We start from the raw sequence: 40445 nt of genomic DNA on the forward strand, positions 1-40445 counted from the left end.
CGGGCCGGCCGCCGAGGGCGGGCGGGGGTCGGGCCGGATCGGCGCGGCCATGACACGTACCTACCGGGCCGCCGACCGCATCGCGGTCGCCGCGCCGTCGCTGCGGGACCGGGTGGTCGCCGCCGGCGCGGACCCGTCCCGGGTCCGCGTGGTGTTGAACTGGACCGACGAGCGGATCTTCCACCCCACCCGGGCCGGTCGGGCCGCCCGTCAGCTGGTGCGCCGCGACGACCGGTGCGTGGTGATGCACGCCGGGACCATCGGCCCCCGGCAGGGCCTTCAGACGGCGGTACGGGCGGCCGCGGCGCTGGACGGCACCGTGGACCTCGTCCTGGTGGGCTCGGGCGCGGACGAGCGGCGGGTGCGGGGGCTCGCCGCCGAGCTGCGGGCCGGGAACGTGCGCTTCGTGGAGCGCCGGTCGCCGTTGGACATGCCGGAGCTGTACGCCGCCGCCGACTACCAGCTCGTCATGCTGCGGGACCTGCCGGAACTGCGCAGCACCCTGCCGGCCAAGCTCCCGGCGGCGCTCTCCTGCGCCGCGCCGGTGGTGGCCTCCGCCGGCGGCGACACCGCCGAGCTGGTCGAACGGGCCCGGGCGGGGCTCTCCTGCCCGCCGGAGGACTGGGCCGCCCTGGCCGACCGGTTCTGGCTGGCCGCCACCATCCCGCCGCCGGCACGGGAGGACATGGGCCGGCGCGGTCGGGAGGCGTACCTGCGGGAGATGTCGTTGCCGGCCGGCGTGGACCGGATCGAGCGGCTGCTGTACGACGCGGCCGCAGACCGCGCCGGCACCCGGTGACCTGCGAACGCTATTCGCTTTCCGGCTAAAAAACCCCAAACGGGCACGAACTCCTCCGGCGCATGTTAGGAACATGCAGGGGAATTGGCGTCTTCTGTCCGGTTCCCGGAATGGAGTGTCGCGTGACGGAAAGCGAGAGGCCGCGCCGACGGCGTGGTCGGTCCCGCCGGCGCAGGAGGCTGCGCCGGGCCCTGCTCGTCACCCTGGTGGCCGGCTCGCTGGTGCTGCTGACCGGCGGCTGGGTGGGGTTCCGCGGCTGGCAGGCCCGGGCCCACCTGCTCAACGCCGCCGGCCTGGCCCGTGAACTCAGCGCGCAGGTGGTCGGGGGCGACAGCGCCCGGGCGCAACGCACCCTGGCGGCGCTCCAGGAGCAGGCCGCCGCCGCCCGGGCCGCCACCGACGACCCCGGCTGGTGGCTCGGCCGGCACACCCCGTACGCCGGGGACAACCTGGGCGCCGTCCGGCAGATCTCGGTGGCGATCGACGAGCTGGCCCGGCAGGCCTTCCCGCCGCTGCTGCGCACCGACCTGACCGGTCTGGTGCCCCAGGGTGGACGGTTGGACGCGGCCCGGCTGCGGACGGTCTCCGCCGAGCTGTCGGCGGTCAACCACGCGGTGCAGGGGACCCGGACGAAACTCGCCGCGGTGCCCGTCGACGGCCTGGTCAGTCAGGTCCGGCAGGCCCTGGTCGACCTGCGCGGCGAGATCGACCGGCTGGGCGGGATGACCGCCGCGGCGGATCAGGCCACCCGGCTGCTCCCGCCCCTGCTGGGGCTCGACGGCGCGCGCAGCTACCTGCTGGTGTCGCAGAATCCGGCCGAGCTGCGCGCCACCGGCGGCATGTTCGGCGCCTTCGCCGTGATCCACGCCGACGGCGGCCGGGTCCGGATGGGCAAGCAGGGCAGCAGTGCCCAACTGGGCCGGTTCACGCCCGGCCTGAAGATCCCCGCGGAGGTCCGCTCCATCTGGGGCGACCTGCCGGGCATCTACCCGGCGGACGTCAACCTCACCCCGCACTTCCCGACCGCCGCCGCCATCTACCGGGCCATGTACCGCAAGCGCACCGGCGACACCGTCGACGGCGTGCTCGCCGTCGACCCGGTGGTGCTGTCGTACCTGCTGAAGGCCACCGGCCCGGTGCTGGTGCCCGGCGGCGTCCCGCTGGCCAGCGAGACGGTCGTGAAGACCCTGCTCAGCGACACCTACCAGCGGCTCGACACCCGGCAGCAGGACGCGTTCTTCGCCGCCGCAGCCGCCGCCGTCTTCGACACCTTCTTCAAGAAGAATGTCGACCCGAAGGCGTTGTTGTCCGTATTCGACCGTGCTGTGGCGGAACGCCGGATATTGTTCTGGAGTGCCCAACCGGAGGAACAGCGGACGTTCGGCGACAGCCGGATGGCCGGCGCGCTTCCGGCGAAGGACACCGTGCCGACAGTCGGCGTGTTCCTCAACGACGGCAGCGGCGCGAAGCTCGGCTACTACCTGCGGCCCACGGCCAGCCTGACGGTCGGCACCTGCCGGCCGGACGGCCGACGCGAGCTGCGAGTGCAGGTGACCCTGCACTCGTCCGTGCCGAGATCCGGCTTGAGCGAGTCGGTGCTCGGCCTCGGCCTGGCGGGGGACCCGTACACCGTCCGGACGTTGGTGTCGGTGCACAGCCCGTCCGCCGGCGCGGTGGTCGGTGCCCGCCTCGACGGCGTCGAGACGGCGGTGGGCAGCGGCACCGAACGGAACCGGCAGGTGGCGACCGCCAACGTCGAGGTGGCTCCCGGCGCCGCCCGCACGTTGGAGGTCACCGTCCTGACCGGCAAGACCGCCGCCGGGAAAGCCGAGCTGTGGCTCACCCCAACCGCCACCCCATGGACCACCCAAGTTGTTACCGCATCAAGCTGTGACCAGTAGGAGGGAACCAATCATGCGGCTATCCCGCATCATCATGGCGCTCACGGTCGGTCTGGCCGTGGTGGCCGTGCCGACCGCGGCGGCTGCGCAGCCGCAGCCGCAGCCGTCGCCCACGACCACCGGAACGCCCCAGCCACCGCTGTACCCGCCGGGGCCGGCGACCCTCACGGTGAGCCCGGCGACCGTCCTCGTCGGCGAGACCGTCCAGCTGGTCGGCACCGGCTTCGCCCCGAACGAGTTCGTCGACATCAGCGTGAGCATCACCCCGCTCGCCGTCGCCGCTCCCGCCGACCGAGCCCGGCGCAGCAACGGCGAGACGGTGGCCATGGCGCCGGTTTCCTTCCAGCGGGCTCCGTACACCACCATCGAGGCGCGGGCCGACGGCAACGGCAGTTTCACCGTGTCCTTCACGCCCCGCCGCCCGGGCAAGTACACCTTCACCGCGGTCGGTCGTTCGTCGGGCAAGGTCGCGACCGCGGTGCTCACCGTGCTGAAGAAGCATCAGCCGCCGCTGCCCGTCACGGGCAGCAGCCTCAGCACCCCGCTGAAGGTCGGCGGTGGCCTCGTCGGCGCCGGCGCGGTGCTGCTGCTCATGACCCTCGTCTGGCGCAAGCGGCAGCGCTTCGGCCTGGGGGACGCCCGCTGACACCTGCCCCGGGCAGTGCCCGGACAGCCATGGTCGGCGCCCGCCGGACGACACGTCCGGCGGGCGCCGACGCGTCGTCCGCCGCCGGTCAGCGGTGGCGGGCGATGTCGACCAGGGCGGCGACCAGCGCGAGGGCGATGATCCCGGTGGCCAGCAGCAGGGAGTGCCGGAAGGCCAGGGAGAAGTCGCCGTCGTTGCCGGCCAGCGAGGAGAAGAAGACCGACCCCACGGCGGCGATGCCGGCGGCGGAGCCGATGCGCTGCCCGGTCTGCAGCATCCCCGCGCCGCTGCCCGCCTGCGGCACCGGCACCTGGGAGAGGGTGAGCGTCTGGTTGGGTGCGATGACCAGTCCGCTGCCGAGCCCGGCGACCAGCAGCGGCACGGCGGTCAGCCATGGCACCGGGGCGTCGACGGGCGCCAGGTCGAGCACGAGCACCACCGCCGCGAGTCCCACCACGACGGTGACCAGCCCGACGGCGACCAGGGCACGGCCGAAGCGGTTGACGATCCGGCCGCCGACGGCGGAGGCGGCGGCCGAGCCGAGCGCGAACGGCGTGATCGCCAGGCCGGCGACCAGCGCGCTGTGGCCGAGCCCGGTCTGCAGGTAGAGGGTGAAGATGAAGAAGATGGCGGTGAACCCGCCGAAGTAGACCAGCGCGATCAGCGCCCCCAGGGTGTACGACCGGAAGCAGAACAGCCGCAGGTCGAACAGGGGTTCCCCGCGGCGGGCGTACCACCTCTCCCAGGCGCCGAAGCCGGCCAGCGCGAACAGCCCCGCCGGGACCAGCAGCCACTTCGCGCGGCTCTGCCAGTGCTCCTGCACCAACGGCAGCAGCACCAGCAGCACGCCCAGCCCGAGCAGCAGCACCCCGACCGGGTCGAGTCGTCGACTGTCGCGTCGGCCCCGCGAATCGGCGGGGAGCAGTCGCCAGCCGAGGACCACCGCGACGATCCCGACCGGCACGTTGACGAAGAAGACCCACCGCCAGCCGTGCTCCTCGCCGCCGACCGCGATCAGCAGGCCGCCGAGCAACGGGCCGACCGCCGTGGAGATCCCGATGGTGGCGCCGAGCAGGCCGAACGGCCGACCCCGTTCGGGGCCGCGGAAGAGTTCCTGGATCAGGCCGGTGACCTGCGGGTTGACCAGTCCGGCGGCGGCGCCCTGGAGCAGTCGGGCGGCGACCAGCCACTCGGGGGAGCGGGCCAGCCCGGCCAGCGCGCTGGTCACGGTGAACAGGGCGATCCCGAGGACGAACGCGTTGCGCCGGCCCCGGGCATCGCCGAAGCGCCCGGCGGGCACCAGCACCAGCCCGAAGGTCAGCGCGTACCCGGAGAGCACCCACTGAAGGTCGCTGGGGGAAGCGCCCAGGGCGCGGTCCATCGACGGGACGGCGACGTTGACGATGCTCACGTCGAGCAGCGTCATGAAGGCGGCGACCAGGCCGACCCCGAGGGCCTGCCAGCGCCGCCGGTCGTCCGACGACGCCGCGACGTCGGCCGGTCGCGGCGCTCCGGCCGCGCTCATCGTCGCTCCCGCGGGCCGGCGATCAGGCATTGCTGATCGCTACCCCGGCCCCCGGGAGGTGAACCGTACTCGGGCGTCCCGCCGATCACGCCATCTGGCGGGCACAGAACCTCGGGCCGAAGTCGAGGCCGGCCATCGGCGAGTCCTCCCGGTGCAGCAGGTTCTTCTCGGTGAGCTGGTGCAGGGGCGCGTGCAGCTGATCCTCGGTCATTCCGGTCTCCTCGGCGATCAGGTCCGGGTACGGCACCTGCCCGCGCGCCTCCAGCGTCGCTACCGCGTCGTACACCCGGGCCTCGACGTCCGACAGTTGCACCTGCTGCATGGCTTCCTCCTTCGGTCCCCGCCCGTGCGCAGGCGGTCTGCGCTGCGCCGGTTACCCGGCCCGGCGGCGAAGATGCCCACCCGATCGGGCGGTCCCGCCGGCCGCGCCGGCGCGGTCACCGCCGGTGGTTGCCCTAGGCTGCAACAGTGATCGTCTGGGATCTCGCCGTGGTGGGCGCCGGGCCCGCGGGCCTCTCCGCCGCGTCCGTCGCCGCCCGCGCGGGCCTGCGCACGCTGGTGGTGGAGCGGGCCGAGCATCCCCGCTACAAGACATGCGGGGGCGGTCTGATCGGCACGTCCCTGGCGGCGGTGCGGGAGCGGATCGAGGTGCCCGCCCACGACCGGGTCGACACGGTGACGTTCACCCGCGACGGGCGACGCGGCTTCACCCGCCGACACGCCGACGCGCCCCTGGTGACGATGGTGCGCCGGGACGAGTTCGACGACCGGCTGCGCGCGGCCGCGGTCGCCGCCGGCGCCGAAGTCCGCCAGCGCGTCGCGGTTCGCGCCGTCGACCAGAACCCCGACGCCGTACGCCTGCGGCTGGCCGACGGGGAGACGGTGCACGCGCGGGCCGTGGTCGGGGCGGACGGCTCGTCCGGGGTGACCGCCCGGCACGTCGGCGTCCGCCACCGCCAGGTCGACCTGGGGTTGGAGCTGGAGCTTCCGGTCCCGCCGCGGGAGCAGTCCCGGTGGCGGGGCCGTCTGCTGCTGGACTGGGGACCGCTGCCCGGGTCATACGCCTGGGTCTTTCCCAAGGGCGACCTGCTCACCGTCGGCGTCATCGCGGCGCGGGGCGAGGGGGAGCGGACCCGGGAGTACCTGCGCGCCTTCGTCGACCGGCTGGGGCTGGCGGGAGTGGAGCCGACGCACGACTCGGGTCACCTGACGCGGTGCCGGGAGGACGACTCGCCGCTGCGCCGCGGCCGGGTGCTGGTGGCCGGCGACGCTGCCGGGCTGCTGGAGCCGTGGAGCCGCGAGGGGATCAGCTACGCGCTGCGCTCCGGCGAGCTGGCCGGCGCCGCGGTCGCCGCCGGTGACCTGGCGGGCTACGAGCGCGCGGTGCGGCGGGACCTCGTGCCGTCGATGCGCGCGGGGCACCGGCTGCTCGACGTCTTCTGCCGCCGTCCGGACGTCTTCCACGCGTTGCTGGCCACGCCGCCGGGGTGGCGGATGTTCGCCCGGTTCTGTCAGGGTCGGGCGAGCTTCGACGAGACGCTGACCAGGGCACCGGTGCGGGCGGCGTTGGCGCTGCTCGACCGGCTCCCCGCGTCCCGACGGCCGCTGTCCCGGCTTCCGTCCTGACCGACGGCCGCCGGCCCGGAAAGCAACAGCATCCCACCTGTTCACCCAGGATCCTAGGATGCTTCAGAGGCAGTGACCGGCCACTTGCCGGACACGACGTGGCCGCCAACCAGTGGCGGGGGCTGGCCCGGGCGGCGCAGAATGACGGCGTCGAAGGGGAGACGCAGATGGCCGACGTCCACTCCGAATCGCCGTTCACCGACGACGAGTACGCCTTCCTGCGGCACGTCCGCTTCGGGGAGCTGCCGCCGGAGGTCCGACCGGAGGAACGGGTCGAGCTGACCGAGACCGAGCCCCGTCGGGACCGACCCGAACCGGCCGACGACCCGAGCCGGTGGGACCTGCGGCACGGCGGGGTTTGAACACGCGCACGGGCCGTGGGCGAATGTCGCCCACGGCCCGCGCGTGATCGAAGGTCAGAAGACCGGCACGCCCTCGCGTACCAGCTTCCAGTTCGGCTGGAAGAAGTCGGCCGGGTCGATCGTGCCCCTGGCCTGCGCCCAATCGATCAGCAGCTGACGGATCTCCTGCTGCTCGTTGTAGACAGGGGTCTTCACGATGCCGGGGAAGTTCCCGCCACCGCTGCGCCGGTAGTTGTTCACCGCCACCACGAACTGCGCGTTCTCCGCCACCGGGGTGTCGGTGCCGGGCAGCACCAGCCGGGTGATGCGCTGACCCACCGGCTTGGAGATGTCGATGTCGTACTCCAGCCCGGAGAAGACGTCGTAGTTGTAGTCCGGCACGGCCGGGTCGTTGATCGTCTGCGGGTCGACCGGGGCACCCGGGGCGAGGGTCCGGAAGTACTTGGCCGAGTACTCCAGGTAGGCGCGCACCTCGGCGCCGCTGAGCACGACCGCCTCGAGGGTGTTGTCGAAGACGTAGAGCCCGGCCACGTCGCGGATCTTCACGTCCCCGGCCGGGAAGACGGCGGTCCGGCTGAACGGCGCCGCGAGCGACAGCACCGGCAGGCCCGCGTACGGGGTGCCGGCGAGCGCCGTGCCGACCACCTCGGCCTGGACGTGGTTGATGAAGTCCAGGATCGGGGTGTCCTTGTACCGGGACTCCGCGGCGGAGAGTTCCACGGTGGAGCGGGCGACGACCTGGTTGACGTACGCCACCGTCTTCTGGTGCTGCGCGCGCACGGCGGCGAGGACCGCCGGGTCCTCGACCACGGTGTTGGTGTTCAGCATGCTGGCCCGCTTGCTGGTGATCTTCCAGCGGTCGTCAGCCCGGACGAGGGTGAAGTCCATCCGGCTCAGCCGCTGGCCCCACTTCGACGGCTCGGTCAGCAGCACCTGCTCGCCGGTCTGCTCGTTGGTCACGAACTTCTCCACGACCTCGGCGTGGGCGTGGCCGAAGAGGATCGCGTCGATGCCGGGGACCCGCTGGGCGATCAGCGCGGTCGGGTTCTCGATCGGCAGCTCCGGGCCGTAGCTGGAGGTACCGGAGTCGCCGCCGTGCGCGGAGATCAGCACGATGTCGGCGCCCCGCTCCCGCATGATCGGCACGTACTTCGCGGCGGTGGCGATCATGTCGTCGAACCGCAGCCGGCCCTCGACGTTCGCACGGTCCCAGATGGCGCTGCCCGGGTTGGTCAGGCCGAGGATGCCCACCCGCAGGGTCGGCGTGGCGAAGCCGAGGGAGACCTTCTTGATGACGAACGGCAGGAAGGCCGGCTTGCCGGTGGCCACGTTGACGGCGTTCGCGGCCAGCGCCGGAAAGCCGAGCTGCTCGATCCACTTGGCGAGCAGCGGCAGGCCGTAGTTGAACTCGTGGTTGCCCAGCGTCACGGCGTCGTACCCGAGCACGTTCATGGCGTTGGCCATCGGGTGCGTCTCACCGGTGACGGTGATCGGCTCCTGCTTGGCGTAGAAGGTCGCCAGCGGCGTGCCCTGGATGGTGTCGCCGGCGTCGAGCACCAGGGTCGCCCTGCCCCGCCGCTCCGCGCGGATCTGGTTGACCAGCGTGGCCAGCTTCGCCACACCGACGTCGTTGTGCCGGCTGTCGTCGTACTCGGCGTCGGTGTAGTAGTCCCAGTTGTAGACGTTCCCGTGGGTGTCCGAGGTGCCGAGGATCGTGAGGTCCCAGGTCCGCGTCCCGGCCGCGCCGGCGGGGGTGGCGGCGATCAGCGGGGCGGTCGCCGCCGCGGCGGCGACGGCGAGCACCTGGCGGCGCGACGGGCCGGAGGGAGAGGTCATGCCATGCCTTTCCATGGGGGTGGAGGCGCCTCGTGGACGCCGGACGCACCATAACCAGCTGCTGTCACTCCTGCCACAGGAGCCTGAGGTATTTCACACCACCAGCGCCACAACCCCCCGGCGTGTAACACCACGGCCGCCGTTTCCGGCTGGCGCGGCGGGGACGCCGCCGGCGCGGCGTGCCGGGTGACCGGTCAGCGGGGCCAGTCGGCCAGCCGCTGCCGGACCCGGGCGACGGCCGCGGCGTCCAGGCCGTACCGGGCGAAGCGGCGGTCCGGCAGCCGGTCCAGGTAGCGGCCCGCGGCGCGAACGTCCTCCGGGTCGAGCGCGGGATCCAGCTCCCGGGCCAGCTCCAGCAGCCCCGCCACGTCGTGGTGCTCCAGGGCGGCGGCCACGTCGATGAAGTCCCGGACCTCCCGCCGGTTGACCAGGGCGGCCGTCTTGTTGGCCATCAGGTCCCGGACGTCCATCACCGGGCCCAGGTCCATCACCACCGGGCTGTGGCGCCGGTCGAGCCGGGCCAGGCTGAGCCGGATCTGCCGCCGGCCCCGACGCACCACGAAGTCCTTCAGATCCCGGTCGAACCCGTCGAACAACTCCGCCAGCTCGCTCTCCGGATCCGCGTCGCTCACCTCGAACCCGGCCCGCTCCAGCGCCGCCCGCACACCGTCGGCCGCCGTCGCGGCAGCCCCCTCGACGTCGGCGAAGAGGTCCACGTCCTCGGTCGGGCGGGCCACCAGCCCGTGCGCCGCCCAGGCCACCCCGCCGCCCAGCACGAACCGGTGCGGCCCGGCGGCGGAGAGCGCCACCTGCGCCACCTCGCGGTAGAAGTCGTGCGGGTGGGGCGTGCTCACGCCGTACGCAGACCCCGGTGCCGGCTCTCCCACGCCTGCCGTACGCCACGGGGCAGGTTGAGCAGCCGCCACACCCGGCGCAGCGTGCGCCCGTTGATCAACGCCCGGAGATCCTCCGCGCGGGTGGTCTCCCGCAGCACGTTCTCGTACATCCAGAGCAGCTCGTCGGGGTCGCCGAGGTCGAACGTCCGGTCGGCGTTCCACATCAGCCGCACCGGCAGCTCCACCACCCCACGGGTGGGGCCGGTCAGCTCCGCCAGGGTGCGCGCCACCACGGCGGGGCGACCCGGTCGGGCCAGGAAGGCCACGCCGGTCGCGGTGGGGGAGACGCCCTGCATGCTGTCAGGGTAACCCCAGCCGGGGCCCGGGCAGAGCACCTGCCGTCCGCCTTCTCGGATCCCCGGGGCTCCGCCTCGGCGACGCCAGGCACGATGCGGCCGCCTCGATCGGGGTGTGGCGGCGTGTGGCCTTGTGTGGCCCCCGGGCCGGCCGGTCGGGCGCAGCCGTGGTCGAGTCGATGGCCGTGACGTCGGGTCTGCCGCGCCGGATGGGCGATACGTGCCTCACCATCCGATGAATCAGCCCTGCGGGCGGTGGCCCGGGTCGCCCTTCCACAATCAGTTGATGAACAACCGTGACGAAGGGCCCTTCCACGACCGTTTTCCATCAACTGATCACGGGGCGGGTCGGGTCGATCGGTGCGTTGGGTGGTTGATGGTCGGGTGTCCGGTTGTGGGTGTGACCGGGGGCATCATGGGCGCGGAATCGTGGCCGGCCGGGGGTCGTTACACCATGGGTACGGCCGAGCAAGGCGCGCCGCCTTCAGGTGGTGTGGCCGGGGCCCCGGATCCACGGAATGACGGTGGCCGGCCGGTCGTTACATCCCCCGGACGATCGAGCAAGGGCTCGCCGGTCAGCCGGTATGGGCCGAGGGCCGAACCCCGGAATGACGGTGGCCGCCCGGTCGTTACACATGGTCCGGCCCCGCGAAGGGCACCCCCCCCGCCCCGCGAGCGTGCCGGTTCTGAGATTTGACTTTCCCCTTGTTTTTGAGCGCCGGACGGTGCTTGCGCCCTGTGCCGATCCCCCTTGGTGCGGTGGTGCCAACCCCCGAAGGAGCAACTTCTGATGAACACGATCATGCGTAAGAGCGTTCTGGGTATTGCTGGTCTGGCCTTCGCCGGTGGCGTGTTCGCCGGCCCGGCCACCGCTCACGCCGCTCCGGCGGTCGAGTCGAAGCCGCTCGCGGTCGCCGTGCAGGCCGACAAGGCCGACAGCTCGAAGCTGATTCCGCACGGTGTGCAGGGCAAGCAGTCGCGCATCGACCTGGACGACGAGCAGACCGGCAACGTCAAGGCGATCATCGCCGCGACGAAGAAGGCGGACATGGACGAGCGGGCCGCCGTGGTCGCGATCGCCACCGCCCTGCAGGAGTCGAAGCTGGAGAACCTGGGCCACCTGGGTGACCGTAACGACCACGACTCGCAGGGCCTGTTCCAGCAGCGCCCCTCCAGCGGGTGGGGCACGGTGGAGCAGATCACCGACCCCGAGTACTCCACGATGGCGTTCCTCAAGGGCCTCAAGCAGGTCGACGGCTGGAAGAACATGCCGCTGACCGAAGCCGCCCAGACCGTGCAGGTGTCGGCCTACCCCGACCACTACGCGCAGTGGGAGCAGCAGGCCGCCGACCTCGTCGCCAAGCACTGGAACAACTGACCCGCCGCAACACCACACCGGCCGGCACCCCACCCGGGGTGCCGGCCAGTGGCGTATCCAGGCACCAACCGCGGGCGGGGTCAGCCCGCGACCGCGGGGTGGATCCGGAGGACCACGGCGGTGGCGTTGTCGTCGCCGCCGGCGTCGAGGCTCTCGTTGACCACGTCCCGGGCCGCCTGCGCCGGCCAGGGGTCCGCCAGGAGTTCCCGGAGCAGGTGGTAGTCGACCTGGTCGCTGACCCCGTCGGTGCAGAGCAGCCAGGTGTCCCCGGGTCGCAGCGACACGGCGAGCAGATCCGCCTCCGGCTCGTCGGGATGGCCGGCGTAGCGGGTGAGCTGGTAGCGGGCCCGGCCGGCGGCGGGGGAGTCCGGCGGGTACCAGCCGTGCAGCACGCCCAGCCAGGCCGCGGTGTGGTCGACGGTGACCAGCTCCAGCAGGTCGCCGCGCAGCCGGTAGGCCCGCGAGTCGCCGAGCTGGACCAGCCAGCCCTGGCCCCCGTCCGGCTCGGCGAGCAGGGCGGTCAGCGTGCACCCGGTCAGCTCGGCCAGGTCCGCGCCGGCGGCGCGTACGGCTGACTGGACCTGGGCGACGGCGGCGCGCAAATGCCGGGGGCCGACCTGCGGCCAGGCGGCGCGGACCTGCGCGACCAGGGTGCCCATCGCCGTCGCGCCGGCCCGGCGGCTGCCCTCACCGGCGCCCATCCCGTCGGCGACGGCCGCGAACGGCAGGCTCGCATCCACGTGCAGCACGTCGAAGTTCGCCGGATAGCGGTTGCCGACGACGCTGGCACCCGCGACCTCCAGCTGTACGTCGCCCAGCCGGAGGCGGTGGACCTCGCCGGTCGCCGCGTGGCCGGTCGCCGGAGGTGGGCCGTCGGGTGACGAGGCCGTCGGACGAAAGCGGGACATCGCCGGACGGTAGCACCGGCGAGCCTGCTGTCAACAAGGGTTGACAGGGCGGGATTGTCAACGTAAGTTGACGGCATGAGTCAGGCGACGGAACTCGCGGCGGAAGCCGGCAGCACCGACCCCCGCGTCGGGCTCCGTGCCGTCCGCGCGCTGCGCCGGCTGCTGGAGCGGCTGGAGGTGGTCCAGGTGGACAACGCCCGTCGGCAGGGCTGGTCCTGGCAGGAGATCGCCGACGCGCTCGAGGTCAGCCGGCAGGCGGTCCACAAGAAGCACGCCGGGCGACCGGCGGTCCGGGAATCCTGGGAGGCGTGATGTTCGAACGGTTCACCGACCGCGCGCGTACGGTCGTCAAGCGCGCCCGTGACGAGGCCGGCCGGCAGACGGTGGGCACCGAGCACCTGTTGCTCGCCCTGCTCGCCGACGGCGACGGTCTCGCCGCGCGGGTGCTCGACGAGGCCGGTGTCCGCGCCGACGACCTGCGCGCCCGCGTCCAACGGCACACCGAGCGCGGGTCCACCGGCCTGGCGGACGCCGACGCCGCCGCACTGCGGGAGATCGGCATCGACCTGGCCGCGATCGTGGCCCGGATCGAGGAGTCCTTCGGCCCGGACGCGTTGCGGGCGGCGGTGCCCGCGCCGCGGCGTCGCTGGGCCCGCTGGCGGCGGTACGCGGGCGGGCCCTTCTCGCCCCGGGCGAAGAAGGTGCTGGAGCTGTCACTGCGCGAGGCGCTGCGGCTGCGCCACAATCACATCGGCACCGAGCACATCCTGCTCGGGATCCTCCGCGAGGGGCAGGGGCTCGGCGCGCTGGTGCTCACCGAGGCCGGCGTGGACCTCGACGACCTGCGGCGTCGGGTGGAGACCGCGCTGCGCACCGCGGCCTGACGCCGCCGGCAGCACCGCGCGGGCGGCCCGTTCGGCGGACAGGGGGCGGGCCAACCGGTGGCCGCCCCGCTCAAACCTCCCTGTGGCACTGCCGACGCGTCCCCCTGGCGGCTCGCTGAACGCCCGTACGTGCTGCACACTGGCGCCGTGGATGCTGGAGAGGACAAGCGGCCCGCGACGGCCGACGGCGGGCTGCGCTCCGCCGTGGTGGTCAACCCGGTGAAGGTCGGCGATCTCGACGAGCTGCGCCGGACGGTCGACGACGCGCTCGCCGCCGCCGGCTGGCCCGAGCCGCTCTGGTTCGAGACCACGGTCGAGGACCCGGGCCGCGGCCAGGCCGAGGAGGCCGTCAGGGCCGGCGTCGACGTGGTCTTCGCCTGCGGCGGCGACGGCACGGTCATGTCCTGCGTCAGCGCCCTGGTCGGCACCGAGGTGGCGCTCGCCGTGCTGCCCCAGGGCACCGGCAACCTGCTCGCCGCCAACCTGGGCCTCTCCAACGACCTCGCCACCGGACTGGGAGTGGCGATCGAGCGCGGCCGGCGCCTGCTCGACGTCGGCGCGGTCGAGGAGCACTACTTCGCCGTGATGGCCGGGATGGGCTTCGACGCGCAGATGCTCGCCGACACCTCCGAAACCACCAAGAAGCGGATCGGCTGGCCGGCGTACATCGTGGGGGCCGCCAAGCACCTGCGCGACCGGCCGATGAGGGTCTCCATCCGCATCGACGACCAGCAGCCGCTGCGCCGCCGGGCCCGCTCGGTGCTGATCGCCAACGTCGGCCGCCTCCAGGGCGGGCTACGCCTGCTCACCGACGCCGAGCCCGACGACGGCTACCTGGACGTGGCGGTGCTGACCCCCCGTACCCTCGGGCACTGGCTCGCGCTCGGTTGGGCGGTGCTGCGCCGCCAGGACCGCGTCCCCCGGATGGAGGTGTTCCGGGGCCGGCGCGTCGAGATCACCAGCAACCGGGCCCAGCCCCGGGAACTCGACGGCGACCTCATCGAACCCGGTCGCACCCTGAAGGCCGAGATCCGGCGGCGGGCGCTCTGGCTCTGCGTGCCGCGGCCCGAGCAGGCCCCCGACCTGGCCGAGGACGCGAAGGCGGCGGGGGAGCGGGGCGAGCAGCTCATCGAGGAAGCACGCCGTGAGTAGCACCCGGATGGTGCCGGAGACGCGGCTGATGGCCGACGAGGAACTCTCCGCCGACGACGCCTGGCACACCCTGCGCCGGCAGGGCGGTTGGCACCTGCTGCGGGACGCCTTCATCCGGTTCCGCTACGGCGACGGGTTCAGCCACTCCCGCGCCTTCGCGCTGCAACTCTGCCTCGCCGTGGTGCCGTTCATGATCGCGCTGACCGGTCTGATCAGCGAACTCGGCGTCGAGGAGGGCGGCCAGGTCGTCGCCGACACGGTGCTCGCGCTCACCCCCGGGGCGAGCGAGTCGGTGGTGGCCGAACTGCTCGGCGAGGGCGAACGCACCGAACGCGCCGGCGAACTGGCCCTCAGCCTCGGTCTGCTCACCGGCCTGATCGCGCTCACCAGCACCATGGCCCAGATCGAGCGCGGCGCCAACCGGATCTACGGCGTGGAGCGGGACCGCCCGGCACTGTGGAAGTACGTCCGCGCCGCCGCCCTCGCCCTCACCGCCGGCCTGCCCGCGCTCACCGGCTTCCTGATCCTGGTCGGCGGCGGGTCGATGGGTGACTCGGTGCAGCGGCACTACGAGTGGGGCGAGTCCGTCCACGGCGTCTGGGACGTGGTGCGGTGGCCGCTCAGCCTCGGGCTGACCGTGCTCGCCGTGGCGGTGCTGTTCCGGCACGCGCCTCGCCGCAACCAGCCCAGCCTGACCTGGCTCATCTTCGGCGCCGGCATCGCCACCGCGCTGTGGTGGCTGGCCAGCCTGCTGCTCGCCGCGTACGTGCAGGTCAGCGACGCCTTCGGCCAGACGTACGGGGCGCTGACCGGGATGATGGCGCTGCTGCTCTGGGCCAACCTCACCGGCATGGCGCTCTTCGGCGGCCTGGCCTTCGCCGCCCAGTTGGAGGCGCTGCGGATCGGGGTGCAGGAGCCGGCCCAGCCCGACCTCTGGCAGCCCGAGGCCGAGCGGGAGGAGATCCACGACACCGGCGAGATGACCTCCCTGTAGCTCCGACAGCGGACCCGCTCCGGTGTACGCGGAGCGCCGATCGGGTAAAAGCGGCACGCCAGAGGAGAGGGAGGCTGCCGTGAGCGCGGTCAAAGAGGTGTTGCGACGGCCCCTGGGCCATTTCACCGAGCGGACACTCGCCGGCCTGGCGCTCGTGCTCGGCACCGGGGTCGGCTTCGGGCTGCTGCTCGTACTCGTCCGGGTGAAGTGGACTCCGCTCTACGACGTCGACCACGGCGTCGCCGCCTGGCTCAACGACCTCGTCGCGCCGCACGGGCCCCTGGTGACCGTCCTCAACGCGATCACCGACCTCGGCGGTCGGGCGGTCATCATCTGGCTGGTCTCGGTGGCCGTGATCGGCCTGCTGATCCGCCGGCAGGGCCGGCTGGCGGTGTTCCTGATCGTCACCGGCGTCGGCGCGCTGGTCCTCGACCCGGCGCTCAAGACGCTGGTCGACCGGCTGCGCCCCGAGGTGGAGGTGCCGATCGGCAGCTACGCCGGGGACAGCTTCCCCAGCGGGCACGCGCTCGGCTCGATGGTCGCGTACGGGGCGCTGCTGCTGGTCTTCCTGCCCGCCCTGTCCCGCCGCTGGCGCAAGCCGGCGATCGCCCTGGTCGCCATGGTCGTGTTCCTGATCGGCCTGACCCGGATCGCGCTCGGCGTGCACTTCCTCTCCGACGTGCTCGGGGCCTGGCTGCTGGGCGCGGCCTGGCTCGGCGTCACCGCGTACGCCTTCCGGCTGTGGCGGTTGGAGCGCGGACGCCGGGTGCCGTCGCTGAGCGAGGGGCTGGAACCGGAGGCCGCGCACGACGTGGCGCCCGCCCCCGATGAGGCGCACCTGCTGCCGCACCCGCGGGCGGCGGTGTTCGAGCTACTCGTCGGCTGGGTGCTGGTCCTCGGCGCGCTCTACGGCTTCGGCATGTTCGTCAGCTACTACGCCGGCGGGACCTTCTTCGCCACCCTCGACACTGAGGTGCCGAGGTGGTTCGCCGAGCACCGCACCCCGGGCCGGGACGATCTCAGCCACTGGTGGAGCAAGGCCGGCGACACCCACGCCATCCTGCTCATCTCGCTGGTCTTCTGCCCGCTCGTGCTCGCCGTGTGGCGGCGCTGGCGGCCGGTGCTCTTCGTGGCGCTGACCATGTTCGGTGAGCTGAGCCTCTTCCTCGCCTCCGCCGCGGCGGTGGACCGGCCGCGACCGCCGGTGGGGAACCTGGACGGCCCGATGCCGACCTCCTCCTTCCCGTCCGGCCACATCGCCGCCACGCTCTGCGTCTGGGTCGCGATCACCCTGATCATCTTCCCGCGTACCGACCGCTGGTGGCGGTGGGTCTTCGTGGCGCTGGCGGTGGTCATGCCGGCCGGCGTGGCGATCTCCCGGATGTACCGGGGCATGCACCACCCGACCGACTTCATGGGCGCGATCATCCTCACCACCCTGTGGATCGGGCTGCTCTACTGGGTGGTCCGTCCCAACGAGGACCTGCGCGAGGGCAACCGGCCCAGCATCGAGTCCGAGGACGTGCACACCCTCGACGACGAGCTGGCCAAGGCCGCGCGGGTGGACTGACGCCGATGCTGCGGGTGATGACCTGGAACATCAGGACCGGCGGGCGGGACCGGGGTGGCCGCGACCGGTCGGACCTGCTGATCCGGGTCGTCACCGACCGGCGGCCGGACGTCCTGGCCCTGCAGGAGCTGCGGGGCTTCGACGCCGGCGACGTGCTCGCCCGGTTCGCGGACCGGGTGGGGATGCGCCCCCACCTGGCCCGGTCCTGTCTCGGCCAGCCGGTGGCCGTGCTGCTTCGGCCGCCGCTGCGCGCCTTGGCAGCCACCCGGGTACGCCGCCCGTTCCACCACGCCGCCCAGCGGGTCACGGTGGCCACCGACGCGGGCCCGCTGACGGTACTGAGCGTCCACCTCGACCCGTACCTGGGCACCCGGCGGCGGGTCGAGGCGGGTTGGGCGGCCGCCGCGCTGCGACGCGCGCCGGGAGACCTGGCGCTGATGGCGGGGGACCTGAACACCCTCGACCCGGTCACCGACCACACCGACCGGGTCGCCCGGCTTCCACCGGCGTACCGCCGCCGGCACCTGCGCCGCGACGGGCGGACGGTGGAGACCCGCGCGGTGGCCCGGCTGCTCGCCACCGGCCTGGTCGACCTGTACGCGGCGGCCGGGGACCCCGACGCCGGGCTGACCGCGCCCACCCGGCACGGCGGCGGGGCGGAGTTCTCCGGCATGCGCCTGGACTACCTGCTCGGCACCCCCGCCCTCGCCGGCCGGGTCCGCGACTGCCGGGTCGTCCGGGGCGGCGAGACGGAGTACGCCTCCGACCACTACCCGGTCGTCGTCGACCTGGACCTCGACCCGGCGTGAGGCCGCCGGCGGCTCGCCGTGGCGGACACCCCGTCGAGCCCGCGCCGGTCCGTCCCACCGTGCGACGCCGTGACATCGAGGTGTCGAAGCGGGGTGTATGGCCCGGCTTCCCCGTCGTGGCCCCTTGCCCACGCTGTCTACGGTGAGCCGGTGATCGACTCCCCGGCACCGGCCCGGTCCACCGGCCCCGGCGCCAGCCGGGCCGGTCAGGAGGTCGGCGCGGCGGTGCCGCTGGTCGTCGGCGTAGCCCGGGTGATCGCCCTGATCGTGGTGGTGCCGGTCCGGCTGGCGTGGGAGCTGGTCGCCGTCGCCGCCCGGGGACTGTACCGGTGGATGCTCGCGCCGCTGGGCCGGTTCCTGGACCGCTGGCTGCTGCGACCCCTCGGCTGGCTGCTGCACCACCTCCTCTGGCTGCCCCTGGCATGGCTCGGTCGCGGGCTGGCGTGGGTGGCGCGGACTCTGGTCTGGCTGCCGCTGGTGTGGCTGGGTCGAGGGTTAGCCTGGGTGGCTCGGACCCTGGTCTGGGTCCCGTTGGTGTGGCTGGCTCGAGGGCTGGCCTGGGCGGGGCGGACGCTTGTCTGGGTCCCGCTGATGTGGCTTGGGCGGGGGTTGGCCTGGGTGGCGCGAACGCTGGTCTGGGCGCCGCTGGTGTGGCTGGCGTACCACCTGCTCTGGTTGCCGGCGGTGTGGCTCGCCCGGTTGCTCACCCCGCTGGGGCGTCTCCTCACGGCCGGGCTGGTCGCGGTGGGCCGGTGGCTGTGGCGCGGGCTGGTCGCGGTGGGCCGGGCGCTGCGCGACGTGCTCGGGTGGGCGTGGCGGATGGCCGGCCGGCTGCTGTGGTGGTGCTACGCACTCACCCTGCGGCCGTTCGTGCTGGCGGCGGGCTGGCTGTGGCGGCACCTCGTCCGGCCGGCGGGACGGGCGATCGCGGCGGCGTGGCGGGCGGCGGTGTCGCCGGCGGCACGCTGGCTTCGCGACACCGTCATCGACCCCGTCCGACACACGACCCGCGAGGTACTGGCCGCCGTCACCCTGCGCCGTTGACCCCCGCTCCGCTGGCCCCTGCGCCGCTGACCCTGGTGCCGCTGGCCCCCGCGCCGCTGACCCTGGTGCCGTTGGCCTCTGCACCGCTGGCCCCGCGGCGTTGACCCCGCGCCGGCTCACCAGTCGCCGCTGACCGTGGCCCGAGACGACCGAGATCTTGGACGAAACGGCGCCTCCAGGGGCCCCACCGTTCCAAGATCTCCGGGCCGGCTGCCGGGCCAGCCGGCCGCCGGGGCCAGCCGGGGGCCGGCCGGGCCGGCGCCGGCCGACGGCGGGGCGGTGGGGGCGGGGTGGGGGGTCAGAGGACGAGGTTGAGCAGGAGCGTCAGCACGACCGAGGCCACGATCGAGAAGAGGATCATCAGCAGGCAGCCGAGGCCACCGCCGGCGGGACGGATCTCCGTGTTGCCGAAGCGCATGCGATCACCTGTTCGTGAGGGTCGGGGCGAGGAGGGTGCGGACCGCGTCGGCGACCTGCGCCGGCGCGGTGGTGGCGACGTTGTGCGCGGCGCCGGGCACGCTCACCGTACGGGCGCGCGGCACCAGCCGGCCGACCTGCGCCCGCCAGGACGGGGGCACGACCGGGTCCCGGGTGCCGGTGACCACCAACGTGGGCGCGGCGATCCGGACCAGGTCCGCCTCGACCGGGTTGCGCACCGAGTGCGACAGCGTGGCGAAGACCCGCCAGGGGCGGGCGTCGACGACGTCGCGGAGCAGGATCGGCGCCTGCAACGGCGCCTCCAGCAGGGTGTCGACCAGCCAACGCCCGATCTGCCCCCGCCGGGACCGGGCGGTCGGGTCGCTGGTCGTCCCGGCCAGCACCACGGCGCGGACCGCGTCGGGGTGCCGGGCGGCGAGCGCGGCGACGACCTCCGCGCCGAACGAGTGCCCGAGCAGGCAGACCGACGGCATCCGGTACGCGGCCAGCCAGGCGGCCAGGTGGTCGGCGTGCCGGGGCACGTCGTACGCCTCGCCGGGGCGCTCGGTGAGCCCGAAGCCGGGCAGGTCGGGGACGTACACCGGATGGGTGGCGGCCAGCGCGACGGCCAGCGGGGTCAGGTAGCGGTGGGAGACCGCCAGCCCGTGCACGAGCACGACGGGTGGGGTGCCGGTCCCCGGGTCGGCCGAGCGGCGGGTGTGCGTACGCAGGCCGTCGACGAGGTGGAACTCGCTGGTCAGCCCGGCGGCCGGTCGGGGAGCGGCCAACGCCAGGCGCAGCTCCGCCGGGCCGAACCGACCGGCCGGTGAGACTCTCACAGCTCGCGCAGCCTCGGCAGCAGCTGCTCCTGCGCCCAGTCCAGGAAAATCGGCTGGTTCTCGCCGCCCACCTGCACGATCGACACGTGGCTGAAGCCGGCGTCGACGAACTTCTTGAACGCGGCCACGTGCCGGTCGACGTCGGGGCCGCAGGAGATTCCCTCGGCGACGTCCTCCTCGCGCACGAACTGGCTGGCGGCGGCGAACGAGTCCGGGCCGGGCAGCTCAGCGTTGACCTTCCAGCCCAGCCCGAACCAGCGGAACTGGTCGTGCACGGTCTTGCGGCACTCCGCCTCGTCCGGGCCGTAGCAGATGGCCACCTGCCCGTAGCGGGGCTGGCCGGCGCCGCCCGCGTCGTCGTACATCTCGATGATGTGCGGGTCGGGCTCGGTGGCGACGATGCCGTTGCCGTACTCGGCGGCGAGGGTGGCGGACTGCCGGCCGGAGGCGGCGATCGCCATCGGCACCGGGCGCTCCGGCCGGTCCCACACGTACGCGTCGGGCACGTCGTAGTGGTTGCCGGAGAATGTCAGCGTCTCCCCGTTGAGCAGCGGCCGGATGATCTGGAGCGCCTCCTCGAACATCTCGTGCCGCTGCTGCACGTGCGGCCAGCCGCCGATCACGTGCTCGTTGAGGTTCTCTCCCGCGCCCAGCCCCAGGGTGAACCGGCCGTCCGAGAGCACCCCGACCGTGCTGGCCTTCTGCGCCACCACGGCCGGGTGGTAGCGCCGGATCGGGCAGGTCACGAAGGACATCAGCTCGGCCCGCGAGGTGGCGTGCGCGACCGCGCCGAGCACCGACCAGGCGTACGGGGAGTGGCCCTGGGATTCCAGCCACGGGTAGTAGTGGTCGGAGATGACGAGCTGGTCGAAGCCGGCCGCCTCCGCCCGTACCGCGTGGTCGACCAGCTGCTTCGGGCCGGCCTGCTCGCACATCAGGGTGTAGCCGACGCTGACCATGGTGTCTCCCTCCGATCCGGGCGGATCATCCTCGGATACCCCGGTCGGCGTGGGTCAACCATCGCGTCCGGTTCCCGTCGCAGGTGGGGTCTCCTCGATGGGGGTGGAGGACGCCCCGGCGCCTTGACGCGGACGACCGGGCTGCCTACCGTCGGCTCTTAACCGGTTAAGACCGGGGCCTCGCGCGCATCCCGTGGTGGGGATGGCCGCCCCCGTGACGGCTCGGCTCCCCACGGGCCGTCACGGGCCGGCGGTCGCGACGCCGGCAACTGAACCGGTTGCCTTCCCTCGATCCATCGGCCTAGGCTGATCCCTGCGCCGCCGGGAGCCGGACGGCGGCTGTCGGGCTGCAGCCGCCTTCCCTGTCACACCCCACCCCCACCTGGGCAGCGGGGGTCCTCCCTGAGGAAGGCCATGAAGACACGACTCACCGCCACCGGTGCCGCCCTGCTCGCGCTGCTCGTCGCCGTGCTCGCGTTCGGCCAGCCCGCGCGGGCCGCCACCGGCTTCTCGGTCGCGAACGGCAAGCTCTACGACGCCAACGGCAACCAGTTCATCATGCGCGGCGTGAACCACGCCCACACCTGGTACCCGCAGCAGACCAGTTCCTTCGCCAACGTCAAGGCGCTCGGCGCGAACACCGTACGGGTGGTGCTCGCCAGCGGCGACCGGTGGACCCGCAACAGCAACGCCGACGTCGCCAACGTCATCTCGCTCTGCAAGGCCAACCGGCTGATCTGCGTGCTGGAGGTGCACGACACCACCGGCTACGGCGAGCAGAGCGGCGCGATCAGCCTGGACCGGGCGGTCGACTACTGGCTCAGCATCGCCGACGTCCTCGCCGGCCAGGAGAAGTACGTCATCGTCAACATCGGCAACGAGCCGTACGGCAACCAGAACTACGTCTCCTGGGCCACCGACACGTCCAACGCGATCAAGCGGCTGCGGGCCGCCGGGCTGGACCACACGATCATGGTGGACGCCCCGAACTGGGGTCAGGACTGGTCGTTCACCATGCGCGACAACGCCGCCTCGGTCTTCGCCGCCGACCCCGACCGCAACACCGTCTTCTCGATCCACATGTACGGCGTCTTCGACACCGCCGCCGAGATCACCGACTACCTCGGCCGGTTCCGCAGCGCCGGGCTGCCGATCGTGGTGGGGGAGTTCGGCTTCAACCACTCCGACGGCAACCCCGACGAGGACACCATCCTCTCCTACAGCCAGGCGAACGGGATCGGCTGGCTCGGCTGGTCGTGGAGCGGCAACGGCGGCGGCGTCGAGTACCTCGACATGGCCACGAACTTCAACCCGGCCGCGCTGACCACGTGGGGCCAGCGGATCTTCAACGGTGCGAACGGCATCCGGCAGACCGCGAAGGAGGCGACGGTCTTCGGCGGCACCCCGCCGACCACCCCGCCCCCGACCACCCCGCCGCCGACCACCCCGCCCCCGAGCGCCGGGTGCACGGCGACGTACGCGGTGGTCAACCAGTGGCAGGGCGGCTTCCAGGGCGAGGTGAAGGTGACCTCCGGGGCGACGGCGATCACCGGCTGGACGACGAAGTGGACGTTCGCCGGGGGCCAGACGGTCAGCCAGTCCTGGAACGCCACGCTGACCAGCAGCGGGTCGGCCGTCACCGCCCGCAACGTGGACTACAACGGCCGGCTCGGCGCCGGCGCGAGCACCAGCTTCGGCTTCATCGCCAGTTGGAACGGCACCAACGCCACGCCCACGGTGAGCTGCACCGCGAGCTGACACCCGCACGAGGAGGTGGCCGGGTCCACCCGGACCCGGCCACCCTGTGCGCCCCACCCCCACCGGCCGAGCAGATCGGCCGGACGCGGGGCCCTCATGATCAGTTGATGGAAAACGGTGCAGGATCGGCCCGAGGGAACGGTTTCCCATCAACCGATCAGGGGCCGGGGGTCGGTCGAGCGGCGAGGCGGGCGGCGCGCATGGTGAGGTAGTGCTGCTCCGGCCGGCTCGTGGTCAGCCCGGCCGCCGCCCGGTAGTGGGTCACCGCGCGCTCGTGGTCGCCCGTCATCTCGTACAGGTGGGCGCGGGCGGCGTGCAGCCGGTGGTGGCCGGCCAGCCGGGGATCGGCGTCCAACGCGGCGAGCGCGTCCAGCCCGGCGGCCGGCCCGTGCACCATGGCGGTGGCCACCGCCCGGTTGAGCGAGACCACCGGGTTGGCGGAGTGCCGCTCCAGCACCTCGTAGAGGGCGAGGATCTGCGGCCAGTCGGTCTCCTCGGCGGTGGCCGCCTCGTCGTGCAGCGCGGCGATGGCCGCCTGGAGCTGGTACGGGCCGACCGGTCCCCGGGGCAGCGCCCGGGTGACCAGTGCGACCCCCTCCGCGATCGCCCCGGCGTCCCAGCGGCCGCGGTCCTGGTCGGCCAGGGAGATCAGTTCGCCGGACGGGCCGGTCCGCGCCGCGGCGCGGGCGTCGGTCAGCAGCATCAGCGCGAGCAGGCCGGCGACCTCGCTCTCCTCCGGCAGCAGCGCGTGCAGCGCCCGGGTCAGCCGGACCGCCTCCTCCGAGAGGTCCACCCGGCGCAGGTCCGCCCCGACGCTGGCGGTGTGCCCCTCGGTGAAGATCAGGTAGAGCACGTGCAGCACCGCGCCCAGCCGCCGCTCCCGGTCGGCCGCGTCGGGCATCCGGAACGGGATCCCGGAGGTCCTGATCCGCTGCTTCGCTCGGCTGATCCGCTGGGCCATGGTGGCCTCGGGCACCAGGAAGGCTTGGGCGATCTCGGCGGTGCTCAGGCCGCCGACCGCCCGCAGGGTCAGCGCGATCGCGGAGGCCGGCGAGAGCGCCGGATGGCAGCAGAGGAAGAGCAGGACGAGGGTGTCGTCCCGGTCGGCGGTCAGCTGGTCGTCCACCCCGGCGGCGGTCCACCGGTCCTCCGGCTCGCGGCGGGCGGCGAGGTCCTCCCGCCGCCGCCGGGCCGCCTCGCCCCGGACCAGTTCGATCATCCGGCGGTACGCGACCTGGATCAGCCAGCCGCGCGGGTTGTCCGGCAGGCCCTCGCCGGGCCACTGCGTCGCCGCGGCCAGCAGCGCCTCCTGCACGGCGTCCTCGGCGGTGGAGAAGTCACCGAAGCGGCGGGTCAGCACGCCGAGGACCTGCGGCGCCAGCTCGCGCAGCAGGTCCTCGACGCGTCGGTCGGCGGTGTTCAGCCGTTCACATCTCCTGCGTTGGGGCCGACATGACCGGGTGCACCTCGATCGGCATGTTCAGCGGGCGACCGCCCGGCCCGGGCGCGGTGGAGATGTGTGCGGCGAGCTCCACGGCCCGCTCCGGGGTCTCGCAGTCGACGATCCAGAAGCCGGCGAGGAATTCCTTGGTCTCGGCGAACGGGCCCTCGGTGACCACCGGCGTCCCGCCCTCGCCCGCGCGGACGATCTTCGCCTGCGCCGGCCCGGCCAGGCCCTCGCCGCCCACCAGCTCACCGTCGGCGGCCAGCTTGCCGTTGACCTCCGACATGAACCCGACGTGCGCCCGGATCTCCTCGGGCGACCAGGTGTCGATCGAGGGGAAGTCGGTCCCGGCGGCACTGAACTGCATCAGCAACATGTACTTCACGTCTGGCTCCTCACGCCTGCGCACCATCATCGGTGCTCTCACCCACAGGTAGAAGCCGGCACCCCGGTCCTCGACATCCGCGACGAGAAAATCCCGGAAACTTTGGCCGACCGCGACGACCGGCCGCATCACCGCTCTGGCACGAACCAGGAGCGCGCCCGCCGCCCGGCCCCGCTCGACGGGCCGGCCACCGCACGTGAACAGGCACTGGCACGTGGACAGGCACTGCCCGTCAACGCGCGGACAGGACTGCGTCGGCACGCGGACAGGCGCCGCCTGCCGGGACGCGGACAGGCAACACGCGTCGGCAGGCGCCGGTCAGTCGACGGCGGTGACCTCCAGCAGGACGGTCTGCTCGGGGTGCAGCGCCGGCACCTGGAGCCCGACCGTCGCCAGGACCGTGCCGCCGAGCGTCACGCCGCCGCGGGACAGCCAGCCCGGCTCGGTCATCTGGAGCGTCGCCGGCCCCGGCACACCCGCCGCCGGCCGCACCGCGTACCGCCGCCGCGGGTCCAGGCCGGGGAGCCGGACCGGCCCGGGGACCTGGGCCACCGACGTGGCCAGCCGCGCCACCGCGTACACCGCCCGCGAGCCGTCGTGGGCGACCACGCCGTGCGCCCAGACGGCCGGGTCGGGGTGGTCGACCCGGACCACCCGCCCGGTGTGCAGCAGCGGGCGGAGCCGCTTGTGCAGCGCCACCCAGGCGGCCAGCTCGCGGCGCTGCTCCGCGCCGATCGTGCCGATGTCCCATTCGATGCCGTGGTGGCCGAAGAGCGCGGTCGCCGCCCGGAAACCCAGGTCGTGCACCCGGTGCGTGGTGTGCGAGCGCTCCGGCCCGATGTGGGTGCCGACCAGCTCGGGCGGGAGCAGCAGCCCCGTCCAGCGTTGGATCGCCAGCCGTTCGAGGGCGTCGTTGCAGTCGCTGGCCCACACCCGGTCAGTACGCCGCAGGATCTCCAGGTCCACCCGAGCGCCGCCGGAGGAGCAGCTCTCGATCTCCACTGCGGGGTGGCGGGCCCGCAGCTCGTCCAGGAGCCGGTAGACCGCCAGGGTCTGCTCGTGCACCCCGGGCCGGCCGTGGTGGCCCGCCTCGGTCAGGTCCCGGTTGTGGTCCCACTTCAGGTAGCCGATGCCGGGGTGCCCGGTGAGCAGCGCGTCCAACCGCTCGAGCAGGTACGCGTACGCCTGCGGGTGGGCCACGTCGAGCACCTGCTGGTGGCGCCACTCGGGCGGCAGCCGGCCGGGCGCCGCCAGCACCCACTCCGGGTGGGTGCGGAAGAGGTCCGAGTCCGGGTTGACCATCTCCGGCTCGACCCAGAGTCCGAACTGGAGCCCACGGCCGGTGACGTGGTCGATCAGCGGTCCCAGCCCGTCCGGCCAGACCCCGTCGTCGACGAACCAGTCGCCGAGCCCGGCGGTGTCGTTGCGCCGCCCCCGGAACCAGCCGTCGTCGAGCACGAACCGTTCGACCCCCACCTCAACGGCGTGGTCGGCCAGCTCGCGCAGCCGCGTCAGATCGTGGTCGAAGTAGACCGCCTCCCAGACGTTGAGGGTGACCGGGCGGGGCGACGCCGGGTGCCCCGGCCGGGCCCGCAGGTGCGTGTGCAGGACGTCGCTGAGCCCGTCCAGCCCGGCGTCGGACCGGACCGCGTACAGCAGGGGGGTGGCGTACTCGCCGCCGGGGGCGAGCACCACCTCGCCGGGGGCGAGCAGCTCCCCGCCGCCCAGGGTGGACTCGCCGGTGGGCCGCCGTTCGGCGAAGGTCACGTGGTCGCCGCTCCACGCGGTGTGCACCGTCCACACCTCGCCGTGGCCGAAGCCGAAGCCGGCGGTGCCGGCGACCAGCAGCAGCGTCGCGTCGTGCCCGGTCCGGCCGTGCCGGCCCTCGCGGACCCAGGTGCCCATCGGCCAGGGGTGCCGCTGCGGGGACCGTTCCCGGCACCACCGGCCGGTCAGGTCGAGCAGTTCGGTGGCGACCGCCGGGACCGGCAGCACCGGGGTCAGCTCCCGCAGCTCGTACGGGGTGGCGCCGTCGTTGCGCAGCCGGTGCCGCAGCAGCAGCAGACCGGTCGGATCCAGCTCGATCTCGACGGTCAGCGACAGCGCGGCCTGCGGGTCGCGGGCGCGTACGCTCACCCGCGCCGCGCCGCTGTCGCCGCGGCCCGCCGAGGGCCCGCCCGGGTCACCGCCCGGTGGTACCCCGTCGGCGTCCTGCACGTCGACGGAATCCAGGCGGAACGCCGTCGACCAGGCCGCGCCGGCGCGGTGGCCGGCGAGCCCCGGCCGGCCGCTCCAGCCGGCGGAACCCTCCGGCAGCAGCGACAGCACGGTCGGGGCGTCGAAGCTGCTCGGCACCACCGGCGGGACGGTGGCGTCGACCAGCGCGGCGAGCTCGTCGGCGGTGGTCGGGCCGAGATCAGCGCCCCAGTGCACGACCCGGGGCAGTCCCTCACCGCGCGCGTCCAGCACCAGGCTGGTCCGCGCGCGGCGCAGGTGGACGATCGTCATCCCTTGCTCGCTCCCAGGGTCAGACCCCGGACGAACTGCTTCTGCAGCAGGAAGAAGACCACCAGGGTGGGGATCGCGACCAGCACCGAGCCGGCCGAGACCAGGTTGTTGTCGGTGAAGAACTCGCCGCGCAGGTTGTTCAGCGAGCTGGTCACCGGGAACTTGTCGCCGGTGCGCATCAGCACGGTGGCCCAGAAGAACTCGTTGTAGATCCAGGTCACCTCCAGCGTGGCCAGCGCGGCCAGGGCCGGCCGGCACAGCGGCATGGTCACCTGCCAGTACTGCCGCCAGACGCTCGCGCCGTCGACCATCGCGGCCTCGTAGAGGTCGCGCGGCAGCGCCTTCATGTAGTTGCTCAGCACGAAGACGCAGAAGCCGCACTGGAAGGCCACGTTGACCAGGATCAGCCCCCAGTAGCTGTCGTAGAGCAGCTCGGAGTCGCTCATGAACGCCGGCAGTGGCACCTGGGTGAAGAGCCGGAACAGCGGGATCAGCAGGGCCTGCTGGGGCAGCAAGTTCGCCGCGGTGAACAGGCCGAGCAGGACGATGTTGGTCTTCCAGCTGAACCGGGCGATGACGAACGCCACGCACGAGGCGAGGAAGAGCGTCACCAGGACGGCCGGCACGGTGATGTAGGCGGAGTTGAGGAAGTGCTTGCCGAACTCGGCGGTCTGCCAGGCGGTGACGTAGTTGTCGAAGGTCCAGCCGCCGAGCGAGACGTAGCCGTTGGTCGCGGTGTACTCGTAGGACCGCAGCGAGGTCAGCACCGCCCAGAAGATCGGAAAGAGCCACCCGATCGCCACCGCCGCCAGGAAGACGTGCAGGACCACCCGGGCCGGCCGCAGCGGCCGGCGGGACGGGGCCGGGGCGGTGTCCGCCGGCTCGCGGGTCAGGGTCGTGGTGCTCATGCGACCACCTCGCTTCGCTCGGCGGCCGCCTGAGGCTCCACGGCACCGCCCCTGATGATTCGCACGCCGCGCCCGCTCATCGCCGGCCCTCCCGCATCACGGTCGCCAGGTAGATTGTGATGAAGACCAGCGAGACGACCAGCATGATGGTCGCCAGCGCCGACCCGAAGCCGATCCGGCTCGCCTCGCCCACCACGTTCTGGGTGACCAGCGCGGAGAGCAGCTCCAGCCCGTTGCGACCCTTGTTGATGACCCAGACCAGGTCGAACGCGCGCAGCGACTCGATCACCGTCACCACCAGCACGATGATGTTGATCGGCCGCATGACCGGGAAGACCACCCGGAAGAAGGTGCTGGTCTCCGAGGCGCCGTCCACCGCCGCCGCCTCCCGCAGCGACGGGTCCACGCCCTTCAGTCCGGCCAGGTAGAGCAGCATGATGTAGCCGACGTGCCGCCAGCCGGCGGCCACCAGCACGGCCCAGATGTTCACGTTCGGGTCGCCGTACCAGTCGACGTCGGTGCCGAGGACCGCGTTGAGCAGACCCTGGTCGCGGGAGTAGAGCAGCTGCCAGACGAAGCCGATCAGCGCCAGGGAGAGCACCACCGGCAGGTAGAGCGCGGTCTGGTAGAACCGGGTGCCGCGCAGCTCCTTGTCGAGCAGGACGGCCAGGAACATCCCGAACGGGGTGGCCACCGCGAACAGCGCCGCCAGCCAGAGCAGGTTGTTCTGCACGGCCGGCACGAACGGCGGGTAGATGTCGATGACGTCGGCGTAGTTGCGGCCGCCGACCCAGTCGATCTCGCTCACCGGGCCGATGCCGTCCCAGTCGGTGCCGGAGAGCGCCACCGTGGCCAGGGCCGGCAGCCAGACCAGACCGACGACGAGCAACAGCGGTACGAGCACCATGAGCGTGATGACCACGCGGTCGGTGCGGGACAGGAGCCGTAGCCGGCGGCCGCGACCACCCGTGGAGGTGGTGGTCGCGGCCGGGGGCGGCACGGCGCGATCCGCTTGGATCAGGGGCAGGTCGGACACGATGTCCTTCCCCTCTCGCCGTCAGTCAGTGAAGATCGACTTCTTCTGGTTCTCGATGCTGGAGGTGAGCCCGTCGATGTCCTTCGGGTCCTTGATGAACTGCTGGAGCGCCGGGAGGATCACCGTCGAGGCGAAGTCCGGGCGGGTGTCGCGGTCGAGGAACTGGGCGATCTCGGTGGCCGAGCCGACCAGTTCGGCGGCCTTCTTCTGCAGGGCGGTGTAGCCGCTGGTGTCGGCCTCGGTGTTGGCGACCAGGGTGCTCGGGTCGTTCTTCACGGTGATGTCCGCGGCGGCCTTCGAGCCGAGGTACTCCAGCAGCTTCCTGGCGTTCTCCTCCTCCTTGGGCTTGCGCGCCATCATGTAGCCGTCGATCGGCGCGTCCAGGGCCTTCGCCCCGATCGCGGGGTCGATCTCCGGGAAGGTGAAGAAGTCCAGGTCGGACTGCTCCTCGTTGCTGAACTGCTGGGCGACGAAGAGGCCGAGCAGGTACATGCCGCTCTTCTTCTGCTGCAGCGACTGGGCGGCCTCCTGCCAGGTGCGGCCGAGGCTGTCTGGCTGGTGCAGGGGCAGCAGCCCGCGCCAGGTGTCGAAGACCTTCTTGACCTTGTCGGAGGTCCAGGCCTCCTTGCCGGCCATCAGGTCGACGTGGAACTGGTAGCCGTTGATCCGCAGGTTGAGGATGTCGAAGGTGCCCATCGCCGGCCAGCCGTCCTTGTCGGCGAAGGCGATCGGGTTCAGGCCGTCCTTCTTCATCTCCGTGGACAGCGTGGTCAGCTCGTCGAGGGTCTTCGGCACCTGGTAGCCGTTCTGCTGCCAGACCGACTTGCGGTAGAAGACCGCCCACGGGTAGTACGACGCCGGGACGAAGTACTGCTTGCCGTCGTCGCCGGTCGACGCCTTCTTGAACGCCTCCGACTGCCCGGAGAGCTTGCCCCAGACGTCGCTGACGTCACCGGCGAGGCCCTTGGCGGCGAAGAACCGCATCCGGTAGCCGGCGAACCACGTGAACACGTCGTCCGGCTTGCCCTGGAGATAGTTGTTGATGTTCTCCTGGAACGTGTTGTGGTCGACCGTGTTGACCGCGACCTGGAGGCCGGACGAGCTCTGGAAGCCGTCCGTGACCTTCGCGATCACCTCCTTGGGCTTCGGGTCGGACTGGTTGGAGCCCAGCGACACCGTCTTGGACGCCGATCCGCCGGAGTCGGAGTCGCCGCAGCCGGCGAGCAGGCCCGTGCCGAGCAGGGCGCCGGTGCCGGCGGCGCCGGCCAGCAGCGAACGGCGGTTGAGGCCGGACACGGAGGGGGGTACGAGCCGGGCGAGGTGCTCGGCTTGGGTTCGGGGACGGGACATGGTGCCTCCTGCGGATGAAGAGGTGTGCCCGAGGGCCGTCGGTGGTGGCGGGGTGTCCGGCAACCGCGATCCCACATCCGGATCCATCGTGAATCCACATTGGCGAACACGAACTGCCAGAGGCGCCTCAAGCTACTCGCCCTTCGAGCGCTGTCAAGGGGGTGGCAGGAGCTCGATAACCCAGTCGTGACAAGGCCGTTATGAGGTAAACGTTGGAAAACCATTCGATGTTGGAAACTGTTGACTTGCCTTCCCGGTCGGGGCACGCTCTGCTCTCATGCGGCGATGGCAGGGCGAGGACATCTGGTTCGGCGCCGACTACAACCCCGAACAGTGGCCCGAGCACACGTGGGTCGAGGACGTCGAGCTGATGCGGCGCGCCGGGGTCAACCTGGTGTCGGTCGGCATCTTCTCCTGGGCCCTGCTGGAGCCCGTCCCGGGCAGGTTCGAGTTCGGCTGGCTGGACCGGGTGCTCGACCTGCTGCACGCCGGTGGGATCTCGGTCGACCTCGCCACCGCCACCGCCAGCCCGCCGCCGTGGCTGGCGCAGCGCCACCCCGAGACGCTGCCCCGGCGGGCCGACGGCGCGATCCTCTGGCCCGGCGGCCGGCAGGCGTACTGCCCCAGCTCGCCGGTGTTCCGCGAGCGCTCGCTCGCCCTGGTCGAGGCCGTCGCCACCCGCTACGCCGCGCACCCGGCCGTGGTGATGTGGCACATCTCCAACGAGCTGGGCTGCCACAACGTGCACTGCTACTGCGACGTCAGCGCCGAGGCCTTCCGCCGCTGGCTGCGCGAGCGGTACGGCGACCTGGACGGCCTCAACGACGCCTGGGGCACCGCCTTCTGGAGCCAGCGCTACGGCGACTGGGCCGAGGTCAACCCGCCCCGGCTCGCGCCGACCTTCGCCAATCCCACCCAGCAGCTGGACTTCCTGCGCTTCTCCTCCGACGAGCAGCGGGCCCAGCTGCGCGCCGAGCGCGAAGCGCTGGGCCGGCTCGTCCGCCAGCCGATCACCACCAACTTCATGATCGGCACCGGCATCAAGTACCTCGACTACCACTCCTGGGCCGCCGACGTGGACCTGGTCGCCAACGACCACTACCTGACCGCGGCCGACCCGGACTCACACCTCGGGCTGGCGCTGGCCGCCGACCACACCCGGGGCGTCGCCGGCGGCGAGCCGTGGCTGCTGATGGAGCACTCCACCAGCGCGGTCAACTGGCAGCCGCGCAACGTGGCCAAGACCCCCGGGCAGCTGCGCCGCAACAGCCTGGCGCACGTGGCGCGCGGCGCCGACGGCGTGCTCTTCTTCCAATGGCGGGCCTCCCGCGCCGGCGCGGAGAAGTTCCACTCCGCGCTGGTGCCGCACGCCGGCCCGGAAACCAAGGTGTACCGCGAGGTATGCCGGCTCGGTGCCGACCTGAAGGCGCTGGCCGAGGTGCGCGGCAGCCGGGTCGACGCCGAGGTGGCGATCCTGTTCGACTTCGAGGCGTGGTGGGGCGCCGAGCTGGACTCGCACCCGAGCGCCGACGTCGAGTACGCCGACCGGCTCCGCGCGCTGCACCACTCGCTGTGGCGGGCCGGGGTCACCGCCGACGTGGTGCACCCGTCGGCGGACCTGTCCGGCTACCGCCTGGTGCTGGCCCCCACCCTCTACCTGGTCCGCGACGCCGACGCCGAGGCGTTGCGCGCCTTCGTCGAGGCCGGCGGCACGGCGCTGGTGACCTACTTCAGCGGCATCGTCGACGAGCACGACCACATCCGCCTCGGCGGCTACCCGGGCGCGTTCCGGGACCTGCTCGGGGTCCGGACGGAGGAGTTCTTCCCGCTGCGGGCGGGGGAGCGGGTCAACCTGGACGACGGCTCCATCGCCGACATGTGGACCGAGTGGCTGCACGCCGACGACGCCGAGGTGCTCGCCTCGTACGCCGACGGGCCGCTGCCGGGCGTGCCGGCGCTGACCCGGCGCACCGTCGGCGCGGGCGCGGCGTTCTACGTCGGCACCCGGCTCGACACGGCCGCCACCGACCGGCTCGTGGCCCGGCTGGTGGCCGAGTCGGGGGTCCGCCCGGCGGTCGAGGCGCCGGCCGGTGTGGAGGTGGTCCGCCGCCGAGACGGTGGCCGCAGCTGGCTGTTCGCCATCAACCACACCGACGACGAGGCCCGGCTCGACCTCACCGGCACCGAGCTGCTCACCGGTGAGCGGTGCGCCGGTGAGCTGGTCGTGCCGGCCGGGGAGGTGGCCGTGGTCCGCGAGGACCCGACCGCCGAGCCGGCCTGAGGCCCCTGCAGTGACGGCCCGAAGGAGGTTCCCCGGATGCTCGCCCAGCAGCGGCAGACCGCCATCCTCGATCTGATCCGGCAGCGCGGCGGCGTCCGGGTCAGCCACCTGGTGAGCCGGTTCGGCGTCTCCGACATGACCATCCGTCGCGACCTGGAGGTGCTGGCCGAGCGGGGCCTGGTCGACAAGGTCCACGGTGGCGCGACCCTGGCCGGTCCCGGCTCCGCCGAGGAGCCCGGCTTCGCGGCCAAGTCGATCCGGCAGCAGGCCGAGAAGCGGGCCATCGCCGAGCGGGCGGCCACCCTGGTCGAGCCCGGCATGGCCATCGCCCTCTCCGCCGGCACCACCACCGCCGCGGTGGCGTCGCTGCTCGCCGACATCCGCGGCCTGACCGTGGTGACCAACTCGATCCCCGTCGCCGACGCGCTCTACCAGAACCCGCGCGCCGACCAGACCGTGGTGCTGACCGGCGGCATCCGCACCCCGTCGGACGCGCTGACCGGGCCGGTGGCGGAGGCGGCGATCAGCTCCCTCAACGTCGACCTGCTCTTCCTCGGCGTGCACGGGATGAGCCCGCGCACCGGTTTCACCACCCCCAACCTGCTGGAGGCGGGGATCAACCGGTGCCTGATCAACGCCTCCCGGCGGCTGGTGGTGCTGGCCGACCACACCAAGTGGGAGACCATCGGCATCGCCACCATCGCGCCGCTCTCCGACGCCGACGTGCTGATCACCGACGGCAGGCTGCCGGCGGAGGGGCGGGCGCAGATCGGCGACGAGGTCGGCGAGCTGGTCGTCGTCGAGGTGGACTGACCGCCACGCTTCACAGGCGCCTCTCAGGGCATCTGGATAAGGTCCGCATGAACGGCCCGTCCCACCGGTGGGACGGGCGGATCGGTAACCCGGGAGTTCCGATGGTCTTCAAGAAGATGTTGAGCGCGTTCGGCGTGGGCGGTCCCAGCGTGGACACCGTCCTGTCGAACCCGAACACCCGGCCCGGCCTGACCCTTGAGGGCCAGGTCAACCTGCTCGGCGGGGACGCCCCAGCGAGCATCGAGCAGGTCGTCGTCGGCCTGGTCACCCGGGTCGAGATCGAGAGCGGCGACAGCGAGTACGCCGGCGTCATGGAGTTCCTCCGGCTGCCGGTCAGCGGCCCGCTCCAGCTCGCCCCGAAGCAGCAGCTCGCCATTCCGTTCCAACTGCCGGTGCCGTGGGAGACCCCGATCACCGACGTCTACGGCCAGCGCCTGCGCGGCATGACGATGGGGCTGCGCACCGAGCTGGCGATCGCCCGGGCGGTGGACAAGAGCGACCTCGACCAGGTCAACGTGCACCCGCTGCCGGTGCACGAGCGGATCCTGGAGGCGTTCCAGCGGCTCGGGTTCCGGTTCAAGCACGCCGACCTGGAGCGCGGCCACATCCGGGGCACCCAGCAGACGCTGCCGTTCTACCAGGAGATCGAGTTCTTCGCCGCGCCCCAGTACGCGCAGAGCATCACCGAGGTGGAGCTGACCTTCGTCACCAGCCAGCACGGGGTCGACGTCATCCTGGAGTGCGACAAGCGCGGCGGCTTCCTCAGCGCCGGGCACGACGCCTTCGGCCGGTACCAGGTCTCGCACGCCGACGCCGACCGGGTCGACTGGGCGGAGGTCGTCGACGGCTGGCTGCGCGAGACGACCTCCCGCTACGGCAGCCTGCGCGCCCAGGGCTTCGGCAACCCGTACGCCCACGGGCGCGGTCGTGGCCACGGCGCGGGCGGCATGGTCGCCGGCGCGGCGCTCGGCGTCGCCGGCGGCCTGGTGGCCGGCGAGATGATCGACGAAGCCTTCGAGGGCGACTTCGGTGGGGACTTCGGCGGCTTCGAGGAGTAGGGCGGACCGGACACACACGACGGTGGCCTCCGGGACGTGTTCCCGGAGGCCACCGTGTGCCGTGGCGCGCGATGCCCGGTCAGTGCCGGGCCTTGCGCTCCTCGCTGCTGCGGAAGTTGCTGCCCGCCTTGGCCAGACCACGGCTACCGAGGTAACCGAGGGTCAGCAGCGTGATCAGGAACCAGGCGTTGTCGGCCCGGAAGATGTCCACGCCGGCGGTGTTCCGACCGGCCAGCTGCGATGCGGCCAGCACTCCGATCACGGCCGCGATGTAGACCCAGAACTCGGTGGTCCGCAGCGACGGCTTGGTCTCCGTGCCGGGTGCCTGCACGGCTTCCCGACGCCCGTCCTGCATCATCGGCATCGGACGGGTGGGTGTCTCCTGGACCGCGCGGTCCTGGATCGTCCGGTTCTGCGTCTCCGTGGTCGGCCGGTTCATCGGCCGGGTGGATGCAGCCTGCGTGCTCATCTGGTCCTCCTCAGGATGCGATGAGGCGTACCTGCAGTCCCTCGCCCCGCTACCGCGTTTCGGCCACGGCACGGTTCGCGTTCATGGCGGGGGCACCCTCCGACTACCCGACGGGCCGGGGCAGTAACGCCCGTCCCCGGCCGGAAATCCGCCCCGCGCGGCGCCGCCCGCGCGGGTACGCCTCAGCGGAGGCCGTTGCGGATCGCCACGGTGACCAGCGGGTCCGGGTCGTCGGTGACGATGCCGTCCACGCCGAGGTCGATGACCCGCCGCATCACCGCCGCGTCGTTGACGGTGTACGCGACCACGGTGAGCCCGTACCGGCGCTGGAGGGCGCGGACGTCCGGTCCGTGGAGGTATGCCGGGTCCGGTCGCAGGTACCAGTCGGTCGAGGAGACCGTGCCCTGCGGGTCGGGCACCTGCCAGTCCGCCAGACCGGCGCCGCCGTGCCGGTCCGGCTTCCGGGCGTACGTGATGGTCCGCCAGTCGTCGTCCCCTGCGGGGCGGGCGGTCACCGCACCGGCCGGACAGCATGGTCACCGGGCACGGCCGGCGCGGGACGCTCGGGTGAACCGGCGGTGCGGGTTTGGCGGGCCGGCCGTCGGGCACGCAGAAAGACCGACATTCTGCGAGGTGAGCAACGTGCGTGAGGACGACATGCGACAGGACGCCGCCCGGCGGGCCGAGAACCGGATCGCCGGCGGCGCGTACGGCGAGGGCGCCCTCGACGAGGTGACCGTGCCTCCCACCGACGTGCAGCGGGTCATCCAGGACACCGACCCCGAGGACCCGGCCCACGTCCGCGTCGATCCGCAGGTGCTGCGCGACGGCGGCCCCACCCGGGGTCAGGGCGCGATCACCACGACCGGGGGCACCGCCGGCCCGGCGAGCGTCCGCCGGCTGGCCCGCCAGCCCGAGCGCAACCGGGGCAAGGTCGCTCCCACCACGACGGGCGACGCCACCACCGGCGGCATGAGCACCCCCACCGGCGGCTCGACGAGCGACCAGTCCACCACCGCCACCGGCCCCGGAAACTCCACCACGGAATAACCCACCGACCCCACCACCGGGAGGGGCGGCGCCACCGGCGCCGCCCCTCCCGCACTCCCCACCCGGCCCCCCGTACCGGTGATCATGAGGTTGACGGCCGATTCGATCTCCCGGAGCCCCGCCAACCTCATGATCGTCGCCGGCTGGGTCAGGTGGGGCGGAGGATGCCTAGGCGTTGGGTGGCGCGGGTGAGGGCGACGTAGAGGTCGCTGCGGCCCCTCGGGGACTCCCGCACGATCCGGTCGGGGTCGACCAGGAGGACCGAGTCGAACTCCAGGCCCTTCGCCTGGGCGACGGTCAGCACCACCACCCGGCTCTCCAGCTCCGGGTGCTCGCCGACGGCCGCCTCGGGCAGCGCGGCGGTGAGCGCGGCGCCGAGATCGTCGACCCGGCCGGCCGGGACGATCACCCCGAGCCGGCCGTCGTCGAGGCCCGCGGCCTCCCGGGTCGCGGTGTCGACCAGCTCCGCCGCCAACCGCTCGGCCGCCACCGCGCGGTCCCACGGCGGCACGCCGCTGGAGCGTACGGAGCGGGGCGGGCTCAGCGACGGGTCGATCTCGGCCAGCACCTCGGCGGCGACCGCCATGATCTCGGCCGGGGTGCGGTAGCTGACGGTCAGCTCCTCCAGCCGCCACCGCTGCGCCACGTACGGCTCCAGCGCGTCTGCCCAGGAGGGGGTGCCGGCCAGTGCGCCGGTCTGCGCCACGTCACCGACGATGGTCATCGAGCGGCTCGGGCAGCGGCGCATCAGCAGCCGCCACGCCATCGGCGACAGCTCCTGCGCCTCGTCGACGATGACGTGCCCGAACGCCCAGCTCCGGTCGGCCGCGGCCCGCTGGGCGGTGGTCAGCCGGTCCGCCTCCTCCTGCCGCTCCAGCAGCCGGTCGGCGTCGATCAGGTCGGTCACGCCGAGGATCTCACCGCCGTCGGCCTCGTCCTCCACGTCGATCGACCGGGAGCCCCGGGCGATCTCCAGCACGCCCTCGGCGTACTCCCGTTGCAGCTCGCGGATCCGCTCCCGGCGGGCCGCTGCGGCCCGCTCGTCCTCGCCGAGCAGCTCGGCCGCCTCGTCGAGCAGCGGCACGTCCGCCGGCGTCCAGCCGGCCTGCCCGCCGTGCAGCAGGGCCCGCTCGGCGTCGGTGAGCATCGGCGCGGCGACGGCGATCCGGTCGGTCGAGGCGTACAGGTCGGCGAGCAGGCGCTGCGGGGTGAGCACCGGCCAGAGCTGGTCCAGCGCGGCCCGCACCTCGGGCTCGTCGCGCAGCTCCCGGCGGATCTCGGCCAGGTCGGCCTCGTCGAGCAGGTTCTCCCCGCCCAGCGGGTCGGCGCCGATCCGCTCGGCGACCTGGGCGGCGAGCGCGTGCACGACCTCGGTGTCGAAGAGCGCCCGGGCCAGGTTGTGCGGCCGGCCGGAGCGGCGGGCGCGGTCCCGGGCGGCCCGGACGGTCTCCGGGTCCAGCCGGAGGATCTCCCGCTGCGGAAGCTCGATCTCCAGCGGCTCCTCGGGCACCCACTGCCGGTCGCGGACGGCGGCGGCCAGCACGTCGGCCATCACCGTTCGCCCCTTGAGCGCCGCCGCCTCGGCCGGTTCGGCCCGCCGGGCACTGACGCCGGGGAAAAGGTCGCCCTGGGTACGCAGCAGCACGCCCGTCTCGGCCAGCGCCGGCAGCACCTGTGAGATGTAGCGCAGGAACGTCGCGTTCGGGCCGACCATCAGCACGCCCCGGGTGGAGAGCTCCCGCCGGTGCGTGTAGAGCAGGTAGGCGGCCCGGTGCAGCGCCACGGCGGTCTTGCCGGTGCCCGGACCGCCCTGCACGACCAGCACACCCGGCAGGTCGGCGCGGATGATCCGGTCCTGTTCGCCCTGGATGGTCTCCACGATGTCGCGCATCCGGCCCGTCCGGCCGGCGTTGAGCGCGGCGAGCAGCGACGCCTCGCCGGTCAGCTCCTCGTGCGCGGTGGGGGAGGCGGTGGCCAGGTCGAGCACCTCGTCGTTGAGCGCGGTGACCTTGCGCTGCCGGGTCCGCAGGTGCCGGCGACGCCGCACCCCCTGTGGGTTGGCCGCGGTGGCGAGGTAGAAGGCGCGGGCCGCCGGGGCCCGCCAGTCCATCAGCAGCGGGTCGTAGTCGCCCTCGGTGTCGAAGATGCCGATGCGGCCGATGTAGTGGCGCGCGTCGTCGTCGGTGTCCAGCCGGCCGAAGCAGAGGCCGTTCTCCACCGCGGAGAACTGCTCGACCTGGTCGGCATACATCCGCACCGCGCTGTCGCGCTGGGAACGGTCCTGCAGGGTGCCGCCGGTCGCCCGCAGCTCCCCGGTCAGCCGCCGCGACGCCTGCTCACGCAGCCCGTCCAGCCGTCCGTAGAGCATCGAGACGTATTCCTGCTCGCTGCCGATCTCGTCATCGAGCTGCAATTCCGCGGAATCGCCGGAGTGCCTTGACAAGCCGTCTCCCAATTGGTTAGTATCTTTCTCGGAACGGCCTTTGACGGCCGTTCTTTTTGTTGCCTGAACTGAGAAAGATACCGCGCGTCCGCCCTGCGGACCAAGCGCGCCGGGCCCACGCCACAGACCGCCGGACGGCAGCGGTCGGGGGCCCGCGCCACGCGGACCCCCGACCGTGCGGGCCTCGGCCCTCAGCCCTCAGCCAGTGGGGCTCAGCCCCGGGCCACCTCGTAGAGCCGCTCCGGCGTCACCGCGCCGGCGAGCACCCGGCCGTCGTCGGTGACCAGCACGCTGAACAGCTTCCCGGTGAGCAGCCGACCGCTGCCCCAGTCACCCTTGACCGCCGGCAGCCCGCCGAGCAGCGCACCGACGTCCGGCGCGCCCTCCTCGGCAGCCACACCCCGGTCCGGGCCCGCGCCGGCGCCGCCCGTGCGCGCGACCACCACGGTGGCCCAGCCGGTCCCGACGGTACGCACGTCCGGCCGCTCGCCGTCGGCGGGCTTCGCCCGCTCGGTGGCGGCGCGATCGGTGTCGACCTTCTCCTCGGTCACCTTCACCCCCGGCGGCGGGTTGAAGGCGAACTGGTCGGCGTCCGGCCGGGCGTAGTCGACCTGGGTGAAGGCCATCTCGAACGCCGGCTGGTCGCTGCCGTCGGCGAAGACCTCGAAGCGCAGCGGCACGTGCTGCCGCGCGTCGATGGCGATCCGCACCTGGTGCACCAGCGAGGTGGTGTCGCGCGGAGCGAGGACCAGCTCGTAGGCGTCCCGGCCGGCGACCGTGGCGGAGCGGCCGACGCTCACCTCGGTGCTCGGGTCGATCGCGGCGAGGGCCATGTCGGCCGCGGCCTGCGGGGTGGCCGGCAACTCCTGCGGCGCGTCCCGGTCGTCGCCGGCCGGCAGCGTGCGGTGGGTGGCAGTGTTGGTGCGGCTGCTCCAGGTCCACACGTCCCGGCCGTTGCGGATCACGTCCTGCTCACCGAGGGTGCCCAGCAGCGCTACCCGCTGCCGGTCGGGCCCGGAGTGCCAGACCCGCAGCGTGTGCGTGCCGGCCAGCAGGCTGGTCAGGTCGCCGCCGGCGACCAGCCCGGCCAGCGGCGGCAGGCCCAGGTCGGCGCGTTGCACGACGGTGCCGGAGAGCCCCTCCAGCCGGGAGGTCTGCAGGTCGACCAGGAGTTGGGCGGCGGTACGGGGTGGCAGGCTCGGCTCGGCCTGGGCGGCGAACGTGCCGATCGCGGCACCGCCGCCGATGACGGTCACGGCGGCGGTCACCGGGACCAGCCACCGCAGGACGGGACGGCTCTTCAGGATGGACATTGGTGGGCACCTCCTGGGGACATCCTGCCCGGTCGACGCTGTGAGGGCGCTGAGACGACCGTACGGTCACCGGCGCGGGGGTGGCACCCTTGGGGGCGTGCGGTTGCTGGTGGTGGAGGACGAGTCCCGGTTGGCGTCCGCCCTGCAACGGGGCCTGCAGGCCGAGGGGTTCGCCGTCGACGTGGCCGCCACCGGCCCGGCGGGGCTGGACGCCGCCCGGCACGGCGGCTACGACGCGATGGTCCTCGACGTGATGCTGCCCGGCCTCTCCGGCTACGAACTGGTCCGCCGGCTGCGCGCCGAGGAGCACTGGCTGCCGGTGCTGATGCTCTCCGCCAAGGACGGCGAGTACGACCAGGCCGACGGGCTGGACTGCGGGGCCGACGACTACCTCACCAAGCCCTTCTCGTACGTGGTGCTGCTGGCCCGGCTGCGGGCGCTGCTGCGCCGTGGCGCCCCGCAGCGCCCGGCGGTGCTCGCGGTCGGTGACCTGACCCTCGACCCGGCCCGGCGTCGGGTGACCCGGGCCGACGCCGAGGTGGCGCTGACCGTCCGGGAGTTCGCGCTGCTGGACTACCTGATGCGTCGCCCGGGCCAGGTGGTCTCCAAGACCGAGCTGCTGGACCACGTCTGGGACGCCAGCGTGGAGACCGCCCCGAACGCGGTCGAGGTCTACGTCGGCTACCTGCGCCGCAAGATCGGCCGGGAGCGGCTGGAGACGGTCCGCGGCGCCGGCTACCGGCTCGCCACGTGACCGTCGGCCGGCGTCCGCGCGCCGTGGCGCCCCA

37 protein-coding genes are annotated in these 40445 nt (G+C 73.0%); 19 read left to right on the forward strand and 18 right to left on the reverse strand.

Annotated features, from left to right (window positions below; genetic code table 11):
• From NCC78_RS04360 to NCC78_RS04370, 3 genes are all read left to right on the forward strand, one after another.
• Window positions 1–799 (forward strand): glycosyltransferase family 4 protein (locus NCC78_RS04360; RefSeq protein ID WP_250791856.1); only part of this gene is annotated, 799 nt, incomplete at its 5' end.
• Window positions 800–921: 122 nt separating this feature from the next.
• Window positions 922–2700 carry a DUF4012 domain-containing protein gene (locus tag NCC78_RS04365; protein ID WP_250791857.1) on the forward strand — a complete coding sequence of 593 codons (1779 nt, stop codon included), beginning with the start codon at window positions 922–924 and terminating at the stop codon, window positions 2698–2700.
• A 13-nt stretch (window positions 2701–2713) separates the two neighbouring features.
• Complete coding sequence (locus NCC78_RS04370; protein ID WP_250791858.1) at window positions 2714–3346, forward strand: hypothetical protein; 633 nt, start codon at window positions 2714–2716, stop codon at window positions 3344–3346.
• Between the two features lie 88 nt (window positions 3347–3434).
• Here NCC78_RS04370 and NCC78_RS04375 read toward each other — a convergent pair whose 3' ends face one another.
• Together NCC78_RS04375 and NCC78_RS04380 are read right to left on the reverse strand one after the other, a co-directional pair.
• The gene (locus NCC78_RS04375; RefSeq protein WP_250791859.1) at window positions 3435–4871 is read right to left on the reverse strand and encodes an MFS transporter; all 1437 of its coding nucleotides are present in this window, start codon (window positions 4869–4871) and stop codon (window positions 3435–3437) included.
• 85 nt (window positions 4872–4956) lie between these two features.
• Window positions 4957–5193: a hypothetical protein gene (locus NCC78_RS04380; protein WP_250791860.1), complete on the reverse strand. Its 237-nt coding sequence runs from the start codon at window positions 5191–5193 to the stop codon at window positions 4957–4959.
• A 146-nt stretch (window positions 5194–5339) separates the two neighbouring features.
• On the opposite strand from NCC78_RS04380, the gene NCC78_RS04385 reads away from it, so the two are divergent.
• Both NCC78_RS04385 and NCC78_RS04390 read left to right on the forward strand, forming a co-directional pair.
• Complete coding sequence (locus NCC78_RS04385; protein ID WP_250791861.1) at window positions 5340–6497, forward strand: geranylgeranyl reductase family protein; 1158 nt, start codon at window positions 5340–5342, stop codon at window positions 6495–6497.
• 98 nt (window positions 6498–6595) lie between these two features.
• A complete protein-coding gene (locus NCC78_RS04390) occupies window positions 6596–6859 on the forward strand; it encodes a hypothetical protein (RefSeq protein WP_250791862.1) in 264 nt (87 codons plus the stop codon).
• Between the two features lie 54 nt (window positions 6860–6913).
• Here the strand turns inward: NCC78_RS04390 and NCC78_RS04395 are convergent, their stop codons facing one another.
• From NCC78_RS04395 to NCC78_RS04405, 3 genes are all read right to left on the reverse strand, one after another.
• On the reverse strand, window positions 6914–8695 hold the full coding sequence (locus NCC78_RS04395; RefSeq protein ID WP_250791863.1) for a bifunctional metallophosphatase/5'-nucleotidase: 1782 nt from the start codon (window positions 8693–8695) through the stop codon (window positions 6914–6916).
• A 194-nt stretch (window positions 8696–8889) separates the two neighbouring features.
• A complete protein-coding gene (locus NCC78_RS04400; RefSeq protein WP_250791864.1) occupies window positions 8890–9549 on the reverse strand; it encodes a nucleotidyl transferase AbiEii/AbiGii toxin family protein in 660 nt (219 codons plus the stop codon).
• Window positions 9546–9887, reverse strand: coding sequence for a hypothetical protein (locus NCC78_RS04405; RefSeq protein WP_250791865.1), 342 nt, complete (start codon window positions 9885–9887; stop codon window positions 9546–9548). The genes NCC78_RS04400 and NCC78_RS04405 overlap by 4 nt, the downstream gene beginning before the upstream one ends.
• 790 nt (window positions 9888–10677) lie before the next feature.
• Between NCC78_RS04405 and NCC78_RS04410 the strand changes: the two genes are divergently transcribed.
• Window positions 10678–11265 carry a hypothetical protein gene (locus tag NCC78_RS04410; protein ID WP_250791866.1) on the forward strand — a complete coding sequence of 196 codons (588 nt, stop codon included), beginning with the start codon at window positions 10678–10680 and terminating at the stop codon, window positions 11263–11265.
• An 80-nt stretch (window positions 11266–11345) separates the two neighbouring features.
• Here the strand turns inward: NCC78_RS04410 and NCC78_RS04415 are convergent, their stop codons facing one another.
• Window positions 11346–12173 (reverse strand): PP2C family protein-serine/threonine phosphatase, encoded by an 828-nt coding sequence (locus NCC78_RS04415; protein WP_250791867.1) that lies wholly within the window; start codon window positions 12171–12173, stop codon window positions 11346–11348.
• Between the two features lie 75 nt (window positions 12174–12248).
• Here NCC78_RS04415 and NCC78_RS04420 point away from each other — a divergent pair, with 75 nt between their 5' ends.
• From NCC78_RS04420 to NCC78_RS04450, 7 genes are all read left to right on the forward strand, one after another.
• Window positions 12249–12485: an HTH domain-containing protein gene (locus tag NCC78_RS04420; RefSeq protein WP_250791868.1), complete on the forward strand. Its 237-nt coding sequence runs from the start codon at window positions 12249–12251 to the stop codon at window positions 12483–12485.
• Window positions 12485–13057 (forward strand): Clp protease N-terminal domain-containing protein, encoded by a 573-nt coding sequence (locus NCC78_RS32400; protein WP_250791889.1) that lies wholly within the window; start codon window positions 12485–12487, stop codon window positions 13055–13057. The genes NCC78_RS04420 and NCC78_RS32400 overlap by 1 nt, the downstream gene beginning before the upstream one ends.
• Window positions 13058–13204: 147 nt before the next feature.
• Window positions 13205–14209 (forward strand): diacylglycerol/lipid kinase family protein, encoded by a 1005-nt coding sequence (locus NCC78_RS04430; protein ID WP_250791869.1) that lies wholly within the window; start codon window positions 13205–13207, stop codon window positions 14207–14209.
• Window positions 14202–15203: a YihY/virulence factor BrkB family protein gene (locus NCC78_RS04435; RefSeq protein ID WP_250791870.1), complete on the forward strand. Its 1002-nt coding sequence runs from the start codon at window positions 14202–14204 to the stop codon at window positions 15201–15203. The genes NCC78_RS04430 and NCC78_RS04435 overlap by 8 nt, the downstream gene beginning before the upstream one ends.
• A gap of 79 nt (window positions 15204–15282) precedes the next feature.
• A complete protein-coding gene (locus NCC78_RS04440) occupies window positions 15283–16773 on the forward strand; it encodes a phosphatase PAP2 family protein (RefSeq protein ID WP_250791871.1) in 1491 nt (496 codons plus the stop codon).
• A 5-nt stretch (window positions 16774–16778) separates the two neighbouring features.
• Window positions 16779–17582 carry an endonuclease/exonuclease/phosphatase family protein gene (locus NCC78_RS04445; RefSeq protein ID WP_250791872.1) on the forward strand — a complete coding sequence of 268 codons (804 nt, stop codon included), beginning with the start codon at window positions 16779–16781 and terminating at the stop codon, window positions 17580–17582.
• A 150-nt stretch (window positions 17583–17732) separates the two neighbouring features.
• A complete protein-coding gene (locus NCC78_RS04450; protein WP_250791873.1) occupies window positions 17733–18626 on the forward strand; it encodes a hypothetical protein in 894 nt (297 codons plus the stop codon).
• Between the two features lie 422 nt (window positions 18627–19048).
• Here the strand turns inward: NCC78_RS04450 and NCC78_RS04455 are convergent, their stop codons facing one another.
• The gene (locus NCC78_RS04455; protein WP_250791874.1) at window positions 19049–19882 is read right to left on the reverse strand and encodes an alpha/beta fold hydrolase; all 834 of its coding nucleotides are present in this window, start codon (window positions 19880–19882) and stop codon (window positions 19049–19051) included.
• On the reverse strand, window positions 19879–20841 hold the full coding sequence (locus NCC78_RS04460; RefSeq protein ID WP_250791875.1) for a TIGR03557 family F420-dependent LLM class oxidoreductase: 963 nt from the start codon (window positions 20839–20841) through the stop codon (window positions 19879–19881). The genes NCC78_RS04455 and NCC78_RS04460 overlap by 4 nt, the downstream gene beginning before the upstream one ends.
• A gap of 414 nt (window positions 20842–21255) precedes the next feature.
• Between NCC78_RS04460 and NCC78_RS04465 the strand changes: the two genes are divergently transcribed.
• Window positions 21256–22599 carry a cellulase family glycosylhydrolase gene (locus tag NCC78_RS04465; protein WP_250791876.1) on the forward strand — a complete coding sequence of 448 codons (1344 nt, stop codon included), beginning with the start codon at window positions 21256–21258 and terminating at the stop codon, window positions 22597–22599.
• Between the two features lie 157 nt (window positions 22600–22756).
• On the opposite strand, the gene NCC78_RS04470 is transcribed toward NCC78_RS04465, so the two are convergent.
• The 6 genes from NCC78_RS04470 to NCC78_RS04495 form a co-directional block, all read right to left on the reverse strand.
• Complete coding sequence (locus NCC78_RS04470) at window positions 22757–24022, reverse strand: RNA polymerase sigma factor (RefSeq protein ID WP_284706249.1); 1266 nt, start codon at window positions 24020–24022, stop codon at window positions 22757–22759.
• 4 nt (window positions 24023–24026) lie between these two features.
• Window positions 24027–24419, reverse strand: a complete 393-nt coding sequence (locus tag NCC78_RS04475) for a YciI family protein (protein ID WP_250791890.1) — start codon at window positions 24417–24419, stop codon at window positions 24027–24029.
• Window positions 24420–24746: 327 nt separating this feature from the next.
• Window positions 24747–26936, reverse strand: coding sequence for an alpha-galactosidase (locus NCC78_RS04480; RefSeq protein WP_250791878.1), 2190 nt, complete (start codon window positions 26934–26936; stop codon window positions 24747–24749).
• Complete coding sequence (locus NCC78_RS04485) at window positions 26933–27844, reverse strand: carbohydrate ABC transporter permease (protein WP_250791879.1); 912 nt, start codon at window positions 27842–27844, stop codon at window positions 26933–26935. Before NCC78_RS04485 ends, NCC78_RS04480 begins: the two co-directional genes overlap by 4 nt.
• 76 nt (window positions 27845–27920) lie before the next feature.
• On the reverse strand, window positions 27921–28880 hold the full coding sequence (locus NCC78_RS04490) for a carbohydrate ABC transporter permease (protein WP_250791880.1): 960 nt from the start codon (window positions 28878–28880) through the stop codon (window positions 27921–27923).
• Window positions 28881–28901: 21 nt separating this feature from the next.
• Window positions 28902–30230: an ABC transporter substrate-binding protein gene (locus NCC78_RS04495; protein ID WP_250791881.1), complete on the reverse strand. Its 1329-nt coding sequence runs from the start codon at window positions 30228–30230 to the stop codon at window positions 28902–28904.
• 277 nt (window positions 30231–30507) lie between these two features.
• On the opposite strand from NCC78_RS04495, the gene NCC78_RS04500 reads away from it, so the two are divergent.
• The 3 genes from NCC78_RS04500 (at window position 30508) to NCC78_RS04510 (ending at window position 34382) form a co-directional block, all read left to right on the forward strand.
• Window positions 30508–32511 carry a beta-galactosidase gene (locus tag NCC78_RS04500; RefSeq protein WP_250791882.1) on the forward strand — a complete coding sequence of 668 codons (2004 nt, stop codon included), beginning with the start codon at window positions 30508–30510 and terminating at the stop codon, window positions 32509–32511.
• 36 nt (window positions 32512–32547) lie between these two features.
• Window positions 32548–33324: a DeoR/GlpR family DNA-binding transcription regulator gene (locus tag NCC78_RS04505; RefSeq protein WP_250791883.1), complete on the forward strand. Its 777-nt coding sequence runs from the start codon at window positions 32548–32550 to the stop codon at window positions 33322–33324.
• 101 nt (window positions 33325–33425) lie between these two features.
• Window positions 33426–34382, forward strand: coding sequence for a sporulation protein (locus NCC78_RS04510; RefSeq protein ID WP_250791884.1), 957 nt, complete (start codon window positions 33426–33428; stop codon window positions 34380–34382).
• A gap of 79 nt (window positions 34383–34461) precedes the next feature.
• On the opposite strand, the gene NCC78_RS04515 is transcribed toward NCC78_RS04510, so the two are convergent.
• Both NCC78_RS04515 and NCC78_RS04520 read right to left on the reverse strand, forming a co-directional pair.
• Window positions 34462–34851: a hypothetical protein gene (locus tag NCC78_RS04515; RefSeq protein ID WP_250791885.1), complete on the reverse strand. Its 390-nt coding sequence runs from the start codon at window positions 34849–34851 to the stop codon at window positions 34462–34464.
• A gap of 182 nt (window positions 34852–35033) precedes the next feature.
• Entirely contained in the window at window positions 35034–35366 is a 333-nt protein-coding gene (locus NCC78_RS04520) for a glycerophosphodiester phosphodiesterase (protein WP_250791886.1), read from the reverse strand.
• 127 nt (window positions 35367–35493) lie between these two features.
• Here NCC78_RS04520 and NCC78_RS04525 point away from each other — a divergent pair, with 127 nt between their 5' ends.
• Window positions 35494–35901 carry a hypothetical protein gene (locus tag NCC78_RS04525; protein WP_250791891.1) on the forward strand — a complete coding sequence of 136 codons (408 nt, stop codon included), beginning with the start codon at window positions 35494–35496 and terminating at the stop codon, window positions 35899–35901.
• A gap of 148 nt (window positions 35902–36049) precedes the next feature.
• On the opposite strand, the gene NCC78_RS04530 is transcribed toward NCC78_RS04525, so the two are convergent.
• On the reverse strand, window positions 36050–38344 hold the full coding sequence (locus tag NCC78_RS04530) for a HelD family protein (RefSeq protein ID WP_504919404.1): 2295 nt from the start codon (window positions 38342–38344) through the stop codon (window positions 36050–36052).
• A gap of 212 nt (window positions 38345–38556) precedes the next feature.
• Window positions 38557–39657 (reverse strand): LolA family protein, encoded by a 1101-nt coding sequence (locus NCC78_RS04535; RefSeq protein WP_250791887.1) that lies wholly within the window; start codon window positions 39655–39657, stop codon window positions 38557–38559.
• A gap of 97 nt (window positions 39658–39754) precedes the next feature.
• On the opposite strand from NCC78_RS04535, the gene NCC78_RS04540 reads away from it, so the two are divergent.
• Window positions 39755–40411: a response regulator transcription factor gene (locus tag NCC78_RS04540; protein WP_250791888.1), complete on the forward strand. Its 657-nt coding sequence runs from the start codon at window positions 39755–39757 to the stop codon at window positions 40409–40411.
• Window positions 40412–40445 lie beyond the last annotated feature (34 nt).

The sequence above is a fragment of the Micromonospora phytophila genome, from assembly GCF_023656545.1.
GTDB lineage: Bacteria > Actinomycetota > Actinomycetes > Mycobacteriales > Micromonosporaceae > Micromonospora > Micromonospora phytophila.

What these genes read in the sequence shown, in the direction of transcription:
- NCC78_RS04405 (WP_250791865.1), bottom strand. Translation starts at nt 9,887, where the DNA reads ATGCAGGGCGTCTCCCCCACCGCGACCGGCGTGGCCTTCCTGGCCCGA.
- NCC78_RS04505 (WP_250791883.1), top strand. Translation starts at nt 32,548, where the DNA reads ATGCTCGCCCAGCAGCGGCAGACCGCCATCCTCGATCTGATCCGGCAG.
- NCC78_RS04500 (WP_250791882.1), top strand. Translation starts at nt 30,508, where the DNA reads ATGCGGCGATGGCAGGGCGAGGACATCTGGTTCGGCGCCGACTACAAC.
- NCC78_RS04445 (WP_250791872.1), top strand. Translation starts at nt 16,779, where the DNA reads ATGCTGCGGGTGATGACCTGGAACATCAGGACCGGCGGGCGGGACCGG.
- NCC78_RS04420 (WP_250791868.1), top strand. Translation starts at nt 12,249, where the DNA reads ATGAGTCAGGCGACGGAACTCGCGGCGGAAGCCGGCAGCACCGACCCC.
- NCC78_RS04375 (WP_250791859.1), bottom strand. Translation starts at nt 4,871, where the DNA reads ATGAGCGCGGCCGGAGCGCCGCGACCGGCCGACGTCGCGGCGTCGTCG.
- NCC78_RS04460 (WP_250791875.1), bottom strand. Translation starts at nt 20,841, where the DNA reads ATGGTCAGCGTCGGCTACACCCTGATGTGCGAGCAGGCCGGCCCGAAG.
- NCC78_RS04415 (WP_250791867.1), bottom strand. Translation starts at nt 12,173, where the DNA reads ATGTCCCGCTTTCGTCCGACGGCCTCGTCACCCGACGGCCCACCTCCG.
- NCC78_RS04495 (WP_250791881.1), bottom strand. Translation starts at nt 30,230, where the DNA reads ATGTCCCGTCCCCGAACCCAAGCCGAGCACCTCGCCCGGCTCGTACCC.
- NCC78_RS04410 (WP_250791866.1), top strand. Translation starts at nt 10,678, where the DNA reads ATGAACACGATCATGCGTAAGAGCGTTCTGGGTATTGCTGGTCTGGCC.
- NCC78_RS04475 (WP_250791890.1), bottom strand. Translation starts at nt 24,419, where the DNA reads ATGTTGCTGATGCAGTTCAGTGCCGCCGGGACCGACTTCCCCTCGATC.
- NCC78_RS04465 (WP_250791876.1), top strand. Translation starts at nt 21,256, where the DNA reads ATGAAGACACGACTCACCGCCACCGGTGCCGCCCTGCTCGCGCTGCTC.
- NCC78_RS04510 (WP_250791884.1), top strand. Translation starts at nt 33,426, where the DNA reads ATGGTCTTCAAGAAGATGTTGAGCGCGTTCGGCGTGGGCGGTCCCAGC.
- NCC78_RS04485 (WP_250791879.1), bottom strand. Translation starts at nt 27,844, where the DNA reads ATGAGCACCACGACCCTGACCCGCGAGCCGGCGGACACCGCCCCGGCC.
- NCC78_RS04380 (WP_250791860.1), bottom strand. Translation starts at nt 5,193, where the DNA reads ATGCAGCAGGTGCAACTGTCGGACGTCGAGGCCCGGGTGTACGACGCG.
- NCC78_RS04395 (WP_250791863.1), bottom strand. Translation starts at nt 8,695, where the DNA reads ATGACCTCTCCCTCCGGCCCGTCGCGCCGCCAGGTGCTCGCCGTCGCC.
- NCC78_RS32400 (WP_250791889.1), top strand. Translation starts at nt 12,485, where the DNA reads ATGTTCGAACGGTTCACCGACCGCGCGCGTACGGTCGTCAAGCGCGCC.
- NCC78_RS04515 (WP_250791885.1), bottom strand. Translation starts at nt 34,851, where the DNA reads ATGAGCACGCAGGCTGCATCCACCCGGCCGATGAACCGGCCGACCACG.
- NCC78_RS04370 (WP_250791858.1), top strand. Translation starts at nt 2,714, where the DNA reads ATGCGGCTATCCCGCATCATCATGGCGCTCACGGTCGGTCTGGCCGTG.
- NCC78_RS04535 (WP_250791887.1), bottom strand. Translation starts at nt 39,657, where the DNA reads ATGTCCATCCTGAAGAGCCGTCCCGTCCTGCGGTGGCTGGTCCCGGTG.
- NCC78_RS04480 (WP_250791878.1), bottom strand. Translation starts at nt 26,936, where the DNA reads ATGACGATCGTCCACCTGCGCCGCGCGCGGACCAGCCTGGTGCTGGAC.